We start from the raw sequence: 57,301 nt of genomic DNA on the forward strand, positions 1-57,301 counted from the left end.
CCACAAAAAAAAAGCATCAAAGATGGACAAGCAAGTGAGCATCTAGTGGTAGCGCCTGAAGTTGAACTTCCTTCAGATGACGACACAATAAAAATAATTCGTTTGCCTCATGGTGGTATTCGCATAACAACGCGAAATGAACAGTAATTAGGATGTAATGTGAAGATTTGGACTGTCGCTAATCAAAAAGGGGGGGTTGGTAAAACAACGACCGCAGTGAGCCTTGCTGGTATTTTAGCCTTGCAAGGTAAGCGTGTGTTGCTTATAGATACAGACCCTCATGCATCACTCACTTATTACTTTGGCATCGATTCAGAGGATTTAGAAGTGAGTGTTTATGATATTTTTGCGCGTGGCACAAGTATGCAAAGTGAAGAGATACTTCAAGCTTTATGCCCATCAACACTTGAAAATCTAGATATTTTACCCGCAACTATGGCAATAGCCACGCTTGATAGAAGCATGGGTAATAAAACAGGAATGGGATTAATATTAAAAAAAGCACTTGCAAAAATAAGCGAACATTACGACTATGCTATTTTAGACTGTCCCCCAGTTTTAGGGGTGTTAATGGTGAATGCGCTTGCAGCAAGCGAACGAATTTTAGTGCCTGTGCAAACGGAGTTTTTAGCACTTAAAGGGCTTGATAGAATGATGCGGACTATGGAATTAATGCAAACCTCTCAAGCGAAAGATTATCAATATACTATAATCCCTACTATGTATGATAAACGTACTAAAGCATCGTTAGAAGCATATAAAACACTGCAAAGTACATATGGTGATAAAGTCTGGCCAGGTGTGATACCGGTAGATACTAAATTTAGAGATGCAAGCTTTGCGCAAAAAGTGCCTGTAGAGTATTGTCCTCGTTCGCGTGGTGTATACGCATATAAAGCACTGCTAGAATATTTAATTGAACAAGGTTAATGAATGAGTAAGCAATTATTTGCGAATGAAAAAGTAATGAAGCAATACCTAGGGGCTTTGTTATGTGAAGACGAGCCTGTAGATAACCTTGAGCCAATTGCAAAATTACTTGAGCAAGTTCCAGATAGTTCACAACACGCGCACATTCATTTAAAGCCCAAAGAACAAATAAAAGCCACAGAAAAAATATTTGATCAAGACTTACTCAGTGTTGAAACTGAACCAATGATTGAAGCCAAAAAAGCTGTTGACGATGAAGTAATAAAATCGATATGCAATGCTATAGAAAAGCCAGAACCACAGATTGCAACCAATTGTCAGTCTGACTATTTTGACGGCGAATTTCAGGCATTATTTTTTGAAGTCGCTGGTTTAACATTGGCTGTACCATTAAAAGCATTAGGCGGTATACATCAATTAGGTGAAGTAAATCATTTATTTGGTAAGCCAAAATGGTTTAAAGGCGTTATGCTCAACAGAGAAGAGAAGCTTAATGTTGTTGATACTGCTCGTTGGGTAATGCCAGAAAAGTATGATGATAAATTAGAGGCGTCTTTAGATTATCAGTATTTAATTACCTTAGGTGATAGCCAGTGGGGCTTATTAGCTGAAAAGTTGATAAATAACATTACATTGAGTAAAGAAGATGTAAAATGGCGTACAAATAAAAGTAAGCGCCCATGGCTTGCAGGCGTTATAAAAGAAAAAATGTGTGCTTTAATAGACGTTGATAATTTAAATATATTATTAGAGAAAGGCTTAGATAGCCGTCAGAAGTAATGACCATTACGGGGTAATAGCATGAATCAAGATAAATTACTGTCAGCAAATAAAAACGCGGATAATAATGATGAAATTTTACAGTGGGTTACGTTTAAGTTAGAAGAAGAAACTTACGGCGTAAATGTAATGCAAGTTCAAGAAATACTGCGCTACACTGAAATAGCCCCGGTGCCAGGTGCTCCTTCTTATGTGGTTGGTATTATTAACTTACGCGGTAACGTAGTAACAGTTATTGATACTCGTGCTCGTTTTGGTTTGCTACCTGCGGATGCAACTGACAACTCTCGTATCTTAATTATTGAAGCTGAAGAGCAAGTTATAGGTATTTTAGCTGACAGCGTATCTGAAGTTGTTTATTTGCGCAGCTCTGAAATCGATAGTGCACCAAATGTTGGTACTGAAGAAAGTGCTAAGTTTATTCAAGGCGTTTGTAATCGTGAAAACGAGTTACTGATTTTAGTTGATTTAAATAAATTACTCAGTGATGACGAATGGGATGAGTTAAGCGATATATAAGCTTTACCAAATAAATTATGCTGTTACTTAGTATAGCTATATCAGCGTTAGCGGTAGGACTTATATCGCTTGCGCTAATAATTGCATTAAAAAACAAACAAGCGAATGAAATTAATGCTGCATTACAGCAACTGAAAGATAGCTCAGAGCAAACACATATTTTGCGAAGTGAAATATCAGAGCTTAGAACAGGACTTTTAAGTATTGGTAAACGAGTGCTTGAGGTTGAGCAACAAAATCAAGATTTGATACAACAACAAGCGGCGCAAAAATACGATGACCCTGACGCTAAAATTTACTCTCGTGCTGTCAAAATGGTTGAGTTAGGCGCTGATCTAGATGAGGTGATTCGCGAATGCGAATTACCAAGAGCAGAAGCCGAATTACTATTTTCATTACATAAACAGAAAGGCGCTTAGCGCCTTTTTAGTTATAAGCACATAAATAAGCTCAAGCCTTAATATTCAACTTCCCTTGAAAGTCCTGCCAACCCGGCGGAAATTGACCTCTCAATACATACGAAAACGCAATAAGCTCTGCAATAACATAATAAAGCTCTTTTGGGATATCTTCCCCCAACTCTAAGTGAGACAACGTTTTAGCAAGGGCCGCATCTTCGTGGATCATAATTCCTTTTTTTTTCGCCGCCGCAATTATTTCGTCAGCTAATTCACCAAACCCTTTAACGCTTACGGTTGGTGTGCTGCCAGCTTCGTATAAAAGCCCAATGGCTGATTTATTGATAGATGCATCACTCATGACTAAACCTTAATATTAATAATTGCATGAGATTTATAAAATGCCTGATTATTAGCATCACCACGCTTCAGATTAAGTTCGCCAACTTGTAAACCATGTTTAGCTAGTTTAGATCTTAAGTTATCTAAGTGAGGGTGAGCAATTGCACTTACTTCTTGGCTTGATGCCAACAGCTGGCAATTAAGTGCTTTATCCATTAACTCAGCGGTAATTTGTAACTGTCCAAGTTGGGCATAATCAAAGTTTAACCTTACAAACCATACATTTTTATCTTCTAACTTATCTGCACTTGGTTTTTTATATTGCCCCAGTGTTATTTCTGTTTGGGCGGCCTCTGCTGGCAATCGCATTGGCAATAAAAATTGTGCAAGAGGGTTTGTGTCTGGCTGTTGATTTGGTGTTGAAACACTCACTTGGGTAAGTGTATTTTTAACGTGCACAATTTCGCTGGCCAAAGCTTGGACTTGAGCTTGTTGGAGTTGCTCAAGCATTTTCGCTCCGATGTTACCTGTTTTAAAAGTAGGTATGAGTACTTGCAAAAGTGCATCTAAGCCAGTTTGATTATTAAAACTGATAGGCGCTACTGATTGGCTAATAATAGGGGCAGCTAAAATACTCACTGCAACTTGCTCAAGCCCTTTAGTAAAGCTACTTTGTAACATGTCACCCGTTAGCTGATTGGGCTGTAAAGTAGCAAGTATTTCACGCTGTATGGTCGAAGGATTAATATTGTTACTTGAGACCATACGATTAAATGCTTGGTTGATCAAGCGAGTTAAATCGGGGGTATCTTTAGTGACTCTATTTACAATATCAGTAATTTGACTACTCAAAAGTTGTTTATTATGAGCCAGCTGAGCAGTAGGAATAGTGGTATCAGGAAACTTTAGCAGTGTACTTAATAATTTTGCTTCTATTGGTTGTAGCATTTGACTACGAGAGGCGATATTTGGTAGCTGCTCTGTTAATGGTTGAATGTTTTCAATGCTAGCAGAGCTTGTTTTATTTTGCTTACTATCAGTTATGGCTAATTGTACTGGGAGAGTTATTTGCTCTTTAGCTCCATTAATGAGTGGCTGCCAAATACTAACACTTCCTTTCATAAGTTGAGTTAATTGCACAAGCGGCGGGAGCCTTGAAAAGTGCTCTGGTAAAATATTGCTCGTATTGCTATTTAACGCAGTACTTACATTTTGGGTAATGTTGATTTTATCAAGCGGTGATTCTGTTAATTGTATAACTAAGTCCGGCCTCTGTAGCGCAGATGATGCTGATAGCGGTGTTAATTCAGATTTATTTGCTGTTGCAAAGGGCTTACTTTCAAAATATTTAACTGCATCATTAATTCGCGTTTTTAAATCACTAAAGCTATTTTGTAGCCACGACTTTATTGGGCTGTCAGGTGTAAGCAGTGAGCTTGCTTTAATAGTGGGCACAGATTCAGGGGTATTGCTTTTTTGAGCTAAAAGTAACTCGTTAAACGGTTTAGAAAATGAGTTATTAAGTGTCACTTTTATATTATTAGTATCGGTTTTAATAAATAACTTATCAGCTTGATTTGCTAAGTTTACTTTTATAGGGGTGCTGGGTAGTTCACTAACTTGTTGATTAGTAATTTGCGTTGTAAACGAGCCTGACTTTTGAGGATGAGTTAAAATTGCTAGTTTAGGTGTTGCTTGTAATTGCGCACTAGGCAATAAGGCTGCGAGTAAATTAGTAAGTTTAGCTTGGTTAAGTGGTTGCGTATGAACTGTATCAGCAAAGCGATTAATAACATTAAGCTGGGCGCCTTTATTTGTAGTGCTAACAACTACTTTTAAAGGCTGCTCAGTTATAAGTAACTGCGCTACGTCTTTATTTATAGCAATACTGACGTTGAGCTTATCGATAACTAGCCTGGGGGTAGGAGATACAACTACTTGAACATCCAGTGGTTTGCTTTGTACCTCAGTGCCCGTGCTTATATAATTTAATAAACGTTGTAATTGAGCCGGCTTGTTTAAAGTAATGGTTGTACTGTTCGGTGTGATGTTGAGCTGTTTGCCATCGGGACTAAGTTGTATGTTAGCACTGGCTATTTTTTGTAAATTATGAGGTGCGCTTGTAGTGCCAAGCCTTAATGTTTGCCAATGTTTATCAATGAATACATCAAGCGTAATCGAATCTTTCGAAAATTGTATGTTTTTAGCGGCAAGTACCTCATCAGGTAATTGCGATAATTCATTCGTTTGAGCGTTGCCCGATTGATTGATAACCAATGAATTAGATAATGTGATTTGCGTTGGCGTATTCATTATTTTAAATCAAGTTTTCTCTATTTTAAGTGAATCGATTTTAAAGCAATATTCGTATTACCCTATCATTATGGTAGACTAACGCCTAATTTTTGGCAGAGAGAATCGTCATCTTGTTATACATTAAGTCCGTCACCTGCATCAAGCAAGATCGTTGTTTGTTTGCGGATCTTAATTTTAGCCTTAATAGCGGTCAAATCATGCAATTAGCGGGTCCTAATGGGGCAGGTAAAACATCGCTATTGCGTATTATCGCTGGCTTTTCTGCGCCTGACGAAGGGGCTGTATTATTTCAAGAACAGCCTATATCTAAGTATTACGAAGAGTATGCCAGAGAACTACTCTTTATAGGCCATAAAACAGGCGTAAACACTCAGCTTAGTGCAGTTGAAAATGTTCGTCATTGGTTACAAATTAATGGCTACATGAATCAGCCTGACTTGTATCCTATTTTAGCGCAACTTGGCCTTGTTGGACTTGAAGATGTACCAGTTAGAATGTTATCTGCTGGGCAACAACGACGTGTGGCTTTGGTAAGGCTTTGGTTAAGTGATGCTAAATTATGGGTACTTGATGAGCCATTTACCGCGCTTGATAAAAGCGGTGTTGCTTTTTTGCAGCGGCGATTTACTGAACACTTACAAAGCGGTGGTGCTATTTTATTAACGACTCACCAAGACTTAACGACCCATTTTAGTAACTTGCAAACGGTTACACTGGAGTATCGCCACTAATGACTCGTCAACATTCTTATTGGTTGCTATTCAGTGCGGTATTTACCAAAGATGTAAAACTTGCGTTTCGCCAGCGCGCTGAAATTGTAAATCCTATTTTGTTCTTCTTAATTGTAATTTCATTATTTCCGTTAGCAATCGGGCCTGAGCCTGGTTTACTAGCGAGAATGGCACCGGGAATTATTTGGGTTGCCGCATTACTCTCTACCATGTTGGGCTTGGATAAGCTGTTTAGAGATGATTTTAATGATGGCTCATTGGAGCAGCTAATTGCATCGTCTTACCCGTTATCGTTAACCGTACTTGCTAAGGTGGCTGCTCACTGGGTGGTAACAGGTTTACCGCTTGTATTAATGACGCCGCTATTTGCATTGTTGTTAAACCTAGAAAGTACGGCGTTAACAGCAACTGTTTTAACATTATTATTAGGCACTCCACTATTGAGCTTTATTGGCGCAATAGGCGCAGGGCTTACTGTGGGATTACAAAAAGGGGGTATTTTGATGAGTTTACTCGTATTGCCTTTGTATATTCCTGTTTTGATTTTTGCAACGTCGGCTATCGATACCAGCACCATGTCGCTGGATTATAGTGGGCAGCTTGCCATCCTTGGTGCAATGTTACTTATTGCTATTATTAGCGCACCAATTGCCATATCGTCAGCTTTAAAAGTGAGTGTAAGTTAATGTGGAAGTGGTTACATCCCTATGCTAAAGCAGAGCGTGCATACCAGTTATGCAATACGTTACTGCCTTATTTTGCCGTAGTTACCGTAGTTAGTATGATTGTTGGATGGGTATGGGGGCTTGGTTTTGCACCTGCTGATTACCAACAAAAAGACAGCTACCGTATCATTTTTATTCATGTTCCTTCCGCCATTTTGTCTATGGGGGCTTACTCATCAATGGCTATTGCAGCTGTTGTTGCACTTGTATGGCAACTACGAAATGCCGAACTTGCCGTTATTGCTATAGCGCCTGTTGGTGCTTGTATTACTGCTATAGCGCTTATTACTGGCGCTGCTTGGGGCAAACCTATGTGGGGCGCTTGGTGGGTATGGGATGCGCGTTTAACGTCTGAACTTATTTTATTATTTTTATATCTTGGCGTGCTTTCGCTTTACCATGCATTTGAAGATAAGAAGTCAGCAGGGCGTGCGGCTTCTATTTTAGCGATTGTGGGCGTAATTAACTTACCTATTATTCATTACTCAGTTGAGTGGTGGAATACGCTACACCAAGGCGCAAGCATTACAAAACTAGATACTAAAGCAATAGACCCAAGTATGTTTTGGCCTCTTATGGTTAATATTTTAGCCTTTGCTGCTTTTGTAGGAACAGTGACTTTAATTCGTCTTAAAAATGAAATTTTGCAACGCGAAAAGCACCGACCGTGGGTGCGTTTGTTGTTAAATAAGGGGTAATTATGCAGTTCGACTCTTTTTCTGATTTTATTGCAATGGGAGGCTACGGGTTTTATATCTGGCTTTCTTTTGGTACATGCGCTCTTATTTTACTTGGTATTTTAATGAACTCTTTAAGAGATACCAAACGTATTATGGCTTCAGTAGAGCAACAAATAATACGTGAAGCGCGAATTAAAAAAGCTAAACAGGAACAAGCCTCATGAATCCAAGACGTAAAAAGCGCCTATTGGTAATTATTGCCGTACTGTTTGGTATTGGTGGATCAATTGGTTTAGTGCTTTATGCACTTCAAGAAAATATTAATCTTTTTTATACGCCAAGCGAACTTATTGATGGCAAAGGGCCTAATAAAGAAAAACCATTCATTGGCCAAAAGCTACGAATTGGTGGCATGGTTGTACCAGGAACGGTTGAGCGTAATGAACAGAGCTTACAAGTAAGCTTTAAGCTAATTGATACAGGTCCATTAGTGACCGTGCGTTATCAAGGCATATTGCCAGACTTGTTTCGTGAGGGGCAAGGCATTGTAGCGCAGGGCGTATTAATCGAACCTAATATTATTGAAGCATTTGAAGTGCTTGCAAAGCATGACGAAGAATATATGCCAGCAGAAGTTGCAGAGGCAGTTAAAGGTATTAAGCACGAAAAACCAAAATACAACTTAGATAGTGGTAATTAGCTATGATCCCAGAAATTGGTTATTTTTCTTTAACGCTTTCCATGGTGCTAAGCGTTTTACTGTGTATTTTTCCTCTTTGGGGCGCGCATACCGGTAATCTTCGATTAATGCGCGCAGCTCCCTCTTTAGCAATTGGGCAATTCGCTTTTGTTTTAATCTCTTTTGCAGCACTTATTTACGCCAGTGTAACGGATGATTTTACCGTATCGTATGTGGCATATCATTCAAGTAGTACACTACCTTGGTATTACAAAATCACCTCTACGTGGGGCGGCCATGAAGGCGCTATTTTACTGTGGTTAGTAATGCAAGCTGGTTGGACTGCAGTTGTCGCTGCGCGTTCTAAATCATTACCTTGGGTGCTACGTGCTCGCGTATTGGGCGTACTTGGTTTTTTAGGTGTAGGTTTTATGATGTACACCTTACTACTTTCAAGCCCGTTTGAGCGCCTACTTCCTTATTTCCCTGTTGAAGGGCGTGATTTAAATCCGTTACTTCAAGATCCGGGCATGATTATTCACCCGCCATTATTGTACATGGGTTATGTAGGGCTATCAGTCGCTTTCTCTTTTGCTATTGCTGCGTTGTTAACCGGTAAGCTTGATAACACATGGGCTAAGTGGTCACGTCCGTGGACAATGACTGCATGGGGCTTTTTAACTCTAGGAATCACAATTGGTAGCTGGTGGGCATATTCAGAGCTTGGCTGGGGCGGCTGGTGGTTTTGGGATCCAGTCGAAAACGCATCATTAATGCCATGGCTTGTTGCAACAGCATTACTACACTCATTAAGCGTAACCGAAAAACGTGGTGTATTTAAATCGTGGACCGTACTACTTGCTATCGCAGCATTTTCATTAAGCTTGTTAGGCACCTTTATTGTGCGTTCGGGTATTATTGTATCGGTGCATGCTTTTGCTACAGACCCTGATCGTGGCTTATTTATACTCGCCTTTTTAGGCATTGTTGTAGGTGGTGGCTTAGCGTTATATGCACTGCGTGTATCACAAGTACATAGTGAAGGTCGATACAAGTTTGTATCACGCGAAGTGGCGTTATGGCTCAATAATATATTTTTAGTAGTTGCTACATTAATTGTATTGCTGGGTACGTTATTACCTATGGTTCATAAAGAAATGGGCCTGGGCAGTATTTCTATTGGCGAACCGTTTTTTAATAAGATGTTTGCAATAATTTTAGTCCCGTTTGCTATTTTGATGGGGATAGGACCATTTTTACGCTGGAAGCAAAATAAATGGGCTTTCTTACAAAACAAAATATTAATGGGCGTATTAGCCAGTGTAGTGATTACCTGTGCTTGGTTGTTTTCAAGTTACGATTTAGTAAAACCACTTACGCTACTAGCTACAACACTTGCGGTTTGGATTGCAATATCAACTGGCATCGACATTTACACTAAATCTGCTGTACACGGCACCTTAAAAGAAGGTTTAAAACGCTTAGGTGTAAGTTACTGGGCTATGGTGCTTGGGCATATTGGTATTTCGTTTGTTATTGCGGGTGTAACGCTTACATCGGCGTATTCAGTTGAGCGTGACGTATCGATGAAGCAAGGCGACACAGTTCAGCTTAACGAGTATGAATATCGTTTTGATGGTGTTAAAACTATTCGCGGGCCGAACTACAGTGGTCATGCTGGTGTTGTATCGGTGCTTAAAAACAATGAGCTAGTAACACGCTTACACGCCGAAAAACGTAAGTATGATATTGGTATGCAGTTTATGACCGAGGCGGCCATAGATGCAGGCTTTACACGTGATTTATACTTAGCGTTAGGTGAGCAGTTGAGCCAAGGTGCATGGTCACTTCGCATTTATCATAAACCGTTTGTTCGTTGGATGTGGATTGGCGGTGTGCTTATTTCCCTTGCTGGATTTATGATTTTATTTGATAAACGCTACCGCACATCAGCTAAAACAGCGCGTAGAGCTGCATCGGAGAATGTTTTATGAACCGTAAAATTTTAGCTATTGCGCCGCTTTTAGTATTTGCTTTTGTATGTGTATTTTTATACCAAGGCCTTTTTGCTAATCCTCGTGAAATTCAAACGGGTCGGTTAGGTCAAGAAATGCCAGCATTTAATCTACCTGATTTAATGCAAGACAATAAGCCGTGGACCAACGAGTCTTTAAAAGGCGAAGTTTACTTACTAAATGTATGGGGTACTTGGTGCCCAACATGTTTAGTTGAACTTGGTTATTTAACTAAGTTACGTGAGCAAGGCGTTAAAATTATTGGGCTTTATTACGTACAAGGTTACGACGCTGACTTTGATGGCCCGTTTGATATGCAATCACTTCGAACAGAAGTGAGCGATATGCTGCAACGTGCGGGTGACCCATATCAATTTAATATCTTGGATTTACATCGTACTTTGTCGTTGGATTTAGGTGTTTCGGGTGCGCCTGAAACATTTTTAGTCGATAAAAACGGCACTATTTTGTTGCATCACACGGGCGATATAAACCCGCGAGTATGGCGAGCTAAATTTGCGCCAATTATGCAGGAGCTTAAATAATGAAATGGTTACTACTTACGCTTAGCCTTTTTGTAAGCATCTGTGCGTTTGCAGAGCAAGATCGCTATCAATTTGATAACAACAAACAAGCAATATTGTTTGAAGAGCTAACTAAAGAGCTGCGCTGTCCTAAGTGTCAAAACCAAAACATTGCGGACTCTGACGCTGTGGTTGCTAAAGACTTGCGCGATAAAGTACTCGTATTGGTTAAAGAAGGTAAGAGCAAAGACGAAGTGATTGATTACATGATTGACCGCTTTGGCTATTTTGTTCATTACGACCCACCAGTTACACCAGCGACTTTAGTACTTTGGGTATTACCTGTGTTAATTGTCATAGTCGGCTTTGGTTTTATTGTTATTCGCCAGCGAAAAGCATCAGTAAAACAAACGTGGAGCAGTGACGACGAAATGCTGTTAGCTAAGCTAATTGAACAAAATAAACGTCAGGAGCAAAGTTAAATGATTTTAATGTGGGCGTGTTTTGCTTTACTCACACTGGTTGCTCTTGGGTTTGTGATGTTGCCTTTTTTAAAAAAAGAGCGCGTTCAAACAATTACTCATAACGCCAATGCTGAGCTAATTAGCATTTATGAGCAGCGTTTAGTTGATTTACAAACCGATTTAGATAATCAGCGTATTGATACCGTAAATCATGCAGAATCAATTATTGAATTAAAACGCCGTTTATTGAATGAGTTATCACCAGAAAAATCACTAAACAGCAAAGGTAATAATCGTATTTTTGCTTTAACTGGTGGCGCATTTGTTCTTGCTCTAACAGGTGTTTTTTATGGTTTAACGGGTAGTCAGCAGCAAATTTCGGCTTGGCATGATGCAATGGATAATTTAGCTGATTACGGCGAGCGTGCTGTAATGCAAAAAGGTGAGCCACTTAGCCAAAATGAGCTGCAGGCTTTTGCATTGGCACTTCGTACAAAGCTTAGCCGCTCAGGTGATGACGAAGTCGCTTGGATGCTACTTGGACGAGTTGCTATGTCGCTTAATGAATTTGACATGGCGCAGCAGTCATTTGATAAAGCACTACGTATGAATCCTGATAATATGCAGGTACTTATTAGTTATAGCCAAGTTTTATTATTAGAAGGCAGCGAAGCTAATATGACCCGTGCGGCAGGTATGCTCTCAAAAGTACTAAAAGTTGAGCCTACCAATTTAGATGCAATTTCGTTATTAGCACTCATTGCTTATGAACGTAAAGATTGGCCTCAAGCCAAAGCTGCATTTGAAGTTTTACTTGCGAGTATGGAAAAAAATGATTCTCGTTATAGCATGATCTCTGAGCGTATCGCTGATATAGAGAAGCAAATGCAAACGGATGGCTCTGTTATGCCAGTTACTACAACGGGTGCTATTGCAGTTACAGTCGACATTGCAAAAGAGCTTATAGATAAACAGCCAAAAGACGGTATCTTGTTTATATTTGCAAAAGCAGCAAGTGGTTCGCCAATGCCATTAGCTGCTGTTAAACTCGCTAATTATTCATTTCCAATTACAGTTGAGTTGAGTGATAGTAGTGCAATGGTTGCAGGACTTAACTTATCTAGTGCAGAAAATATTATTATTTCGGCGCGTATTTCTATAGATGACTCGGTTATGCCAAGTTCTGGTGAGCTAGAAGGTCATTCAGAGTCGTTAAAGCGTGAAAGTGTAAGTGACTACCAACTTCAAATTGATACATTAATACCTTAAGGACGTTAGATGTTAAAACACAGTTTTACTTTTTTATGTTTATTGATACTAGCCGGGTGTGCTCAAGTACCACAAAGCAAAGTAGATGACAGAGATCCGCTGCAAAGTATTAATCGTCCGTTATACGACTTTAATATGGATGTACTGGATGCTTATTTATTGCGCCCAGTTGCTGTAGGTTATGTTGAAGTAACGCCTGTACCGGTAAGAAACGGTATTGTTAATTTTACAGGTAATATTACAGCACCTGTCGATATGATTAATGCGGGTTTGCAAGGTAAGCCGGGTAATGCAAGTGTGAGCTTAGCGCGTTTTTTAGTTAACTCTACGGTTGGTATTTTTGGTATTTTTGATGTTGCCAGTTCACTTGGTCTTGAAATTGTAGATGAAGACTTTGGACAAACGTTAGGTGTATGGGGCGTGGGTGATGGCGCTTATTTAATGCTACCTGGCATGGGTCCTACAACAGCACGTAACCTGACCGGTGATGTAGTCGACAACTTTGTATTGCCTGAAGTTGCGCTAACGACTCCACAAACTATTCTAGTGTTTGTTTTAAAAGCCGTTGAGGCGCGTGCATCATTAATCCCACAAGAAGGGTTACTAAATGATTCACTTGATCCGTACTTATTTGTAAAAGATATTTACTTCCAGCGTCAAATTTATGAGCTGTACGATGGCAACCCACCTATAAAAGAAGAGCCAGCTGATTTTGATGAAGACTTTTTAGAAAGTTTATAATTGAAAAGCCACTCATAAAAACGCCAGCTAAATGCTGGCGTTTTTATTTGCTGTTTATATATTTAACCTGAAGTCTGGATAATAAATCTATCTCTAGCAGCTATTTTCAGCTCTAACTACGTTGAATTTACTTGCAAAAGGCCAACTATTGACGCGTAAGTTCGCCTTGTTTTCACTGAAAATCCCTGGCTAGAGAAAAATAAATTTAAATATCATTATGACTTAATATATTAGTAAATATCTTAACCAGAGTTCAGTTTTTTTATTTTTCGTTAACTACTAACTGTATTTGTTCATTAACCCAAGCTAGCGCTTCGTGATAGGCATCGGGAACTTTTTCTCCTAGGTTTAGCTCTTTCGTTAGTTCGTTTGCAGCTGACCAGTTTGCTTGTTCATAATACTTAACTAAGTTTAAATATTTTGCCAATAAGCCTTCGTCGTTTAATAGCGCTGCTTTTATATCATTAGAAAGTGGAAGCTTTTTCATCACGCTTTCCATACTCTCATCTAAAATAGCATCCATAAGAGACATCATACCGGTTAAAAATGCCATGCCGGTATCTTTAAATTGTCCATGAGATATAGCGAGTAGTTCAGCAAATCGAGCGCGCGTAAGCGATAGCCTAATTAGCTCTACAGGTTTGTCTGCTGATACTTGTGCTGCAAACAGTAATGACAATAGCTTTTTAATTTCATTGGCGCCAAGCACTATAAGAGCTTGCTTAATAGTACTTATTTCAGCCCGCTTAGTAAACGCTGCCGAATTTGAATATCTAAGTAACTTATAAGATAGATTTACATCACTCTCAAACACATTGGTGATTTTTCTAAGATCCATATCTGCGCTTGATGTTTCGTAAAGTAATTCTGCTAATGCTATTCCTGAAGGCGGTAGAGCTTTACTCTGTACCATTTCAGGTTTTGAGAAGAAAAACCCTTGAAAATAATCAAATCCAACTTCCAAAGTTTGTTGGTAAATTTCGTAGGTTTCTACTTTTTCAGCAAGTAACTTAATATGTAAATGTGGTTTTAAGTCGTTAAAAATAGCTTTTATTGTGTCCATATCATTAGTTAAAACGTCGATTTTGATAATATCAATGAATGGATAAAAGTGCTGCCATACAGGTTGGTGGATATAGTCATCAAGAGCGATTGTGTAACCTTTATCTTTTAAATCTTTAACGATAGCTAATAAACGCTTACCAGGCTGGATAGTTTCAAGTATTTCTACAACTATAGTGTCTTTACCCAATAATGTAGGGTAACCCTTTAATAGTGTTTCTAACGTGAAATTTATATAGGCAGGTTTGTTATCGGTTAAATCTTCTAAGCCAAAGTTAAACTGGCTACCCTCTATAAGTCGTGTTGTTGCTTCGTCACCATCTATATCAGGAAATACGTTATCAACACCATCACGGAATAAAAGCTCATACCCAATAAGCTTCTTATCTCTGTCTAAAATAGGTTGGCGTGCAGCGTAAAAATACATAAACAGTTCCGTAAAAGTAATGTAATTGATTATTGTAATAATATATGGGAAATGACTTGAAATAGCATTACGTATATTTGCATGATTAATAAATTATCATTATAAATTAAGGTGTTTCTTCTATTTAATTTATTATATTTTACCAATTCGCTTTAAAATTATTCAACATGAGTATTTTTATATCAGCTGGAAGCAACAAGTTGGAGATTTTATTGTTAGGCATGATATAGTCAGCGAGAATGGTTTTTATCCTAATAGTGTCTTTATTATAATATTTTAAGAGTCAATATTCGGATCAAGAGCCTGTTATTAATAATTATGCGGAGGCTAATTTGGAAACAGGAATGATTATTTCACTAGCATTATATTTTGTTGTAATGTTAGGTATCGGACTATATGCATATAAGCAATCTACTGGCGATGTATCAGGTTACATGTTAGGTGGACGAAATCTATCACCAAGTGTTGCTGCACTATCTGCAGGTGCATCTGACATGAGTGGCTGGATTTTAATGGGCCTACCTGGTGCGATGTTTGTTACTGGTTTTAGTAGTACATGGATAGCAATTGGTTTGGTGATTGGTGCTTGGTTAAATTACCTGTTAGTTGCACCTAGATTACGTGTGTACACTGAAAAAGCAAATGACTCTATAACAATCCCAGATTACTTCTCAAATCGCTTCAATGATAAGTCAAACTTATTACGTGTTGTATCAGCTGTTGTGATTATAGTCTTCTTTACTCTTTACACGTCATCTGGTGTTGTAGCCGGCGGAAAATTGTTTGAAAGCTCATTTGGTCTAAGTTATGAAGTGGGTTTATACATTACAACGGGTGTCGTTGTTTTATACACTTTGTTTGGTGGTTTTTTAGCGGTTAGCTTAACTGATTTCGTGCAAGGTTGTATTATGTTCATCGCACTGATTCTAGTGCCTACCGTTGCATACTCTTTACTTGAACAACCTCTGGAGTCTACTTTACATAGTGTAAATCCAGATATGCTTAACTGGATTGGAGCAGGCTCTGCATTAGGTATTATTTCTGCAATGGCATGGGGTTTAGGTTATTTTGGTCAACCACATATCATCGTTCGTTTTATGTCGGTACGTAGTGTTAAGGATATGCCTAAAGCTCGCCGTATTGGTATGACATGGATGATTGTTGCTGCCCTTGGTGCTGTTGGTACTGGTATATTTGGTGCTGCTTATACTTACGAAAATAATATTGTAGTTGAAGATCCTGAAACGATTTTCCTAATTCTTTCTGAGTTATTGTTCCATCCACTTATTGCTGGCTTTTTACTAGCTGCAATTTTGGCTGCTATCATGAGTACTATCTCATCACAATTGCTAGTAAGCTCAAGTTCATTGACTGAAGATTTATATAAAACATTTTTACGTAAAGATGCTAGCGACTTTGAATTAGTTACTGTTGGTCGAATTAGTGTTGCATTTGTTGCCCTGTTTGCAATTTATTTAGCGTACGACAGAGATAGCTCTATTTTAGACCTAGTAAGTAATGCATGGGCAGGCTTTGGTGCTGCTTTTGGACCACTTGTATTGTTTAGCCTTTATTGGAAACGTATGAATTTTGCTGGCGCCTTATCTGGTATGTTAGTAGGTGCGTTTACAGTGCTTGTTTGGATTTATGGTCCGTTTACTATTAATGGTGAAAGTTTAAGTAGCTTTATGTATGAAATAGTACCTGGCTTTATTTTAGCGAGTATCGCAATTGTTGTTGTTAGCTTAGTAACAAAAGAGCCAGAGCAAAACATCACTGCTTTATTTGATGAAGTAGAAAAAGAGCTTTAAATAGCAATTACTATTTATTTTAAAATGAGTAGTAAGTAATACCAATCCGCAATAATATTTAATCATTTTGCGGGGCTAAACGTGTTGCTACAGGCGTTAAAAAATTCTCATTTAGAACAGCTAAATATCGAATTTTTTGCCTAGTTATCAACACGTTTTTCCACCCTCAAAATAGATCACTTAATGAAGCGAATTGGTATAATAAAAAAGGGAGCAACTAAGTTGCTCCCTTTTTTATTTAGTTTGTCCCGTCCGAGGAGAGGGCAATCTACGAGTTAACTTGCTTTTTTATCGTTGTTATCTTCAATTGATGCAACGTTATCTGACTTTTTACTTTTCGCTGGCGCTTTGGTAACAACCGGATCTTTGCCGCCCTTCAATATGGTCATAAAGTCATCTTTGCTTTTCGCTATTTCTAAAGCAAGTGATTCAATTTGTTGCTCACTAAGCGGTACGTCTACCTTTTCTAGCATTAGCTCAAGTGATTCTGCTATATCGAGCATCTTGTCATAAGCATCAGCTTCTTTTTTGGTAGTAAACGTCATACGCTCGACTCCGTTTCGTTCTACAACATATTTAACAACAACAGCCATGATTTCTCCTGCAAAATTGCTTGGCACCGTGGTTTGTAAAAACCATTAGATTACTGTTTTTATGTACAGTAATGGTTTGTAAGTGAATTTGCAAGCGCGAAGTATTAATTTTTAAGAGTCAAATTTGACAAAAAACGGTAACTTTACTTTAGTTAAGAAATCACTAGTTGTACCAGCTGCATTTTCAGGATTTCGGATTATAGTGATAATGCGTTTAGATACACTTTAAGTGATGAGCTTTTCAGTTCCTTACTTTTTAGTTTTCCTGAGCAACATTCAAAATTAAGAAAAGAAGAATAGGGACAAGTTTAATGAAAACGTTAAAAAATTTATTCATAATAAGCTTATTATGCTTACTACCTGCAACTACCGTATACGCACAACTATCGGAAGTAACTAAGCAAATGTCTCAAGTTGAGACAATTAGTATAAATAATGCTGATGCAGGTATGCTTGCTAAGCTACCGGGTATAGGTAAGAAAAAAGCGCAGGCAATTGTGGATTACCGTGAAGAAAACGGCGAATTTAAAAGCGTCAGTGATTTATCGAAAGTTAAAGGAATTGGTAAAAAGCTATTAGCCAAATTAGAAGGGAAAATATCACTTTAAAGCGAGTAAGTAATAATCAGGGCGTTATACGCCCTGATTAAATTGTTTTAGCGCTTCGTTTAAGTGCTTTTTAGCAAAGTTAATTTCAATAGGTGTTGTTAATAGCGGATAGCAAAGCCCACCGAGTATTAAAAATGGGATTAATATCCAGCCTTTAAATACCGTAAATATTAAAAATAATGGGCTAAGTAACAATAATTTTATTATACGTAGTAACACTTTATCTGTTGGCGATAGCATATTTAAAGAAAGTGCTATTACGTCCTGACGCTTGCGTACTTTTAGGTGTTTAAGCTCATCTAATTGGCTTGAAAAAAATGTAAACATATCAAATCGACTTTTTAATTAATAAACGGCCAATAACTATAATAAATAGTGTTAGTGAGAAAATCCCAAATATAATTTCCATCCAAGCAGGCATGCTCAAACCAATAAATTGCCAATCTATATTTCCACAATCCCCGGTCGCCTGAAAAAAGCTAGGTATCCATTCATGTAACGGCATAAACGACGGGAAGTTCGGTTCAAACTCACAGCTAAATGCAAAAGGGTCTGTGGTGGTTTGCATATCAATATGCTCGCGAGCTATAAGGTATCCCCAAACACTCGATACACCCCAAATTACATACGCTAATGCACGAACTGCTTTGCTCTGTGGTTTAGTTGCACCTACAATTCCTGCGCCTAATAGGCCCAGTACAGCTGTACGTTGATATATGCACATTATGCAAGGTGCCAATCCCATTTGGTATTGAAAGAAAAGGGCGGTCGCTTCAAGTAAAAAAACGATAGCTGTAAATAAAAGCCACGGGGTACGTTGGGTGGGTAATTGCGCAAGCCAGTTCATAAAAATTCCGCGTTTAAATAAGACGTTAGATTATGACCTAGGATAATGTATGCGGCAACAAAAAGGAAAAAAAAGCTACCGAAGTCGCTTTTTATAAGATGAAATTTTTGACCACTCAATACAGCCTCAGCAGAGGTTACATGATGCTCTAGTTAGTTCCCATTTATACATAAGCTTAGTTATATCGCTTACTTATATCACATTGGTGCATTGCCAAATCAATTCTTTAAAGTTGCTGCTAGAACGCTCTGTTGCATAGGTGTTCCTTTTTAATGTACTTATGTGTATTAAGTTGATTCAGCTAAGTATGGTGTAAATACAAAACACCAACAATTACAATGTACCTACAGTGAATATTGCTCTGTATATTTATACATTGTAGCTATATTAGAGAAACCTAAATTTTATTATTTATTAATCTTTAATTTCTACTCATTTGCTTATTTATATACCTGACTTTACTTGTTAGTTATGCTTCGTCTGGTACAATCAGTCAGTTATTCGTGTAAAACGATGAGTGTTGATTAATTCGAGTGGGAACTGGATGAGAATTTTTAAAGCGAAAAGCCCAGCAGGATTTGCTGAAGAATATATAGTTGAATCTATTTGGAACGGCGATTTCCCTCCAGGTTCAATTCTACCTGCCGAGCGAGAACTTTCAGAGTTAATTGGTGTAACAAGAACGACCTTGAGAGAAGTATTACAGCGTTTAGCACGTGATGGTTGGTTAACAATTCAGCATGGTAAACCAACAAAAGTAAATAACTTTTGGGAGACATCTGGTTTAAATATTCTTGAAACACTAGCGCGCTTAGATGAAGACAAGATGCCAGAGCTGACAGATCAGCTTTTATCTGCACGTACTAATATTAGTGCTATTTATACACGTGCTGCAATTAAGTTAAATCCTGAACGTGTAATTGAAATTTTATCACAAAGTCATGAGCTAGAAGATACTGCGCAGGCATTTGCTGACTACGATTATAAAGTTCATCACGAATTAGCCGTTGCGGGTAATAACCGTATTTATGTATTAATACTCAACGGTTTTAGAGGCTTTTATTCAAAGATTGGTTGTCATTACTTCTCTGATGCCGGAACTCGTGAACTTGCTCGTCAGTTTTATAAAGATTTAACAATCTTGGCAGAAAATAAAGAGCACGATGGTGCTATTTCGATGATGCGTAAATACGGTCATCAAACAGGTGAAATTTGGCAAAAAATCCGTGGCGATATGCCCTCAGATATAATGGATTAAATCTAAACGAGAAACCTGCATTTGCAGGTTTTTTTGTATCTGTAAAAATTAATACCGCATTATATGAATTTTTAAACAATTTAATGTATTAACCCTTCTTCAGTAACGTCAAAATTTCTATCTAATTACAACGCAATTCACACTTAAAAATAGACCTATTATCCAAGCAGATTAGTGCAAGTTGTAAGTGTTCGTTATTTTCGATTGTTCTTTTGTAGTGAATAACTTTAGAATGCCAATTAATTATATGTGTGCGCTATTGGTTTTTAATTTTTAGCGCCCATATAAGTACCAGCATTGCGAAAGCAATTGAAAACAAACTCAAAATATTTGGAGAATAAAATGGGTGTATTAGTAGGCCGCCAGGCACCAGACTTTACCGCTGCAGCTGTTCTTGGTAACGGTGAAATTGTAGATAGCTATAACCTTCATGAAACAATTAAAGGTAAAAAAGCAGTTATCTTCTTTTACCCACTAGATTTCACGTTTGTATGTCCTTCTGAACTTATTGCATTTGATAAGCGTTTTGAAGAGTTTCAAAAGCGTGGCGTAGAAGTAATTGGTGTTTCTATCGATTCACAATTCTCACATAACGCATGGCGTAACACTGCTGTTGCAGACGGCGGTATTGGTAAAGTTCAATACGCACTAGTTGCAGATGTTAAACACGAAATTTGTAAAGCGTATGACGTTGAGCACCCAGAAGCGGGTGTTGCATTTCGTGGTTCATTCTTAATCGACGAAGAAGGCAATGTACGTCACCAAGTAGTGAACGATTTACCACTAGGTCGTAACATCGACGAAATGCTTCGCATGGTTGACGCGCTAGCGTTCCACACTGAGCACGGTGAAGTATGTCCTGCTGGTTGGACTGAAGGTAAAAAAGGTATGGACGCAAGCCCTGAAGGCGTTGCTAAGTTCTTATCTGAAAACGAAGGCGAGCTATAATTTAGCCCCTAGTTTTAAATAAAAAAACCGCCAATTGGCGGTTTTTTTGTGTCTTTTATTTAGAAAGAAAAGCTTACTTTAGTGTACAAGTAGCGACCACGAGGATTATGCACAGCTGATGCATAACCGTATAAATCGCCATCGCCATCACCAATTGCAAATGGTGGCTCTTCATCAAATAAGTTATTAACACCTAAAGATATCTTAGCTGACTCAGTAATACGGTACGACGTTTGTAAATCAACAAGCGTTTGCGAGTCAATCATACGTGAAGTATTGCTATCAAAGTCTAAATTGCCATCAAAGTCGATATCAGGCGTATCTTCAAATTCACCTACATAACTGATATTTACATTGGTGTTAAACTCACCAATTTCCCAGTTGGTTGAGAAAATAAAGCGATGCTCTGGGTAGCCATATTCACCCGTGTAATCACGACCATCTTTTTCAAACTTATCTTGATATGCCCACTCTAAATTAAATTTAAGTAAACCTAAGTCATCAAGAGAGTGGTTATAGTTTGCTGAAACATCAACACCAGACACTTCTTGCGATGATAAATTTTTAAATGTGCTGTGTATTTTTTGTATTGTGCCTAAGCTTGCACCGCCTGTAGGGGCTAAACGAACACATACGGTACTATTTTGGTTACCACATTCTGCAGCATAAATAGGACCAAATTCTTCTTCATCGATTTTGTTATCTTGAGTAATACTCCATACATCGACACTTAAACCAAACTCAGCTGTAGGTGCCCAGATAACGCCCACGTTCCATGATTCTGACTCTTCTGCTTGTAAATCAGGGTTACCAGAGAACTCAATATTGTAATCAAGTGCTTGGCAATCTAATCCTGTTTGTTCACAGCGCTGTGTATCAACAAAAAATTGGCTTTTTTGTGATGGACCTAAGCCTATTTGCGCTAATGAAGGCGCTCTAAAGCCTTGCGCCCAAGAACCACGAACCGTTACTTCATCAGTCGGTGCCCAGCGCAGAGCTATTTTTGGATTTGTAGTTGTACCAAAGTCGCTATAATCATCGTAACGACCGGCTAATTGTAGTTCGAGGTTTTCAGCAAGTGGGATTGAGAACTCAACATATGCAGCGTATTGTTCACGATCAGCAGAAGCTGATACTGATTCAGTACCAAATATTAAGCCACGTTGAAATTGATCATCAGGGATATCATTTACATCTTCTTCACGGTACTCAATACCGGCGGCCATCATTACAGCTTCGCCACCAAAACTAAACGCTTCACCTGTAATGTTAGCGTCAAAAGAGGTCATATGAGACTCACCGCGACGCACTAAGCTGGTTGTGATTCTGTCAATTACAGCTGGGTCGTTATATGTGCCACCGAATGGATTATAGTTACCGGCATCAATTTCTTGTTGTAAGAAATCGGTGCGTACCCAGCCTTGTGTACGATCGCCTGTTTGTAGTGATTTACTGCGACCTTTTTGTACCGCTGTCTCCCAGCTCCAATCGTTTATTTCGCCTTTTAACCCAGCAACAAAGCGTAAGGTGTCTGACTCAATGTCCCATTGTCGAGCGCCTGCATCTACTGTACGGTAACGACCAATTTGAATGTCTTCACCAAATGGATTGTTTGGATGATTAGCGGGTACCGTCAGGCCTGCATCTTCGTCAAGTGGTGTTGGTGCACCTGCAGCGACAGAACTGTTATGCTGAACAGCCATTTCTAAAAAGCCAGTAATACCGTTATCAAAGCGGTATTCAAATTGTGAAATAGCGCCTACACGCTCAGATGCTGGGGCAACATATCCATATGGGCCGTAATCAAATAAACAGCTACCACTTGAAGTTGCATTTTCAACAGGACAGGCAGGGTCGATTGTTTTAACGTCATCGACGATAAAGTAGCCTGGGAAACCTCGAGATGAACGGAAATCCTCACCACCATAAGGAGCTTGGTTTGCAGTACCAAGGCTACCCATTTCATCAGAAGAAAGAGAGGTGTTTTTAAAGTAATCAATGATAACTGACGCACTACTTTTTTCGCTTGTAGTACCCCAAACTATGCTTGCTGTTGTTTCTTCATAATTTGGACCATCTGTACCGCCATAGCCTAGGTTAATCTCAACACCATCAATATCTTTCTTTAAGATAACGTTAACTACACCCGCTACTGCATCAGAGCCATAGATAGCTGAAGCGCCATCTTTTAGTATATCGATACGTTCAATAGCAGAAACAGGAATACTGTTAATATCTACAAATGAGTTGGTGATACCTTCAGCAAAGGCACTAATTGATACACGGCGACCATTAATTAGTACCAGTGTTGCATCGGCTCCTAAGCCACGTAAGCTTACTGCAGCTGAACCGTTAGCGGTTGAATCTTGGTTGTTACCACGAGTAGAGAAAGTACCGCTACCTGCTACAGGCATTCTTTCTAGAAGTTGCTGTAAATTATCGTAACCCATGTTTTCGATTTCAGCTCTACCGATTGATTGCACCGGAGAAGGCCCTTCAATATCGGTTCGCTTAATACGAGAACCAGTAACCTGAATTCGCTCTACTTTTTTAGCTTCTTCAGCTGCGTAAGTTGTAGTTGTAAAACCTGCTGATAATGCGAGTGTTGCGCCCACAATAATACTCGGTGTAAATGCAGTTAATTGCTTCATCCTTAAGTCCTTGTTGATATATTATGAATTTATTTGCTTAACAAGCGCATGCATTAATATCATGTAACTTAAGTGTTAGCAATTGACTTGTTTTATGATTTAAGTATTGGTTTTAATGCTTTTTTGTGGGTTTTATGACCTTATTTATACTTTGTTTTCTAGGCGAAACTAAGCGTGAATAGGACATAGGGTTAATAATTGTTATATAGCTAGATGAAGCCATGTGTGGAATAGCTAATGATTAAAATAATTTGTAATAATTTATTTCTATAAATTAAAAAATTATGTTTGTTTTTCTGCTTTTAATTTATTTAATTATGAATACCAATTCGCAATAATACTTAAACAATTTGAGGGATTAAAGCTAATGCTAAAGGCGTTGAAAATTTTCTGATTTACGACTGCATAGATACAGGAGGTAGGATAATGCAGGAGCAATTGCTGAGAATGGCTAAATAACTAGTTTTGTCTTGTTATCGACACGATTTTCTTATTTCAAAGTAGATTACTTAATTAAGCGAATTGCTATTATTTGAATTTTTATATAGGTGAAATTAAAAACGCCTAATAAATTAGGCGTTTTTATTTATGCTTTATGCTTCATTAAGCGTTCTTTTTCACGCGACCAGTCTTTATCTTTACCGTCTTCGCGTTTGTCGTGTAATTTCTTACCTTTTGCCAAATGAAACTCAAGTTTTACCCAGCAGTTTTTCCAGTACATAGCTGTGGCTATTAAAGAATAGCCATCGCGTTCTGTTGCACCGAATAAACGGTCAAGTTCGCGTCTGCTTAATAGCAATTTACGATAACGTAGCGGGTCGCAAATTACATGGGTCGATGCACTTATAAGTGGCTGAATTTGACTGCCAAGTAAAAATGCTTCGCCATTTTTAAGATGAATATAAGTTTCAGTGATGTTCACCTTACCAGCTCGGATACTTTTAACTTCCCAGCCTTGTAGTTCAACACCCGCTTCAAACTTATCGTGTAAAAAATACTCATGTCGCGCTTTTTTGTTTAGCGCGATGGTATTACTTGTCGATTTTGATGAATTTTTCTTAGCCATAGTGCCCTATAATATACGTAATGTGAGATGTTTTACATCGATTTTTTTAATAATGCTTTTAAAATTAAGCTTTAATTTAAGCAGCATGAAAATTTGGGGAAACGCGCAAAGCTTGCTAAAATTCGCCCACACAGTTGGGAGTGAGTATGCCACAAATAGAAAAAAGTGCGCTGGTTATGTACAGCACTAAAGAGATGTTTGATCTAGTTAATGATGTAGAAGCTTATTCACAGTTTTTACCAAATTGCTCAGACTCAAAAATTGTTTCACAGCACGATAATAACATGACCGCGAGTTTAGAAATATCTAAGGCGGGTATAAAAAAGTGGTTTACCACCGAAAACACCTTTGTTGATGAACAAACCGTGTTACTGCGCCTTGTTGATGGTCCGTTTAAAACGTTAAAAGGGCGCTGGCATTTTCAAGAGCTTGACGCCAAAGCATGTAAGGTTCATTTGCAGCTAGAGTTTGAATTTTCAAGTAAGTTAATAGAGCTTGCCTTTGGGAAGATTTTTAACGATGTAGCAAAAAATATGGTGAGTGCATTTACTCAACGTGCAAAACAGGTTTATGGAGCGCGAGTATGATTAATGTTGAGGTGGTCTTTGCATTACCGACCACGGCCACGTGTTTATCAATTGAAGTGCCGCAAGGGACTACAGTCGAGCAAGCTGTTATTCAGTCGGGTATTATAGAAAAGTGCCCAGAAATAGATGCCACATCGCTAACATTAGGCGTGTGGAATCGAACTGTAAAAGCTAACTATGAATTAAAAGACGGTGACCGTATAGAAATATACCGTCCATTAATTGCAGATCCTAAAGATGCTCGCAGAAAACGTGCAGAAAAAGCCAAAGAAGAGGGGCGTGCTAATAAAATAACGGGTGGTCGCCCACTTGAGAAATAATGCCAATCGATATAAATCTCGAACAATTTAACAGATTAAATAACACGCTAACGTCGTTTAAAATGGTATACGATTTTTAAGTAAACCAGTAAAAAAGGTGAGTCATGCTCACCTTTTTTACTACCTGAGAAGTTTATTGCTCGAGCGGTGTAGTAAAGTTTTCAGGCTGGTCATAATCACCTGAGATTGAAACTAACTTTTCATTTTCAAAGTTAATCACCAGCTCTTTATGTTGCTCGTTTTTACGGCCTTTATTAAAGCTGTAAACATAGCGCCAAGTATTGTTATCAAAGGCGTCCTCGGCAATAGGTCTACCTAATACATAAACAACTTGCTCTCGGGTCATATTTACACGAAGTTTTTCAATATCCGATTGCTCTAAAAAGTTGCCTTGTGGGATGTTAATTCGGTATACCCAACTAGAGCAACCTGCTGCTGAGCTAAGTGTTAAAGCAACGATAAGCCAAAGAGAAAAAGTTTTTAACGACTGCATTGTTAGTTGTGATCCTTATTTTTTATAATCTGCATGATACCGATTAGTCACTGAAGGTAAAACCCTTTTAAGCAATTGTTTTATGTTAAGGGCGTTAAGGTAATGTTTTGACCACTAATAATGAAAAAAGTTTACAGCATATTGAAACGAATATTTTAAAAACTGAGTCTATTTGGTTTTTATATATAGTTGAAACACGATTTGGTCATTGGTACACAGGGATCACCACTAATGTTGAAAAGCGTTTTGCAACTCATCAAGCTGGCAAAGGGGCTAAAAACCTTAGAGGGAAAGGGCCTCTTTTACTTATCCACCATCAGCAAGTGGGCAATAAAAGTGAAGCAAGTAAGCTTGAGTATCAATTAAAAAAGCTCCCTAGAGCCAAAAAGGAAGCGTACGTTTCAGCATTTAATACCGGCGATAGCAAAAGCACTTAGTTTGTATAAATTAAGCATATTAGCTATGAGCAAAAACTATCTTCGAATATAGTTTTTGCTCATAGCAGGCGTGTAATGTTATAGCTGCTTAGCGGTGCTTTTCAAAGGTAGCTACAAGTGCATCAAGTGTTTGTGCGCTGTTTGCTAAGTCGCGAATGGCTTGCTCTGTATCGATTTGTTCACTCATTGCTTTATCGCTAATTTCGCTTATTTGCTCAATATTACGACTTACATCGGCAACCACATTACTTTGTTGCTCCGTTGCTGTCGCTATAAGCGTTGCCATATCGTTTATTTGATTTGCAGTTTCGGTTATTTCATCAAGTAATTCTACCGAGTTCTGCATAGCACCAACGCTTTGCTGAGCTTTATCTTTCGATTGACTAATATCGTTAACTACATCATCAGATATTCTCGTAAGCTCTTCAATCATAGATTGAATTTCGGTGGTTGATTGCGATGTACGGTTTGCCAGTGCACGTACTTCATCAGCAACAACAGCAAAACCGCGTCCGTGTTCGCCTGCGCGAGCAGATTCAATAGCCGCATTTAAAGCAAGTAGATTAGTTTGCTCCGAAATCCCTCTAATTGAGTCAACAATACTTGCTATATCTACAGTTTTTTTAGAAAGCAAAGTAACTTGCTCTGTTATGCCATCAATATCGCTGGCAAGAGCTGATATAGTTGCTTGGCTTTGGAGTACCTGTTTGTGGCTTTGAATAGTGCTTCCACGGCTACTATTGGTTAACTTAGCTGTATTTGCAGCACTTTGCGCTATCTCTTGCACAGTAGCGCCCATTTCGTTGATTGCTGCTGCGACAGATATTGTTTGTTCTTTTTGATTGTCTATTGCTTGAGAGTTTCGTTTTGCTTGTTCAAATACATGATCGGAGCTTTGGCGAATACCGCGGCTTTCGCTGGCAACCTGAGTAATCGCTGTTTCTATTTTATTAATAAACTGGTTAAAGCCATCACTTAGATTATTAAGCTCTGGCTGGCTTGATTCTGGTAAACGATACGCTAAGTTTGCATCGCCAGAACCTAAGCGTGAAAACAACTGAGCCATTTTAGAAAGTGGAGATGAGAGTGAACGAGCAAGTAAGTAACTAATCAAGCTAGCAACTAATGCTGTAATTACTGTAAAAGTAAAAATTTGCCATTGAAGGGTATTTACACTTGCGAAAACTTCACTTTTTGGTACTTGAGCTACAACATATAAATCGGTGTTTTTAACTGGGGTCGCAGCGACAAGAGTGGGTTCCCCATTTAAGTCAATTTCTTCTAGTGCAAAGCCATTACTATTAAATAGTTGGCTGTGAATGTTTGCAGTATATAAATCATCAATATTTATTTTAGCTACTTTACTGGCATCTTTATGGAGCTGAATTAATCCACTTTTATCAGCAATAAATACAAAGCCAGTTTTCTCAATTTTAAATTGCTGTAACAGCTTTTGCATATCTGTAATGCTTTTTGCAAGACCCGCTAAACCAGTGCCATTAGCCTGCTGATGATTTACAAACATTTTCACATCATTGGCTGACTCTTGATAAATACTGATAGAGTAAGGCTGTTTTGATTGCTTAAAAGCAAAGAACCAGCCATCGGCTGCATCGTTTTTTAACACACGCAAAAAACCATTTTGGTTCCAATACTGTGCAGTTTCTCTATTTGCCCAAGATGCGGTGGCTAAATCGTATTGCTGAGCCACGCGATTTAATTCTTTCAATAAAAAGGTGTCATCTTGATTGTTTGATTGAGCCCATTGTAAAACAAATTCGTTTGATGATAGTTGCTGAGCAGCACCGAGTAACTCGTTGATTTCACCGCCTACATGGTTACTGATTGTTTGAAGTTTGCTAGGTAACTCTGACTCAATCATACGTCGCTCAATAATATCCTTTGAGCTGTGTAGGGAAGTCAAACCAATCAGTGCGGCTACACATATAGCAATAACACTGCCTAAAGCTGTGATTTTTTGAGTAATAGAAAGGTTTTGTATCGTCATGATATTAATTAATTTTACAACTGAGTAGAGGGCTATATTAACACATTATTTATTTTGAGCTAAATACTGCTTACAAGAAATAAATTGAGGGTAGCGTAGTACCATTAAAGCTTTATGAATGTGTATAAAAAAGCCCATATGTTAAACATATGGGCTTGGTTTCTAACAAGCGAATTTTTATTATTTACAATTAAACAATTTTTTTCATTGCTGACATGTAACCACGTAATTTTGCACCTACTTTTTCAACAGGGTGTTCACGCAGTGCAGCATTAATTTGAATTAATGTTTGGTTATCAACTTGGTTGCTGTGCTCGCCAAGGCCTTTACCAATAATGTCGGTATCAACGTTTTTCATAAAATCAGCAAGTAATGGTAAACATGCATGGTTATATAAATAACAGCCGTATTCTGCAGTATCAGAGATAGTACGGTTCATTTCGAAAAGCTTTTTACGCGCAATAGTATTGGCGATTAATGGCGTTTCGTGTAATGACTCGTAGTAGGCCGACTCTTCAATAATGCCGGCTGCTGTCATGGTTTCAAATGCAAGTTCAACACCTGCCTTAACCATTGCTACCATTAAAATACCGTTATCAAAAAATTCTTGTTCTGAAATTTCTACATCGCCAGCAGGAGTCTTTTCAAAGTTAGTTTCTGCTGTTTCGCCGCGCCATTTAAGTAAGTTTACATCATCGTTATTCCAGTCTTCCATCATGGTGCGTGAGAAGGTGCCGTCGATGATGTCATCTTGGTGCTTATTATAAAGCGGACGCATAATTAGTTTTAGTTCTTCACTTAGTTCAAACGCTTTTACTTTTGCAGGGTTTGAAAGGCGGTCAAGCATGTTAGTAACGCCACCGTACTTAAGTGCTTCGGTAATTACTTCCCAGCCGTATTGAATTAGTTTTGATGCATAACCCGCATCAACGCCTTTTTCTACCATTTTATCAAAACATAAAATAGAGCCAGTTTGTAACATGCCACATAAAATGGTTTGTTCGCCCATTAGGTCAGACTTAACCTCAGCAATAAATGATGATTTAAGTACACCTGCGCGATGTCCGCCCGTACCCGCTGCATACGCTTTAGCTTGTGCTAAACCAAGACCTTGAGGGTCATTTTCTGGATGAACTGCGATCAGAGTTGGCACACCAAAACCGCGTTTGTATTCTTCACGTACTTCAGAACCAGGACACTTAGGTGCAACCATGATTACAGTAATGTCTTCACGTACTTGCATGCCTTCTTCAACAATATTAAAGCCATGAGAGTAAGCAAGGGTAGAGTCTTTTTTCATAAGTGGCATAATTACACTTACTACAGCGGTATGTTGTTTATCTGGCGTTAAGTTAAGTACTACGTCAGCTGTAGGAATTAATTCTTCATAAGTACCAACAGTAAAACCGTTTTCAGATGCATTTAAAAATGATTGGCGACGCTCAGAAATAGCTGATGCGCGTAATGTGTAAGAAACATCTAAACCAGAGTCACGTAAGTTTAAGCCTTGGTTTAAACCTTGTGCACCACAGCCTACAATAACTAGTTTTTTGCCTTTAAGTGCGTCAACGCCATCGGCAAATTCGCCTGCGTCCATAAATTCACATTGCGCTAATTGCGCTAGTTGCTCGCGTAAAGGTAAGGTATTGAAATAATTCGCCATTGTTAGTGTCCTATAAAGTCATGTTTGTTAGATGCGCAAAGTTTATTGCGCTTACAAACACCATATGTAAAATCGTTGCTTGCGTAAAATGATATATTTGAATTAAAGTGTTTCATAATATGAAACACTGGGTTTGGCATGGATCATAAACATTTGAACTACTTTTTAGCGCTGGCTAAAACGCTCCACTTTGGGCGCGCAAGCGAACTTTGCCACATAAGCGCACCCACTTTGAGCCGCAATATAAAACACTTGGAAGAAGAGGTAGGTGTTGCATTATTTGTACGCGATAACCGCAGTGTTAAATTAACGCGTGAAGGTGAGTCGTTTATTGATTACGCCACAGCAACGCTTGCTAATTGGCAGCGTTTTAAAACGGATGTAAAAGACCCACAACAACATATTTACGGCAAAGTAAGTATCTATTGCTCGGTTACTGCATCTTATAGTTTTTTACATCAAATATTAGAGCAACTTCGTGCGCAGCATCAGTATATAGAAATAACATTAAATACAGGCGACCCTGCACTTGCTATAAACCGTGTGTTAGATGGGCATGAATTAATGGCTATTGCAGCTAAGCCAAATAAGTTACCGGCGCAAATTGCTTTTGTAGATATAGGGCACTCTCCACTTTTATTAATTGGACCAAAAATTCAATGCCCGATCACACAAAAACTAACACAAAATAGTGATGACATTAATTGGTCTGATTTAGAATTTATTGTGCCAGAACAAGGTTTTTCTCGCCAAAGGTTAGAACACTGGTGGCGCAAAAATAATATTCACGGGAAAATTTACGCACAAGTTGCTGGGCACGAAGCAATGGTATCTATGGTGAGCTTAGGGTTAGGTGTCGCAATGGTCCCTAAAATAGTACTAGATAACAGCCCGCTGCAAGATAAAGTACAAATACTAACACCAAAAATGCAAGCACCTGATGGGTTTGATATTGGTTTGGCAGTATTAAGGAAAGAGTTAAATGACCCTGCAATCAGTGCTTTGTGGAATATTGCGCAAACTTTAGATGCCAAAGCGATTTAATGTGTATAGAGGACAAACAAGTTAGTTGAATAGTCGAGTGTGGGTTAATAATAAAAAAATTACGCTTGAAAATGTATTTACGAACCACGCCAAATTAGTTGCTCATTCTACCCAATGATTAAAAAAGGCGATTTTTAAAAAGTAAAGTGATGCTGCAAAACGTGCTATTTCTGCAAGTTTTAGTACAGCAATTTTACGGCCATTTACAAATAGTTCTGTTTTAGTTGAACGTGCAGATAGAGCCTTATACATTGCCAAAACACATGGACGAAATCGTATAGAAATAACCCCTGATATTTAATAAGTGCCAGAGGTTTCTGATTTATTTGGGTTAAAGCCGCTCAATTTAGGGCGATTTAATCCAACTTCAGTTTTGGTAAACAAGCAGGTAAAACCCAATAGAGCTGTAGCGAGTTAGCTCTTAGTAATTTTTTATTTGAATAATTGCATTTGCTACGTAGTGCCTCATTTTCAAAGTATCTTAAAGTACTATTAGTCAAAAATTACACAAGCAACTCAAAATATAGTCCTTAGACACAACTACCTTGAAAGATAAATAGTCCGAAAAGCATAAAGTTAACATTTTTGTATACAAATTGTGAATAATTGTAACCAGCTAGAGCTAGTTTAAAAAGACCTTGCTAGTATGGGGAACTCACTTATTTTGATACTTTGATTTACGCTGATGCGGTATGCCTTCTCATTATTAACAGCTCTATGTTTTAGCACTTTGTTTGTTTGCCTTTCGGTGCAAGCAACACAGGCAAGCAAGCATGCTGACGATTATACAGAGCAAGATATAACAACCGATCGTCTGCATTTGAGTTTAAGCGTGGGGGCTGGAGTTATAACCAACCCTTTGCATGGTGGAGATAATATTCCGCTCGTGCTTATTCCTCAAGTTGCGTTTTATGCAGAGCAATGGTTTTTTGATAATGGCCATCTTGGTTATTCATTTTTGCAAACCCCTAAGCATCACTTTAATCTAGTTGGTGAACTCAACTCTGAGTCTCGCTTTTTTATAGACTGGCACCCTAAAAATGTATTTACACTACAAAGTAGTGCCCTCAACAATCAGTTCGTAATGCAAGATGAAGCCTCGTCCTCTCGCTATGTTAATATTGATAATTTACATAAACGGCAAATTGCACTGGATGCGGGTATTGCATATCACTATGTAAATGAAGACCATGTTTTTTCGGTTCAGGCTCTGCATGATATAACCGATGTTTATCGAGGTGTACGCGCAGCATTACAGTGGCAGTATCATACTGTGCTAGGAAAGCTCAAAATAAAGCCAACACTTGGAATAAACTATAAATCTGCGGAACTAAATAGCTATTTTTATGGACTTAATGAGGGTGAAACTCAATTTGGCAAAATAGACGTTGGTAGTAGTTGGCAACCTTATGCTAAAATCGACGCCCGTTGGCCACTGAGTAAGGCTGACTCTCTTCGTTTTCATGTAGCATATTACGACTATTCGGCTATGGATGGCAGTCCGCTCTTTGAACGTACTTATTCAATGACTGCATTTATAGGATTCGATCGTACTTTTTAATATGAAGTATTCAATATTAGTTGTCTTTATTACCACTTTTTTTAGTGGTTTTAGTGTGGCACAAACCCCTTTTTTTAGCGTTTCTCCAAAAGTCTGCGTTGTCTCTGAACAGCAGGGTTTTTGCGATCTTGATTTACAATTTAAATGGCAATTAAACACCTACAGTGATGTCTGTTTGTATCAGCAAGAGCAACGGCTTCAATGCTGGGAGCAACAACTTTCTGGGCAATTTAATTATAAAGCGCGTGTTCAGGTGGAGACCATATACTCCTTAATCAATCCTCATACGGGTGTGTTAATAGCAAAAACACAGGTTGAAGTACAAAGCGCCCATGCTAAAAAAAATAGGCGTAGGCTTCGCTCTCCGTGGAGCTTTTTTTAATTTAGGAGCAACTAATGCCAAAAATTTTACTTGTTGAAGATGATCTCGGTTTACAACAACTAACAAAAGATTACCTTGAACATAATGGCCTTGAAGTCGAAGTATTAGACCGTGGTGACGAAGTGTTTAATTACCTAGAAAACAATACACCCGATTTAATGATTTTAGACGTTATGCTGCCAGGTAAAGATGGCTTTAGCGTTTGCCGCCAAGTAAGAGATAAATTTACTCTACCAATTTTAATGTTGACTGCTAAAGGTGAAGACTTCGACCAAGTACTTGGCTTAGAGCTTGGCGCTGATGATTATGTAATAAAACCAGCAGAGCCACGTGTATTACTAGCGCGAATTAATGCATTACTGCGTCGTGGACAACCCATGGTAAAATCAAGCGAAGAGCTCCAGTTTGGTGATTTAGTCATTGATAAAACAAGTCGTATTGTAAAACTAAGTGATTCGGAGATTGTATTAACTTCGCACGAGTTTGAGTTATTATGGCTATTAGCGTCAAATGCGGGTGAAGTACTAAGTCGAGAACATGTGCACCAGCATATGATTGGCCGCCAATACGATGGACTTGATAGAACTGTGGATGTACGCGTATCACGAATTCGTAAAAAATTAGGCGACAACAGCGATAAGCCATATCGTATAAAAACTGTATGGGGACAAGGCTACTTATTTGTTTCTGATGCATGGGATCTTTAGAACTATTTAAGGTTAGTCGGCTTTAATGGGAAAACTGTTTACCAGCTTATATTTATATATCATCGTTTCTTTGTTTGTAGTGAGCGGTGTTATAGAGCAATTGTGGCCTTACGAAGAGTCGCAACAGCAGGTCTTCTTAGATGATGAGTTTGGGCAATCACTCTGGTTGCTCTCACAAACTTCAAATGGTCTTAAAAAGTTAAAGCACAACTTTGAAAGTAAAGTGATTGAACGACGTGATTTAATACTCCCTCAAAAACAACAATCGCAGCTCAACCAAAACCACTACTTATACTTATACGATAAGCAACAACGCATTGTTTGGTATGTAGATCTCGGTAATGATTCATTACTTCAAGTAGGACCGGTAGGTGTATTAACGCAGGAATCATCTTCTGTTTGGCCGTATTTATTACTACTTATTATTGTAGGTATACCTGTTGGGCTGTGGAGCTTTTTACTATGGCGCGACTTTGCAAAGCTACGTAAAGCGTGTGAAGCGGTAGAGGGTTTGCAAGACTTTCAACTAAACGACTCTTCTAAGTCTTTCTTTTTACCTATTACTGATACATTAAAGGTAATGCAGCAACGTATTGAGTTTTTACTTAGTGCGCAGCAAGAACTTACCTCATCGGTGTCGCATGAGTTTAGAACACCACTAGCACGTTTAAAGTTTGCAATAGTAATGCTGCAAGAACAAATGCTTGACGAAAAAGGTGAGAAATACCTAACAAATATGCAAACAGACATTAGCGAGCTTGAGTCACTAGTTTCTGAAATGCTTGAATACGCGCGATTAGACTCTCAACAACCTAGTTTACAGCCAATAAACTGTGACTTAGCTGGGCTGGTAAAAACAACTGTTGAAAAGCTAAACTTTGAAGCCCGAACAACGCTCTCTGTAAACCTCCCTGAGCATTTAAATTATTACTGTGATAGTCACTTTATGGCGCGAGTATTTCAAAATTTAATTGGCAATGCGCTCAAATACACTCATAAACAAGTTAAAATTTCATTGCTACAAGAGACAAAACACATCGTATTGATTGTTGAAGATGATGGTGAGGGGATAGCTCCCGCTGAGCGAGAAAATGTATTTAAACCTTTTACTCGACTAGATAAAAGTAGAGGCAAGGATACCGGTGGTTTTGGTTTAGGACTCGCTATAGTTGCTAAAATTGTATCGTGGCACCAAGGAGAGTGTAAAGCAGAAAACTCAAGCTTAGGTGGTGCTAAATTTATTGTATATTTACCCCTCAAATTAAAGACATAAAAAAAGCGCCTAGAGGCGCTTTTTTTGCGGTTAAAAACCAAAATCAACAAGTAGCAATATAATAGACCGCAAGTACTTAAAAAAGTTCTCAACTATTTTTATTTTTTTCAAGTAATGGCATTAACATTTGCTCAAGGCCATTTAGTTTTACCTCATACATCATCGCAAGTTGACTCCCTAGTTTTGAGTCAGGAAACCCTTGCTGATTAAACCAGACTAAATAAGGCTCTGGCAGTAAAAGCAATGGCCGTCCTGCATATTTTCCAAACGGCATTATGGTATTAATAGCTATTTTTAGTTGTTTTGGATCCATAAAAACTACTTATGTATTTAAAGTATGCGTAAGTGTAAGGGATTTTAGAGATATAAAATAGGCTGTGACGGGCAAGAAACAGCCTATTTTGCGAGGGAGTAGGCCCTCTGATTTAATAATTTTATGTTGATATAAACCTAGTTGAACTTTAATTAGCTGGGATCTAATTAAGTTATTATTAGAACATGGGTTCTTATTTAACCAACACAGTTAGTCTACCTGTTTTTCATTGTTGTGGTGAATTGGCTTGTAAAGGAATGTAAATAGAATTGCTTTTTATTTAAAAACTAATAACAAAGCCTTAACTGATTAAGGCCTTGTTATATTATAGACGTCATAAAAAGTAATTATTCGTTAAATAGTTCTTGTTTAACGTGCTCTGCAAAACCACTACCGGCTTCTAGGTAAAAGTTATAAGTAGAATGAACACCCATTTCTTCTAGTTCTTTTTGTTGATCAGGGTAGTTTGCAATAGCTGTTACTTGACCTTTATAACCGGAGGCTTGTAGTTGCTCTAAGGCAAAAATATTTTGCATGTGTTTTGGCATCGCAAGCATAACCATTTCTACTTGCGAGTGATTTACTCGTTGCCAAAAGTCAGGGTCGGTTGCATCAGCAATTAAGACGTTGCGGCCTCTGTTAACGTGCTTATCTACCACCTCAGGTTTTATATCTATACCTGCAACAACATTTGGGTGAGTCGCGTTGATAGTCTCATAAGCACCAGTACCAATCCGTCCCATACCAAAAATGACTATTCTAGTATCGTTAAGGTTAACAGGTAGCTCTTCAGCTAAACGAGTTTTGCTTTCGAACTTTAATAACCAGTGCTCAATTTTGACGTACAACTCGTTTGAACGTTTATTTAATGGGGAGGCAATTATAAAGGTAATAGAAACAGCAATTGCCATTACAGCTAGCCATTCAGAGGTGATCATGCCTGTAGTTGCAGCCACTGCACATACAATTAAACCAAACTCACTGTAGTTAGATAAGCTAAAAGCAGTAAGTAATGATGTACGCGCGCGTAGTTTAAATATATTAGTGAACACATAATAAAGCGCTATTTTAACGGGTAATACTAAAATAAGTATAATAGCAACAATCAAGGAGTTAGTGGTTAGCTCTGCGCTCAAACCAATACTTAAGAAGAAGCCAACTAGCAATATGTCCTTTAAATTAAGCAGGGATTTTGATAGCTCGCCTGCCTTTTTGTGAGGGGCAAACATCATTCCTATTATTAATGCACCTAAATCGCCTTTTAGACCTGCAAATTCAAATGCATGATAACCAGCAACTAGAGCAAAGAAAAAACCAAACAATGGTAATAGTTCACCATGTTTAGATCGGTTCAACACGCCATACATTACAGGTCGTAATAAAGGCAAAGCAATTATTAGTGCAATTGCCCATAAATTTGGGACTTTACCGGTACTAATAGCTAAAAAGATAACAGCAAAGATATCTTGCATTACTAATATACCAATGGCTATTTTGCCGTGTAGGCTTGCCATTTCTCCGCGCTCTTCAAGTACTTTTACTGCAAATACAGTGCTCGAAAAACTCAGTGCAAATCCAACCAATAAAGCACTTTGCCAACTTAAATCAACAAATAGTGGAATAGCGAATACGCCAAGTAACAGCATAAAACCACTAAATAACGCACTGCTAAAAATGATATGCAATGTTGCAGGTGCCCAAACTTGAGGTTTAATCAAACTGTTAACTTTAAGTTTCAAGCCAATACTAAAAAGAAGAAGGGTTACGCCAAGGGCTGCAATTGTATCGAGCAACTCTGTACTTTTATATCCCGATAAATTTAAAGCAAAGCCTGCTAATAAAAATCCAATAAGAGGAGGTAGTTTTAATTGATAAACGGCAAAACCACAAACAAACGCGGCAGCAAAATAGATTAGTTCCATAATTCTTAATATCACTTCATTTGGTGTTGCAGTGTAACGAAAAATTTATGCCATTGAAAATATAATAGACCTAAAAATGAACGCGTCTAATCAATTACTTGCCTTGCTGCGTATGAAAAATGCGCATTAAACACTTATTTAATCGTAAATAGTATGTAAATAACATTTTTTCACTGACATTAGCTTTTAAATATGGTTAAGATGCGATAACGAAGAAGTTTAAGCCAGAGCAAATAATAGAGCAGCTCAGCTTAAGGAGAGAGATATGTTTAAAAAGATTTTAGCGTCGGTAGGTATTGGTGCTGCAAAAGTAGACACTATTTTAGAAACTGAACACCTACAACCAGGTCAACTTTTTAACGCACAAATAGTTATCACAGCAGGGGATGTTAGCCAAGATATCGCAGGCTTAGATTTATTATTAATGACTCGTGTTAAAGTTGCGGGTGATGATGGTGATTATTTTACTAATCATGTAATTGAGCAATGGCGAATTACAGATATTGGTACAATTGAGCCAGGCGAAGTTAAAAACATCCCTTTTGAAGCACGTCTTCATTCTGAAACACCTATTACAGAAATTAATGCAGGTTATAATCAATCACATGTATGGCTAGAAACAGGCCTAGATATAGACTTAGCACTTGACCCAACAGATAAAGATCATTTACACATTTACCCTAATGAAGCGGTTAAAACGTGTATGCAAGCGATGGAAAAGTTAGGTTTTAGTTTAATGAAAGCTGACGTAGAAAAAGGCCACTTACGGGCTTCAACTTTTCAGTCATTATCTGGCTGTTATCAAGAACTTGAGTATAAACCTAATAGCCGCAGCTTATTTGGCATTCAGGAGATTGAATTATCGTTTGTACCAGAGGCACATAAAACACATGTGCTTATAGAGCTAGACAGAGCCTTTAAAGGCGATGGTTATGTAGATTTGACCATAGAGCACGATCATGTGAATCTATCGCAGTTGTGTGATCAGCTAGAGCGCTTATTTACTTAGTATAAGCTAACTAAGCTAGCGAGTGATTTTAATAAACCCAGCCTAAGCTGGGTTTTTTGCTTATAGGATTTAATATGCAGTTTAAATGTGAGCAGTTTGACGCTCTTGATACACAGACTCTTTTTACTATTATGCGTGGGCGGGTTGATGTGTTTGTTGTAGAGCAAAAATGTCCTTACCCTGAACTTGATGATGTAGATATTGCTTTAAATACACAGCATTTATATACATTGGATAATGAGCAACTACAAACTTATGCGCGTTGTTATGACAAAAGTGAGCAATACAGCGCAATAGGTCGCGTGCTAGTGAGTGAAGGAGCGCGTGGTAATGGGTATGCTACTTTACTTATTACTAAAGCTATAGACTGCTGCAAAGCACAATGGCCTGAGCGAGATATTTATATAGGTGCACAAACTTACTTGCTTGATTTCTACCGCTCTTTTGGCTTTGAGGATTATAAAAGTGAATATTTAGAAGACGGTATACCTCATCAAGATATGATTTTAAAACTCACTAAATAAATCCAATTTAAGCAGCTATAAAAAAGCCCACTAATGTGGGCTATTTTAATTTAAGACTATTTTAAGGTTAAGGTATTATTTAGCTCAAGAGTGAGTGTAAAAACACCATACCAATAGCAAGTGGACACACAAACTTGGTATACCAAGGCCATATTTTCCAAAACAATGTGTTATGGACCTCAGGATTACCTTCTTTAATTGCTTTAAGTAATGAGCTTCTGTACCAAATCCAGCCTACAAATATACAACACATCAGGCCAAGCAAAGGTTGAGCTACTTTTGTAGTTAAAGTAATCACTAAGCCAAATAAGCTGCTAAGGTTACACACAATTATAATGCTAACGATAGCAATTAAAGCTCCAATCAACCAGGTTGCCTGAACGCGTTTCATCCCAAAGCGTTCTACAGTGTATGATACTGGTGCCTCTAACATTGAAATAGATGACGTTAAAGCGGCAATACTCATTAACGCAAAAAATGAAAAGCCCACAAATAAGCCAACTTCGCCCATTCCATCAAATAAAGCAGGGAGTACTTGAAACACTAACGTATCTTCAGAGAGTAATTTACCTGTTGAGGCCGAGAATATTTCAACGCCTTGAGCTTGCGCTACATACATAGCCGGAATAATCAGTAAACCCGCTACAAAGGCTATAAATACATCAATAAGGGTTACATAGGCACCTAAAGAAACAAGATTTTCTTTTTTGCTAATGTACGAGCCGTAAATAATCATTACGCTAGTACCTAGCGATAAAGAGAAAAAAGCTTGTCCTAGTGCGCTAACTAATAGTTTTGCGTCAAAAATAGACGAAAAATCAGGAACTAAGTAAGCCTTTAAACCCTCCATTGCGCCATCTTGGGTCATTACATAAGCAATAAGTGCAAATAAAATCCCCAAAAGAGCGGGCATTAAACGTTTTGACCATTTTTCAATACCGTTCTCAACGCCTCTACTAATAATAGCGACAGTTAGTACGATAAAGACGAGAGTGAATATGATGTTCCGGGTAAGTGATTGCTCACTTAACCATGTCGATGCTGTGTCGGCACCGACAAGAGTAGCTATGGGTTCAGCTGTAGCGCTGAGCATCCAACCGGCAACAATGGCGTAAAAACTTAATATAAAGCCAGCACATAAAATACCGCCAAAACCAACAATAAAGGCAAAGTGTTTTTGCCATGGCTTATTAGATATTTTTTGAAGTGATGAAACCGCATTTGCTTGGCCATGACGACCAATCATAAGTTCAGCCATTAAAGCGGGGTAGGCTAAAAAGAACGCAAGCACTAAATATGCGACTAAAAATGCAGCACCGCCATTACTTGCTGTTTGTGTAGGGAATCCCCAAATATTGCCCAAACCAACGGCAGAACCCGCGGCGGCCATAATAAAACCAAAGCGAGAGCTGAACTCGCCTCTAACTGCGCTCATATTATTGTACTTCTCTATTGTGTGACGGCGGTGACAATCTACTGGAAATGTTAAAAAATAAAAAGTGCTTATTTGCTGATCTAGCACAATTTAATAAGTAAAGTGTGTGTTATAACCATCGATTTTAATTGTTGTTATCGAGTCGTTTAAAATAACGAGTTGATTTTGTTTAATAATTGTTAATTACAGTCTGCAACTATTGCTTTACGAATTATGATGCTGTGCAATAGTGAGAGTAAAACACGCACCACCTAGCTGGGTACTTTTACTTACTTTAACACTGCCATGATGCCAGTCGGCTACTTTTTCAACAATAGCTAGACCAAGGCCGTAACTTTTATCAGCTCTGTTACGGTGATCTTCTTCCCTAAAAAATGGGCTAAATACATTACTAAAATTTTCTCGAGCGATACCCGGGCCGTCATCTTCTACCGTTATTATAAGCTGTTGCTCGTGTAACTTTGCGCTTAAGTAAATATGTTGGCTTGCAAAATCACATGCGTTAGTTAATAAATTAGTAATTGCGCGAGCAAGCCAGTGAAGATCTGCATTTATTATTTTATCGGTACTATTGAGCTGTACGTTGAGCATTTGCATTTCAAGCTTAGGTGTAAGTTGCACTAAAATATCTTCAAGGTAGAACTTAATGTTTGTTGATGAATAGGTCAGCTTATTAGCATTTTGCTCTAAAGTAGCAAATGCTAAATAGCTACTAAGCATCGATTCCATATGGTCTAAATCATTTTCCATACGGGTTAAATACTGTTTTACTTTTTGCTCATCATGGCTATCTAATGCCGCATCTAAACCAAATCGCAGGCACGCGATAGGGGTGCGTATATCATGAGATAAACTTGAGGCCATTAGCTTGTTTTCGGCGACAAGCTTCTCTATTTGGCTGGCCATGCGGTTAAAGGTAAGCTCTACGTCTTTTATGTAAGTAAAATGCGATACTTTTATTCGGGCTTGAACATTACCAGAGGCAAACTTTTTAGCGGCTTCATTTAACACGGTTAATCGTTTAGCTAAGGGCGCAATAATAAACCCCATAAATACACATAAGCCTGCGTAAAAGAGCAAGGTTAATATAATGTCATTATGTTGCTCGCTATCAAAAATTTTATCTAAACGCATTGATAAGTGAAAAGGATTTAAAACAGCGCTGCTATAAAGCATATAAAAGCCTTGCTGATCTTCTAAAATCAGCCCACCCGGCGTGTGCATTTGTAATAATAAAGAAGGCGGTAAAGCAAGTGATTCATTAGGTTTGTAATCAATTAAAACATCAAACTCTAGCGCCAGTTGTTTTACATAATCGCTGCGCTCAGATGTGGGTATGTTAGCTAACTGCTTGCTAAAACCCATGATCATTTTACTTTGCTGACTAAATTCATCCTGTGGGGTATGCGCTTGTTGACTAAAAGCATCAATAAGCCAGCCCAATACCACAATAGATAAAAGTGCACTGCCTAGAAGCGATATATAAAACTTTTTCATTTATTTATTCATCACTTTATTACCACGCAGTAGAAACAAGTAAATATCCACGGCCCCAAATAGTTTTAATTTTTTCAGGGTTTTGTGGATCATCATTAAACTTTTTACGAAGTGCAGAAATAAGTACATCAACACTTCTATCAAGCCCATCGTATTCTCTGCCTTTGGTTGCTTTAAATACAGCGTCACGCGAGACCACTTGGCCTGCATTGCTCGCAAGGTAATGAAGCAGTAAATACTCAGCACTTGATATGTTTACGTCTTGCTTGTTGAGTTTTACATTTCTAGATTCGGTATCAATACTAAGCGCACCAACATTAATAACACTCTCGTTAACGTGTGGGGTATTTGGCTCATTTTTTTGGCGAAGGGCTGCTTTTATACGCGCTAGCAATGCACGAGGGCGTACAGGTTTCATTATGTAGTCGCTTGCACCTACTTCTAGACCAATGACCTCATCCATTTCTTCATCGCGTGCGGTGAGCATTATGATGGGCGAATTATAAAAACTACGAAGTTCTCTACACACGCTTATACCATCTTGCCCTGGAAGCATAATATCAAGGAGCACGATATTTGGATTTAACGTTTTGACTTGGCTAATTACTTCGTCACCTCTGTGACAAACATGCGTTGTGTAGCCTTGCTCTGTTAAATATTCAGCAACCCATTGAGCAAGTGATACATCGTCTTCAACGAGTAAAATAGTGCCATAGTTATCCATGAAAATATCCTTAATGCGATTGGTATTAAAATAGTCGCCAGCGGCGCTTTTTTTGCCTGTTTTGATATACCCATTGAAGCTTTACTTCGGCAATACTAATTATTTTAGAGGTATTGCTGTCAAATAGTTCAAATGAAATACTTTGCTGTGAATCAAATGCATAATTAAAAGTACCGCTCTGTTGCTTGAGCCAACATTGCATTATGTACTTTGAGGTGGCGTCACGTAGGCAGTAATTACCAATGATAGGTTGCTCCCACGTTAGCGTAACGTCAGCATAGCAATTTCGCCCTTCGCGCAATGCAACGCAGGTGTCTGGAACTGCTATAAGTGCTTCAGGAGGTTCCTGCGCTTTAACAGTAAAAGTACTGGGGAAGATCAGTAATACACAGATCCATCTAAAATACATAACGTAGGCCTACCTTGGCTTTGTGTTGATATCCTTGGGAAATAATTGGACTGTCGTCAATCTCTTTTGAAAACCATGTGGTAAGCCAGCCGGATAAAAACACCCAATCTTGGCTTATTGGGTACTCAGCATGGAACTCAAAAATAATACTAGTACTGGCATTGCTGCTATAAACCGGGCGAAGGCTGGTGGCTTCATCGCTATCAATACCAAAGTAATAATTGGTAAAGTCAGCAGAGTAGGCGCTTAAACCAACACCAGATCTAAACTCCCAGTTTCGCCATGGTAAAATGTGACTAAAAAAGCTGTTTATAACCCAGCCATTGTGCGCGCCAGATACATCATGAAGGTATTCAAAAGAGAATTGAGAATTTTCAAATCGACGAGAAAGTCGAAGGCCGACGTCAAAGTCGTAATTACGTTTTTTTATACCTTGGAGTTCTTTTATAACACCATGGTTATAGAATCCGAGGCCTTTTTCGTCAAATCCAGCTTGAGTATTTGTGCCTAATATATCTAGGCCCCAATCAAATTTATCTATAAGACTGTAGCCTATTACAAGGCCGCCACTGAGTTGATTGTGATCGAAATCAAGGTAAAATTTATCGTAGGAAACAGCAAGACTTAAGTCGAGCTCAACGCCTTTATCGTAAGACTCAATGCCGACAAGGTAAGAATCTTCAATATAAAAGCCCGCACCAGCACTCCAATCCCACGCAAAGCCTTGGGTTGGCTCTAACGTATTATCTGCATAATAGCGGTTACTTGCCATACTCGACGTGCTAAAAATGCAGCAAAAAAGCAGTGTTATGCTCAGTAAAGTATGGTTAAGCAAAGCGTTTCTCATCCCTTAGGGCCTAATTATTATTTGTTATTAAGCGTAGTATATTGTTAATTCGTTCCTTTAATCTGTAAAAAAATGTAGTAAGTGTTAGGTCTGTTGAACTTTTAAGGTTAAATTTTCAGCAGTTTGTTTGGTATTTAGGCAAGGCAGAGCCTATGCAGTGTGGCTATTCCCCACAAATGGGCGATAACGTAGCATTAATGCCAAACAGGCGCTGCCCAAAGGGTTCTTCCTAGGGGCTATTTACTCTTTGTTACTCGGTTTTTACTTAGCCCACTAGGTTACAAACCTCGCGCCGCGATTAAATAGCCCCTAGTTTGAACAAATTTTAATCCGTAAAGATCAACAGACCCTAATTTACTGAACTTTAATTTTATCGATTAATATACTGCTCAAGTAAAACTGCATCATAGGTGTTAATGCACTTACTTCTGTTCTGTTACATGGACCGCTAAGTTTGGTAAGGCTAGATAGTTTTGACAACGTTTTGTACTGAGGGATTTGAATATCTTTGCCAAGTCTTTCAATACGGGCCACGTCAGTGTTTTGCTGATGAATAAAAGCGACAACCTCAAGCTCATTTGTGATTTTTTGCTCTTCAGTGAAATTGTAAATTAGTGGTTCACGATGAAAACTTGCGCTGTCGATTGAAGATTTAGCAAACCAAACAACATCACCCGATGACTTGTGCGTGAGACGCATACTAACTTGTGCAAATATTGCAGCGCACTGCTGTGTTGGGTATTGCTGGGCAACATTTGAATATAAAGTAAATGGCTTCTCTGGTTGCTTTATTGCGTACTTAGTATCGTCTGTGAAAGTTAAATCGAGTTGCTGAATAGTCAGTGTGTAGTCACTGTTATTTTTAGTTGTTACTTTTAGTTGTTTATCGTTCAGTGCTTGGCTAATTTGCGATAGAAGTTTATCGGTTACGCTTGCCTTATCGGTAATGATTTTTACTGTTTGGTTTCTAACTACTTTATGTGCAGGAAGTTGAACCGATTTAACTTTTGGAGATGAGTGCTCTGTAGTGTACTCAAGTTGATAGGTCTGACTTTTTAATGTTGGCTTTAATGGCATAGCCAGTGGTTCGGCCGGTTGCTTTGTAATAGCACAACCAGTTGATAATAAAATAAAAAGTGACACAACTAAAAAACGCATAAGTACTAAACACTCGCTTAAAACCAAATAATCGTCGTATTGTACGTTAGTACAAACAAAACTTCATGATATTATCTGCGCAGATGTAGTTAAAAAGATAAATTTTATAAAAAATGAAGTATCTCAACTCTTTATCGTATTGCCTATCTGCTTTGTGTTTGCTGTTTAGTTCTGTGGGTTTTGCAGCAAAAGCGGATCCTGATTGGGATGCATTTGTAAAAAAGTACGGCCGTTACGCACAAAAAAAATTAAAAAGTAAAGGTATACCCGGTGCAGCGCTTTCGATTGTAAATATAAACAACTCAGACTACATCCACACCATGGGCGTAACTAAATCACGAAATGGACAAAAAGTTAATAAGCATACTCGGTTTAGACTCGCGTCTGTTTCGAAGACATTTGCAGGCTCGTTATCAGCTAAATTGGCTGCTAACGGCCTACTGGAATTAGATAAGCCTGTTAGCGAATACATAACTGATTTTAAAGGGACTGTTTATCAAGATGATTTAAAGGTGTTTCATCTTTTGAGCCATTCAAGTGGATTAGTTCCTAATGCATACGACAATTTAATTGAATCTCGTATGGATTACCCAGGTATTGTTGAAAAGCTGCTTAGCGTCAAACCAATTTGCAAACCCGGCGAATGTTATGGCTATCAAAACGTTATGTTTAGTCTTATAGGCGATGTGATATTACAAAGCACCGATAAAAGTTACGGACAGTGGTTACGAGAAGCTATTTTTGAGCCATTAAAAATGAGTGATGCGAGCTTAGGTTTTGAACAAATGGTGCATGACAATAATTATGCTCTACCTCATGTGCGGGGTAAAAAGCGCTGGTATAGCGCTAAGCTTAAAAAAAATTATTATAAAGTGGGACCTGCAGCGGGTGTGAACGCTAGCGCAAGTGATATGGCTATTTGGTTAAGAGCGCAGCTGGGCCAATATCCTGATGTTTTGTCATTGGATACTCTAGCAAAACAAACACGCCCTTATACACATACAAAAAAAGAAATGCATCGCAGGGTGTGGAAAAAACACCTTAATGAAGCTTATTACGGATTAGGTTGGCGCGTTTATAACTATGCTGATGAAACACTTTACTATCATAGTGGCTGGGTGCAAGGTTATAGAAGTGATGTGGTTGTATTTCCTCACTTAAATATTGGTTTTAGCTTAATTGTTAATGCTGAAACCGGCGTAATCAATGAGCTAACGACTGAATTTATCGACAGGCTATTTGAATACAAACGAGGTAAAAAAATATGAATAATAAAATAATATTAGCAATCACTTTTTTAGTCATGTCATTCAATTGTAGCTTAGTGTTTGCAGCACCTGATGAGATATATTTGTTTCGTCATAGCGAAAAGTTAACGGGTAAAAATCCAGCGCTCTCAGAGGTGGGAAAGGCACGTGCAAATAATTTAGTTACTTTTTTTAAAGAGTATCCAAATATACATATTTTCAGCAGCAACTATAAACGCACGTTACAAACAGCGGCCCCTTTGCAGGCATATTTTAATACCGACGTAAATGTTTATAACGCAGGTGAGCTAAGTGATTTAAAAAATGAGTTACTAAAACTAAAAGGTGTAGTTGTTGTTATTGGGCACAGTAATACAACACCGCAACTAGCCGAGCTACTTTCGAATGAAAAAGTGCCAGCAATGAGTGAAACACAATTTACTCAGTACTTTATATTGAATAAGAAGCCCAGTAGTAATGGTAGTGAATATGATGTAACCCATCATAAAATGAGTTTTTGATTTAAAACGTTAAATAATAAAAAACCAGCATTAAGCTGGTTTTTCAATTTAAACGCACTAAATCCTTTAACAGGAATAATTAGTTACGAGGTAAATGTATTTTTTTCTCAACGCTTTGACGATAAAGCACAATAGTGTGGCCTATCGTTTGTAGCTTAGTCGCACCAGTTTCACGTACGATTGCTTCAAAAATTAATGCTTTTGTTTCACGATCGTCAGTTGGAACTTTAACTTTGATTAATTCGTGAATTTCTAATGCACTTTGAATTTCTACTACTACGCCCTCGGTTAAACCGTTAGAACCTAGTAAAACTACAGGCTTAAGGCTATGTGCCTGACCTTTTAAAAACTGCTTTTGTTTGTTTGATAATGTCATGTTTATACAAATTTTGCTGAATATGGCTTGAATTAAGGGTATTCTAACGCCATCTAGAGAATATTACTAATTAGTTGCGTGTTAATTTATGACAAATAAAAAACAGTCAGCCAGTTCACAGCGATGGCTGAAAGAACATTTTGATGATAAATATGTTCAAGAAGCGCAAAAAAAAGGCTGGCGTTCCCGAGCGGTTTTTAAATTAGATGAAGTACAAAATAGAGATAAAATACTTCGTCCAGGTATGACAGTTGTTGATTTAGGGGCGGCTCCAGGAAGTTGGTCTCAATATTTGGCTGAAAAAGTAGGTGACAAAGGCCAAGTGATCGCGTGTGATATATTGCCGATGGATTCACTTGCGGGTGTTGACTTCTTACAAGGTGACTTTCGTGAGGAGGCTGTATTAAATGCGTTGTTAAAACGTATTGATGGTAAAAATGTTGATGTGGTACTCTCTGACATGGCACCAAATATGAGTGGCAATAACTCAGTAGATCAAGCGGGTAGTATGTATTTGGTAGAACTTGCGCTGGATATGTGTAGTCAAGTACTAAAGAAAAATGGCGCATTTATTGTTAAAGTTTTCCAAGGAGAAGGCTTTGATCAATACTTGCAAGATGTACGTAATAGTTTTAAAGCAGTGAAAATACGCAAACCTGATGCCTCACGTGCCCGTTCTCGGGAAGTATATATAGTAGCGACTGGATACAAACTGTAGTACAGTTGCTTGGCGTTTAGTTGAATTTAAATTAATTGGATACAAGAGGTTAACCCCTTGAGCGATATGGCGAAAAATTTAATACTATGGCTGGTGATTGCAGTTGTGCTGATGTCAGTCTTTCAGAGCTTTAATGGCGGCGAGCAAGTTGATCGTCAAACAAGTTACACTCAATTTGTAAAAGATGTCCGCAGTGGCTCTTTACAAGAAGTTATTATCGACCGCGGTACAGGAAATATTACTGGTACTAAGAGCAGTGGTGAGCGTTTTCAAACAACGATGCCAATGTACGATGAAGACTTAATAAATGATTTACTTAAAAATGATGTAAATGTGAAGGGTGTACAACCTGAAGAACAATCATTCTTAGCAAGTATATTTATTTCTTGGTTCCCGATGATACTGCTTATAGGTGTATGGATATTCTTCATGCGTCAAATGCAAGGCGGCGGCGGTAAAGGCGCTATGTCATTCGGTAAGAGTAAAGCTCGCTTAATGAGTGAAGATCAAATTAAAACAACGTTTGCTGATGTTGCAGGTTGTGATGAAGCAAAAGAAGATGTTACTGAGCTGGTAGACTTTTTAAGAGATCCTTCTAAGTTTCAAAAACTTGGCGGTAGTATTCCTAAAGGTGTACTAATGGTTGGTCCTCCAGGTACCGGTAAAACGTTACTTGCGAAGGCTGTTGCTGGTGAAGCTAAAGTGCCATTTTTTACAATTTCTGGTTCAGATTTTGTTGAAATGTTTGTCGGTGTTGGCGCGTCACGTGTACGTGACATGTTTGAGCAAGCTAAAAAAGCGGCGCCTTGTATTATCTTTATAGATGAGATTGACGCTGTTGGTCGTAAACGTGGTGCTGGTATGGGCGGCGGTAACGACGAACGTGAGCAAACACTTAACCAAATGCTAGTAGAAATGGATGGTTTTGGTGGTAACGAAGGTATTATCGTTATCGCAGCAACTAACCGACCGGATGTATTAGACCCTGCATTACTTCGTCCAGGTCGTTTTGACCGTCAAGTTGAAGTAGGTTTACCTGATATTCGTGGTCGTGAGCAAATACTTAAAGTACACATGCGTAAAGTGCCATTAGGCGATAACGTAGAAGCTGCTCTTATAGCACGTGGTACTCCAGGTTTCTCTGGCGCTGATTTAGCAAACTTAGTAAACGAAGCTGCACTTTATGCAGCACGTGGTAATAAACGTGTTGTAAGTATGGCTGAATTTGATGCAGCTAAAGATAAAATCATGATGGGCGCAGAGCGCAAGACCATGGTGATGAGCGAGCAAGAAAAAGCAATGACAGCGTACCATGAAGCTGGCCATGCAATTGTTGGTCGTATGGTGCCAGAACATGATCCGGTTTATAAAGTATCTATTATTCCACGTGGCCGTGCGCTGGGTGTAACAATGTACTTACCTGAACAAGACCGTGTTAGTCATTCAAAAGAGCTTTTAGAGTCAATGATTTCTAGCCTTTATGGTGGCCGTATTGCTGAAGCGCTTATTTACGGCGCAGATAAAGTAACAACGGGTGCAAGTAATGACATTGAACGCGCTACAGATATAGCGCGTAAAATGGTTACGCATTGGGGTTTAAGTGAAAAGCTTGGTCCGTTACTTTACGCTGAAGATCAGAACGAAATGTATATGGGTGGTGGCGGTAGTCGTTCATCTAGCATGTCGGACGACACGGCAAAAGTAATTGATGCAGAGGTTCGATTACTTTCAGATCGTAACTATCAAAGAGCAGAAGAAATATTAAAAGAAAATATTGATATTCTTCACTCAATGAAAGATGCGTTAATGAAATACGAAACTATTGATGCTAAGCAAATTGATGATTTAATGGCACGCCAACCAGTACGTGAACCGCGTGATGCGCATGACCGTCATGAAGCTAAACCGGTAAAAGCGGAAGAACCTCAAGAACCTCAAGAACCAGTTGCTAATGAAAGTCAAAAGACTGATGATTCATCAAAAAAAGATGAAACAAACCTTGATGACAAAGCTGAATAATCGTTAAAATAGTAATGAAAGCCCCGAACTTCGGGGCTTTTTTGTATCAGCTATTTAGAAAAAGAATAAAGGTTGGCAATGACTAACATATTAAAGCTTCCGAGAGGGCGTACGCTTAATCTTGAAAAGCCCGTCATTATGGGAATATTAAATGTAACGCCGGATTCATTTTCTGATGGTGGGCAGTTTTTAGATCCCAAAATAGCACTAAAGCGCGCAATGCAATTATTAGATGACGGTGCGACAATTTTAGATATAGGGGGAGAATCTACTCGCCCAGGCGCGCCAGATGTTAGCTTAAATGATGAACTTGCTCGAGTAATCCCTGCTATTAAAGCGATACGTCAGCACAGTGATTGCGTCATTTCGATTGATACCAGTAAAGCACAGGTAATGGAGCAAGCAATACTCGCAGGGGCAGATATAGTCAATGATGTTAGAGCTTTACAAGAAATAGATGCCTTAGAAACGGTTGCGCAGTATGAAGATGTAGCAATTTGTTTAATGCATATGCAAGGGCAGCCCCGCAGCATGCAATCGTCACCTCATTACGATAATTTGTTTATAGATATAAATCTGTTTTTTAGTGAACGTATTAAAGCATGTGAAACAGCTGGGATTAAGTTTGAACGACTTATTCTAGACCCAGGTTTTGGATTTGGAAAAACGCTTAGTCATAACTATCAAATATTGGCTAGGTTTGATGATTTTAATAAATTAGGTTTGCCGTTATTGGCTGGATTATCTCGTAAATCGATGATAGGTAATTTATTAAATAGAGATACAAATGAACGGTTAGCGGGCAGCTTAGCAGGTGCCTTAATCGCAGTGCAAAATGGCGCAAAAATTATTCGTGTACATGACGTAAAAGAAACCGCAGATGTACTTGGGGTATACCAAGCCTGCGAACAAGGAATTTCACAATGAAAGAAAGAAAATATTTTGGCACCGATGGCGTGCGTGGACTTGTAGGCGCTGCTCCAATAAACCCTGAGTTTGCAATGAAATTAGGCTGGGCTGCTGGACGCGTATTATCTCAAAGTGGCACTAAAAAAGTAATTATAGGTAAAGATACACGTATTTCGGGCTATATGCTTGAAACCGCACTTGAGGCTGGTTTAATTGCCGCTGGTATTGATGTTGTATTACTTGGCCCTATGCCGACACCGGCCGTTGCTTATTTAGCGCAAACATTTCGTGCTGAGGCAGGTATTGTAATTAGTGCCTCACATAATCCGTATTACGATAACGGTATTAAGTTTTTCAATGGTCAAGGCTTAAAGCTTGATGACGCAGTAGAGCTTGAAATTGAAGCTATGCTTGATGAGCAAATGACATGTGTTGCTTCAGATAAATTAGGCAAAGCATCGCGCTTGGTAAGTGCGGATGGCCGGTATATAGAGTTTTGTAAGAGCCAGTTCCCGCAAGGCCTGTCTTTAGAAGGTCTTAAGATTGTTGTCGATTGTGCAAATGGTGCTACTTATCATATTGCACCCTCTGTTATGCGTGAACTTGGCGCAGAAGTAATAACACATGCGTGTGAGCCTAACGGCGTTAATATCAACCATGAATGTGGCGCTACTCACGTAGATACCCTTAAACGTAAAGTGCTTGAACTTAAAGCCGACGTAGGTATTGCATACGATGGTGATGGTGATCGCGTAATGATGGTTGATCATAATGGCCGTGTTTTTGATGGTGATGATCTGGTTTATATTATTGCTTGCCAAGCAGCCGAAGATGATAATTTGGGCGGTGGGGTAGTTGGCACTGTTATGTCTAACATGGGCCTTGAAAATGCTTTAAAAGCAAAAGGTATCGAGTTTGTTCGCAGTAAAGTGGGTGACCGCTATGTTATGGAATTACTACAGCAAAAAGGCTGGAAAATTGGCGGTGAAAGCTCAGGCCATGTACTGAATCTAGACTTAATTAGCACGGGTGATGGTATTATTTCAAGCTTACAAGTACTTGCTGCTATGGTTGCACAAAATCGTACATTGCAAGACTTAGGCGCTGGTTTTACCAAGTATCCAATGAAGATGATTAACGTGCGTTATACAGCTGGAACTGACCCTACAAAAGCACCAGAAGTACTTTCAGCTGTAGCAGAAGTTGAGCTTGCTTTAGGCGATAAAGGCCGTGTTTTACTGCGTAAGTCAGGCACTGAACCTGTGGTTCGTGTTATGGTTGAAGCAGAGCAAGAAAAGATTGTAATAGACAGCGCTCAAAAAATTGCAGCTGTTGTAGAATCTATGAGCAAACAAACTGATTAATAACAATAATCTCTTGTAACTTTGGGCGAGAAAAGTTAATATCTCGTCCGCTTTCTAATGTGGAGTGGATAATGGCAATACGCAAGGCGATGGTCGCAGGCAACTGGAAAATGAATGGCTCTTTAGAGTTAGTTAAACAAATGTCTGACGCTATTAACGATGTAAAATCACAAGAGATGGACATTGTTTTATTTCCTCCATTCCCACTTGTACCAGCAATGGTAGCTAGCGGTGTTTCTACAGGAGCTCAAACTGTTTCTGAAAATACACCTGGCGCATTTACTGGTGAAGTTGATGCGCAGCTTATAAAAGATTTAGGTGTAACTTACGTACTCGTTGGTCATTCTGAACGCCGCAGTATTTATAACGAAAGTAATGCAACCGTCGCTGAAAAGTTTGCTAGAGCACAGCAAGTTGGGTTAACACCAATATTATGTGTAGGCGAGAGCGAAAGTGAGCAAGAAAACGGTCAAACCGAACAAGTAGTTGCTGCACAAATTGATGCAGTAATAGAGAAATTAGGTGTAGCAGCACTGAAAGATTCTGTGATAGCATACGAGCCCGTTTGGGCCATAGGCACAGGTAAGACTGCATCGCCAGAGCAGGCACAAACTGTTCATAAATTTATCCGTGACAAAATTGCATCACTTGATAGCAATTTAGCACAAGGGCTTACCATCTTATATGGTGGTAGCGTTAATGAAAAAAATAGCGAATTATTATTTGCACAAACAGATATAGATGGCGGCTTAATTGGCGGCGCAAGTCTAAAAGCAGAATCTTTTACTGCAATCTGTAACAGTGCAAAAGGGACTGTATAAGATGTACGAAATTTTATTAGTAGTTTATTTAGTTGTGGCTTTGGCTCTAGTTGGAATGGTTTTAATTCAACAAGGTAAAGGCGCAGATATGGGTTCTTCATTTGGCGCTGGTGCATCAGGCACAGTTTTTGGTTCGTCAGGTGCAGGTAACTTTATGACAAAAACAACCACAAGCTTAGCAACGGTATTTTTTGTATTAAGCATTGTGTTAGGAAACCTAACTGCTGGTCAAATTAAAAAGACTGACGAATGGGAAAACCTAGAAGCAGCTCCAGCAGTAGAAACAGTAGTTCCTGTTGAAGAAGATGTTCCAGTAACATCTACTAAAGAGCAAAGCTCTGACGTACCAAACTAATTTAGCGTAAAGCTATCGTTAAACGATTTATAGTCCTCAAATAAATCACATGTTTAACAATTAAGCGAAAGCTTAATAATGCGGATGTGGTGGAATTGGTAGACACGCCACCTTGAGGGGGTGGTGCTTTAGGGCGTGGGGGTTCAAGTCCCCCCATCCGCACCAAATTTAGAAACCAGTAATAGTGATGTTACTGGTTTTTTTGTATGTGAAATATATTTCGAGTGTTTTTTGAGCTAAACTTGTACGTTGTTAAATAATTATTCTATTTATTAGAAAAAAAACTAGAAATATTACAAATTTAGCTCACACTTATAGATATCAGGCCGATAATGGATATAGACATTAAAATAAGGTAGTAAAGCATGGCTTCAGGCTTCTCTTTTCAAAACTTAAGCATCACTAAGAAAATACATGCTATTACGTGTATTGCGATAGTGGCTTTTGTAGTGATCGTATTGGTAAATTATTTAGCAATGAATGATAACAAGGTTTCCCTTGATGAGATGGGTAGTTCATCATATGAAATAGTAAAAATAACTTCGGAGAACGTAGGGCTTCTTGAGAAGTTAGATGAGCTTTATACTCAAGCTGTTACGTTCGGTGAACAAGACATTATTACTAAGGCAGATGATGTTTATAGAACTATTGAATCTAATATTACCTTAATAACACAGCTTAATAATTCCTACATTAGTAACGATATTATTAATGAGTTGTCAGATTATGAAAAAATTTCCTCAAGCATTGCTACAGGTATGGTTAATGGGACTGCTGATTTTAGTAAAATCCAGCAACAAGCGCAGCTTAAAACAAGCTTATATGGATCTGTTTTAGAAAGCTTTAAAGGTGCTCAACAAAAAGCTGATAATCGTTTTTTTGAACTGGTTGCCAACACCAAAACGCGCTCTGATGAAGCATTAACCTTAATGTTAGTTGTATCAATTATCTCATTAATTTTATTGTTATTTATGGCTATATGGATTGCTAAAAATATAGGTTCATCTGCTAGTGATGCAGCTAACAACCTAGGTTTATTAGCAAGCGGTAATGGCTCTTTAAGCACACAACTAGCTGTGAATTCAGAAGATGAGATTGGACAAGTTTCTATTAACTTTAACGCATTTATTTCTTTATTAAGAGAGACGGTTCTTGAAGTAATTGCTGTGTGTGAGCCTTTAATGGAAAACTCAACACGACTAGTTCAAGGTATGGAACAAGCGGAGCGTGCTACAACTAAACAAACGACCGATGCAGAGGTTGTTAAACAATCAATGGAAGAAATGAAGCAGAGCGTAGGTGACATATCTCAATCTGCAGCTAGTGCTTCTCACGCAGCAGAAACTGCCGAAAAAGAAGTCGAGCAAAGTCGTACACAAGTTAAAATGTCAGTCACGGTTTCTCGCACGCTAAGTAACGAAATAAATCAAGCCGCCACAACTATAAATAAGCTTGCAGATGACACAAAAAATGTATCGCAGATTTTAAACGTTATTACTTCTATCGCTGATCAAACTAACTTACTTGCTCTTAACGCTGCAATTGAAGCCGCTCGTGCTGGTGAGCATGGACGTGGTTTTGCTGTAGTGGCAGATGAGGTTCGTGAACTAGCTTCTCGTACTGCGCATTCAACTAATGAGATTCGAGAATTACTTGGCGCATTAACTACCGCTGCAAATGAGTCTGTATCTGCTATGACTTCAGCTAGAGACATGGCAACAGATAATGCGACTGCGGCAGAGAAAACAGGTATTTCAATAGAGAAAATTGCAGAGCAAATGTTAGAAATTAATGGTATGAATTCGCAGATAGCAGCAGCGACTGAGGAACAAACATCTGTTGCTGCTATGGTTGTTGAAAACGTATCCAATATGCATGTATCGTTTGAGGATACGATGAGTTCTCTACTCGCTGTACGTGATGTTGCCAAAAATTTACATTACCTCTCTGATAACTTACTCGATGCAACAGCTAAATTTAGAATAGAATAATTTCCACTTAATATAGAAAAAGCGAACTCAATAGTTAGTGCCGTTTACTTGAGGTGAACGGCATGTTTTTTTCAATAATAGTGTATCTATTTTTAATACTTTTAAGCACCATTGATAATTCCGTCCTCGCTCATCCTCCAATTTAAACTGCGTAGTCTTTAGCTAGGCATCTAAAATTACCACAGCACTGAAAAAGTACTATCAAGGATTAAATGGTTGCTCAGATTAATCATGCACACCATATGTACTTACGGATACCCGGCTTCCTATGGTTTATTTTGACCGGCGAATCGTGTGCTATTTCATTTTTGTAAGGTGCTAGTCATACGCGAGAAAGTCCACGCTATGAATACCTAAACTACATCATTTAGACGGTTCCGATCGTGCCTAATGTTCGATGGAAAAGGTCGCTGTTCCTAATATCTTTAAGGCCTTTCGTCAAAACGCTTCTAATTGCGTAATTAACTTCTTGTAATAATGCAAAACCGAGCTTGTTAATAAGCTTACGGATTAATCTATTTCTGAGCAGCGATAGCTAATAAAAGTTCAAGCCATCCATTGTTAGCTTAAGTTTTCTCAAGTTTATTACTCCCCATTAGTAGGCGATACCGCAGCATAAAAACCAAACATGCGCTGCCCTTTGGGTTCTCCCAAGGGGACGATTCACTCTTTGTTGCTCGATTTTTACTTATTCTTACATGGATGTAAGACAGTAGGGTAACGCGGGGCTGTTACCGAGCCCACTATGTTACAAATCTCGCGCAGTGATTAAATCGCCCCTAGATTGAACAAATGTAAATCCACAAAGATCAACACGCCTAGTACATCTGACTATAAATTGGATTCTGTGAGGCGGCTGATTGAAGTAAAGGGTTGTGCTTTGAAAGTTTCATAAATGGAATATTTATATATTTAAATTATCCAAAAAAACTTCCTCCTTTAGTATGTTGTGTATACCTACTAAAAATTTGAAACCATTGGACCAAGTGAAATGGTATAAGTTCAATATTTGTTTCAAAAAAAGTATAAATGGATTATAATAAAAGTAGAGAATCAAACAAAAGGATTGGTTTTATTTAGTTACAAGGGAACTTGCTAAATACAAACTAGCTAAATCAAGGGTCAAAATGAAATACATCTATATCTGTTTAACTTTAATATCATTATCTAACTTTGCTCAAGCATCAGATGACTTTAAAATATCTGGTTTTGCTACGTTAAGTGCAGTAAAAACGAATAAACAAGACATCGAATTTATTCAGAACAATACGCTACCTAGCGGTGCTGATGATCATTGGAGTTTTGACAATGACACCGTGCTAGGTATACAGGGTCAATACCAAATATCAGATAAATTATCAGGTGTAGTGCAACTACTATCACGTCGTAACTACAAGAATAATTACCAGCCATCATTAGATTGGGCTTATATTAGCTACAAATATAATCCAAATCTTCGCTTAAGAGCAGGACGATTTGTATCACCTGTATTTTTAGGTTCAGACACGCGTAATGTTAACTATTCTAACGTTTGGGTAAGACCTGTTATAGATTTATATAGTCAAGCTACAATCAATAATATCGATGGTGTTGATGCTATATATAGTAACTTTATTGGTGACGGCGATGTGTCGTACCAAATACAAGCTTATGCTGGCAAATTTGATAAACTATATTTCCCTGGTAAAAGTTATATTAAATTTCATCACATGGCAGGTTTAGTTGGTACAGTACAGTATGATTCATGGACTTTCAGAGCTGGATACATGAATGCTCAACATTCAACTATTAGCGCTGAAGGTGATTACGTCCCAGGTGATATGAGAATGTTAGTTAGTACAGACTATCAACTAGGACTTTCTATAGATCCTCAAAGTGATAATTGTGCTGTAGGTGCTTGCTCAGACGTGGTTCCAAATGCAGATGATGTATTTAGTATTATTCAACGTAAGCGCAGACCATTTAACCTTACAAGCCTTGCTGTAGTATACGATAACGGCAGCTACTTTGGTCAATTTGAATGGGCACACAGAAAAGCAGACTCTGCTTTATCGAACGGTATAGCTGCTTATGGCATGGTTGGATATAGATTCGATTCACTTACGCCTTATGTTGGCTACTCATATGCTAAATCTTTAACTGAAAACTTTGAACTAGATGTTGATGCTGATTTAAAAGCTAGCCTTGATTCTCAGGTTGTTGGTTTAGGTAGCGAACCCTTAGATACATATGTTGTTAGAAACTCAAGTTCACGTTCAAACACAATTACAGCGGGTCTTCGTT

The 57,301-nt window shown here is 38.4% G+C and carries 59 protein-coding genes, 1 tRNA gene and 1 pseudogene (2 of these 61 only partly in view); 41 read left to right on the forward strand and 20 right to left on the reverse strand.

All coding sequences use genetic code 11. The features are described from left to right. The 5 genes in view from GQR54_RS06655 to GQR54_RS06675 are tightly spaced (at most 21 nt apart) and all read left to right on the forward strand, a layout consistent with a single transcriptional unit that may run on beyond the window. Positions 1–147: the 3' end of a flagellar motor protein MotB gene (locus GQR54_RS06655; RefSeq protein ID WP_166376930.1), read on the forward strand. The gene continues 810 nt to the left of window position 1, outside the view; the window shows 147 of its 957 coding nt (coding positions 811–957); the start codon falls outside the window, past its left edge; it ends in the stop codon at positions 145–147. 12 nt (positions 148–159) lie between these two features. Then, positions 160–930, forward strand: a complete 771-nt coding sequence (locus tag GQR54_RS06660; protein WP_007585827.1) for a ParA family protein — start codon at positions 160–162, stop codon at positions 928–930. Positions 931–933: 3 nt separating this feature from the next. Then, positions 934–1,710, forward strand: coding sequence for a chemotaxis protein CheW (locus tag GQR54_RS06665; RefSeq protein WP_166376931.1), 777 nt, complete (start codon positions 934–936; stop codon positions 1,708–1,710). Between the two features lie 21 nt (positions 1,711–1,731). Then, positions 1,732–2,229 (forward strand): chemotaxis protein CheW, encoded by a 498-nt coding sequence (locus tag GQR54_RS06670; protein ID WP_166376932.1) that lies wholly within the window; start codon positions 1,732–1,734, stop codon positions 2,227–2,229. Between the two features lie 17 nt (positions 2,230–2,246). Next, positions 2,247–2,648 (forward strand): DUF2802 domain-containing protein, encoded by a 402-nt coding sequence (locus tag GQR54_RS06675; protein ID WP_166376933.1) that lies wholly within the window; start codon positions 2,247–2,249, stop codon positions 2,646–2,648. Between the two features lie 31 nt (positions 2,649–2,679). On the opposite strand, the gene GQR54_RS06680 is transcribed toward GQR54_RS06675, so the two are convergent. Both GQR54_RS06680 and GQR54_RS06685 read right to left on the reverse strand, forming a co-directional pair. Then, positions 2,680–2,988, reverse strand: coding sequence for an EscU/YscU/HrcU family type III secretion system export apparatus switch protein (locus GQR54_RS06680; protein WP_166376934.1), 309 nt, complete (start codon positions 2,986–2,988; stop codon positions 2,680–2,682). A gap of 2 nt (positions 2,989–2,990) precedes the next feature. Further along, a complete protein-coding gene (locus GQR54_RS06685) occupies positions 2,991–5,282 on the reverse strand; it encodes a flagellar hook-length control protein FliK (RefSeq protein ID WP_166376935.1) in 2,292 nt (763 codons plus the stop codon). A 113-nt stretch (positions 5,283–5,395) separates the two neighbouring features. Here GQR54_RS06685 and ccmA point away from each other — a divergent pair, with 113 nt between their 5' ends. From ccmA to GQR54_RS06735, 10 genes are read left to right on the forward strand one after another with little or no spacing between them, the layout of a single operon-like run. Continuing rightward, positions 5,396–6,016, forward strand: coding sequence for a cytochrome c biogenesis heme-transporting ATPase CcmA (gene ccmA / locus GQR54_RS06690; protein WP_166376936.1), 621 nt, complete (start codon positions 5,396–5,398; stop codon positions 6,014–6,016). Next, a complete protein-coding gene (ccmB, locus tag GQR54_RS06695) occupies positions 6,016–6,702 on the forward strand; it encodes a heme exporter protein CcmB (protein ID WP_002959286.1) in 687 nt (228 codons plus the stop codon). Before ccmA ends, ccmB begins: the two co-directional genes overlap by 1 nt. Beyond that, positions 6,702–7,439, forward strand: a complete 738-nt coding sequence (locus tag GQR54_RS06700) for a heme ABC transporter permease (protein WP_007585844.1) — start codon at positions 6,702–6,704, stop codon at positions 7,437–7,439. Before ccmB ends, GQR54_RS06700 begins: the two co-directional genes overlap by 1 nt. A 2-nt stretch (positions 7,440–7,441) precedes the next feature. Next, positions 7,442–7,645, forward strand: a complete 204-nt coding sequence (gene ccmD / locus GQR54_RS06705; RefSeq protein ID WP_166376937.1) for a heme exporter protein CcmD — start codon at positions 7,442–7,444, stop codon at positions 7,643–7,645. Next, on the forward strand, positions 7,642–8,121 hold the full coding sequence (gene ccmE, locus GQR54_RS06710) for a cytochrome c maturation protein CcmE (RefSeq protein ID WP_166376938.1): 480 nt from the start codon (positions 7,642–7,644) through the stop codon (positions 8,119–8,121). The genes ccmD and ccmE overlap by 4 nt, the downstream gene beginning before the upstream one ends. Positions 8,122–8,123: 2 nt before the next feature. Continuing rightward, positions 8,124–10,094 carry a heme lyase CcmF/NrfE family subunit gene (locus GQR54_RS06715; protein WP_166376939.1) on the forward strand — a complete coding sequence of 657 codons (1,971 nt, stop codon included), beginning with the start codon at positions 8,124–8,126 and terminating at the stop codon, positions 10,092–10,094. Next, positions 10,091–10,660, forward strand: a complete 570-nt coding sequence (locus GQR54_RS06720; RefSeq protein WP_007585852.1) for a redoxin family protein — start codon at positions 10,091–10,093, stop codon at positions 10,658–10,660. The genes GQR54_RS06715 and GQR54_RS06720 overlap by 4 nt, the downstream gene beginning before the upstream one ends. After that, on the forward strand, positions 10,660–11,121 hold the full coding sequence (locus tag GQR54_RS06725) for a cytochrome c-type biogenesis protein (protein ID WP_165739534.1): 462 nt from the start codon (positions 10,660–10,662) through the stop codon (positions 11,119–11,121). Before GQR54_RS06720 ends, GQR54_RS06725 begins: the two co-directional genes overlap by 1 nt. Beyond that, a complete protein-coding gene (gene ccmI / locus GQR54_RS06730) occupies positions 11,122–12,372 on the forward strand; it encodes a c-type cytochrome biogenesis protein CcmI (protein WP_166376940.1) in 1,251 nt (416 codons plus the stop codon). It abuts the gene before it with no gap. A 9-nt stretch (positions 12,373–12,381) separates the two neighbouring features. Beyond that, entirely contained in the window at positions 12,382–13,113 is a 732-nt protein-coding gene (locus tag GQR54_RS06735; RefSeq protein ID WP_007585858.1) for a VacJ family lipoprotein, read from the forward strand. 262 nt (positions 13,114–13,375) lie between these two features. On the opposite strand, the gene GQR54_RS06740 is transcribed toward GQR54_RS06735, so the two are convergent. Beyond that, positions 13,376–14,602 (reverse strand): HDOD domain-containing protein, encoded by a 1,227-nt coding sequence (locus GQR54_RS06740; protein ID WP_166376941.1) that lies wholly within the window; start codon positions 14,600–14,602, stop codon positions 13,376–13,378. 332 nt (positions 14,603–14,934) lie between these two features. Between GQR54_RS06740 and putP the strand changes: the two genes are divergently transcribed. Continuing rightward, positions 14,935–16,413 carry a sodium/proline symporter PutP gene (gene putP, locus GQR54_RS06745; protein WP_101217622.1) on the forward strand — a complete coding sequence of 493 codons (1,479 nt, stop codon included), beginning with the start codon at positions 14,935–14,937 and terminating at the stop codon, positions 16,411–16,413. Between the two features lie 275 nt (positions 16,414–16,688). Here putP and GQR54_RS06750 read toward each other — a convergent pair whose 3' ends face one another. Further along, positions 16,689–17,006, reverse strand: coding sequence for a YebG family protein (locus GQR54_RS06750; protein WP_007584105.1), 318 nt, complete (start codon positions 17,004–17,006; stop codon positions 16,689–16,691). Positions 17,007–17,317: 311 nt separating this feature from the next. Here GQR54_RS06750 and GQR54_RS06755 point away from each other — a divergent pair, with 311 nt between their 5' ends. After that, a complete protein-coding gene (locus GQR54_RS06755; protein WP_166376942.1) occupies positions 17,318–17,614 on the forward strand; it encodes a helix-hairpin-helix domain-containing protein in 297 nt (98 codons plus the stop codon). Between the two features lie 24 nt (positions 17,615–17,638). Here GQR54_RS06755 and GQR54_RS06760 read toward each other — a convergent pair whose 3' ends face one another. Next, positions 17,639–17,941 carry a DUF6170 family protein gene (locus GQR54_RS06760; protein ID WP_166376943.1) on the reverse strand — a complete coding sequence of 101 codons (303 nt, stop codon included), beginning with the start codon at positions 17,939–17,941 and terminating at the stop codon, positions 17,639–17,641. Position 17,942: 1 nt separating this feature from the next. After that, complete coding sequence (gene dsbB, locus GQR54_RS06765; protein WP_166376944.1) at positions 17,943–18,461, reverse strand: disulfide bond formation protein DsbB; 519 nt, start codon at positions 18,459–18,461, stop codon at positions 17,943–17,945. A 544-nt stretch (positions 18,462–19,005) separates the two neighbouring features. On the opposite strand from dsbB, the gene fadR reads away from it, so the two are divergent. Continuing rightward, positions 19,006–19,719, forward strand: coding sequence for a fatty acid metabolism transcriptional regulator FadR (fadR, locus tag GQR54_RS06770; protein ID WP_004335692.1), 714 nt, complete (start codon positions 19,006–19,008; stop codon positions 19,717–19,719). A gap of 342 nt (positions 19,720–20,061) precedes the next feature. Continuing rightward, entirely contained in the window at positions 20,062–20,667 is a 606-nt protein-coding gene (locus GQR54_RS06775; protein WP_007378637.1) for a peroxiredoxin C, read from the forward strand. Positions 20,668–20,726: 59 nt separating this feature from the next. Here GQR54_RS06775 and GQR54_RS06780 read toward each other — a convergent pair whose 3' ends face one another. Both GQR54_RS06780 and smpB read right to left on the reverse strand, forming a co-directional pair. Next, entirely contained in the window at positions 20,727–23,318 is a 2,592-nt protein-coding gene (locus tag GQR54_RS06780; protein WP_166376945.1) for a TonB-dependent receptor, read from the reverse strand. A 586-nt stretch (positions 23,319–23,904) separates the two neighbouring features. Continuing rightward, a complete protein-coding gene (gene smpB / locus GQR54_RS06785) occupies positions 23,905–24,384 on the reverse strand; it encodes an SsrA-binding protein SmpB (RefSeq protein ID WP_007584119.1) in 480 nt (159 codons plus the stop codon). A 146-nt stretch (positions 24,385–24,530) separates the two neighbouring features. Here smpB and GQR54_RS06790 point away from each other — a divergent pair, with 146 nt between their 5' ends. Next, the gene (locus GQR54_RS06790; protein ID WP_166376946.1) at positions 24,531–24,971 is read left to right on the forward strand and encodes a type II toxin-antitoxin system RatA family toxin; all 441 of its coding nucleotides are present in this window, start codon (positions 24,531–24,533) and stop codon (positions 24,969–24,971) included. Next, positions 24,968–25,291: an RnfH family protein gene (locus GQR54_RS06795; protein WP_007584122.1), complete on the forward strand. Its 324-nt coding sequence runs from the start codon at positions 24,968–24,970 to the stop codon at positions 25,289–25,291. The genes GQR54_RS06790 and GQR54_RS06795 overlap by 4 nt, the downstream gene beginning before the upstream one ends. Before the next feature lie 133 nt (positions 25,292–25,424). On the opposite strand, the gene bamE is transcribed toward GQR54_RS06795, so the two are convergent. Continuing rightward, positions 25,425–25,784 (reverse strand): outer membrane protein assembly factor BamE, encoded by a 360-nt coding sequence (gene bamE / locus GQR54_RS06800; protein WP_166376947.1) that lies wholly within the window; start codon positions 25,782–25,784, stop codon positions 25,425–25,427. Between the two features lie 107 nt (positions 25,785–25,891). Here bamE and GQR54_RS06805 point away from each other — a divergent pair, with 107 nt between their 5' ends. Beyond that, positions 25,892–26,221 (forward strand): GIY-YIG nuclease family protein, encoded by a 330-nt coding sequence (locus GQR54_RS06805; RefSeq protein ID WP_166376948.1) that lies wholly within the window; start codon positions 25,892–25,894, stop codon positions 26,219–26,221. 88 nt (positions 26,222–26,309) lie between these two features. On the opposite strand, the gene GQR54_RS06810 is transcribed toward GQR54_RS06805, so the two are convergent. Together GQR54_RS06810 and ilvC are read right to left on the reverse strand one after the other, a co-directional pair. Continuing rightward, entirely contained in the window at positions 26,310–28,229 is a 1,920-nt protein-coding gene (locus GQR54_RS06810) for a methyl-accepting chemotaxis protein (protein WP_166376949.1), read from the reverse strand. Between the two features lie 190 nt (positions 28,230–28,419). After that, the gene (ilvC, locus tag GQR54_RS06815) at positions 28,420–29,892 is read right to left on the reverse strand and encodes a ketol-acid reductoisomerase (RefSeq protein WP_166376950.1); all 1,473 of its coding nucleotides are present in this window, start codon (positions 29,890–29,892) and stop codon (positions 28,420–28,422) included. Between the two features lie 138 nt (positions 29,893–30,030). On the opposite strand from ilvC, the gene ilvY reads away from it, so the two are divergent. The 6 genes and pseudogenes from ilvY to GQR54_RS06845 all read left to right on the forward strand — a co-directional run bounded on the left by ilvY (position 30,031) and on the right by GQR54_RS06845 (position 34,859). Next, positions 30,031–30,936, forward strand: a complete 906-nt coding sequence (gene ilvY, locus GQR54_RS06820; protein ID WP_166376951.1) for an HTH-type transcriptional activator IlvY — start codon at positions 30,031–30,033, stop codon at positions 30,934–30,936. A gap of 157 nt (positions 30,937–31,093) precedes the next feature. Further along, a pseudogene (locus GQR54_RS19565) lies at positions 31,094–31,237 on the forward strand (GGDEF domain-containing protein); the annotation flags it as partial. Positions 31,238–31,684: 447 nt separating this feature from the next. After that, positions 31,685–32,497, forward strand: coding sequence for a MipA/OmpV family protein (locus GQR54_RS06830; protein WP_166376952.1), 813 nt, complete (start codon positions 31,685–31,687; stop codon positions 32,495–32,497). A 1-nt stretch (position 32,498) separates the two neighbouring features. After that, positions 32,499–32,879, forward strand: coding sequence for a DUF3019 domain-containing protein (locus GQR54_RS06835; RefSeq protein WP_024594036.1), 381 nt, complete (start codon positions 32,499–32,501; stop codon positions 32,877–32,879). A 14-nt stretch (positions 32,880–32,893) separates the two neighbouring features. After that, positions 32,894–33,586 carry a response regulator gene (locus GQR54_RS06840; protein ID WP_007584133.1) on the forward strand — a complete coding sequence of 231 codons (693 nt, stop codon included), beginning with the start codon at positions 32,894–32,896 and terminating at the stop codon, positions 33,584–33,586. Positions 33,587–33,611: 25 nt separating this feature from the next. Continuing rightward, positions 33,612–34,859 (forward strand): ATP-binding protein, encoded by a 1,248-nt coding sequence (locus GQR54_RS06845; protein WP_024608150.1) that lies wholly within the window; start codon positions 33,612–33,614, stop codon positions 34,857–34,859. 88 nt (positions 34,860–34,947) lie between these two features. On the opposite strand, the gene GQR54_RS06850 is transcribed toward GQR54_RS06845, so the two are convergent. Together GQR54_RS06850 and GQR54_RS06855 are read right to left on the reverse strand one after the other, a co-directional pair. Further along, positions 34,948–35,172: a DUF3820 family protein gene (locus GQR54_RS06850; RefSeq protein ID WP_007586607.1), complete on the reverse strand. Its 225-nt coding sequence runs from the start codon at positions 35,170–35,172 to the stop codon at positions 34,948–34,950. Positions 35,173–35,519: 347 nt separating this feature from the next. Then, positions 35,520–37,094, reverse strand: a complete 1,575-nt coding sequence (locus GQR54_RS06855; RefSeq protein WP_007586608.1) for a cation:proton antiporter family protein — start codon at positions 37,092–37,094, stop codon at positions 35,520–35,522. Between the two features lie 265 nt (positions 37,095–37,359). On the opposite strand from GQR54_RS06855, the gene GQR54_RS06860 reads away from it, so the two are divergent. Both GQR54_RS06860 and GQR54_RS06865 read left to right on the forward strand, forming a co-directional pair. Continuing rightward, on the forward strand, positions 37,360–38,103 hold the full coding sequence (locus tag GQR54_RS06860; RefSeq protein WP_007586609.1) for a sporulation protein: 744 nt from the start codon (positions 37,360–37,362) through the stop codon (positions 38,101–38,103). A 74-nt stretch (positions 38,104–38,177) separates the two neighbouring features. After that, positions 38,178–38,627, forward strand: a complete 450-nt coding sequence (locus tag GQR54_RS06865) for a GNAT family N-acetyltransferase (RefSeq protein ID WP_007586610.1) — start codon at positions 38,178–38,180, stop codon at positions 38,625–38,627. Positions 38,628–38,706: 79 nt separating this feature from the next. Here the strand turns inward: GQR54_RS06865 and GQR54_RS06870 are convergent, their stop codons facing one another. The 6 genes from GQR54_RS06870 to GQR54_RS06895 all read right to left on the reverse strand — a co-directional run bounded on the left by GQR54_RS06870 (position 38,707) and on the right by GQR54_RS06895 (position 44,697). Further along, on the reverse strand, positions 38,707–40,062 hold the full coding sequence (locus tag GQR54_RS06870; protein WP_007586611.1) for a sodium-dependent transporter: 1,356 nt from the start codon (positions 40,060–40,062) through the stop codon (positions 38,707–38,709). 204 nt (positions 40,063–40,266) lie between these two features. Further along, complete coding sequence (locus GQR54_RS06875; RefSeq protein ID WP_166376953.1) at positions 40,267–41,559, reverse strand: ATP-binding protein; 1,293 nt, start codon at positions 41,557–41,559, stop codon at positions 40,267–40,269. A 19-nt stretch (positions 41,560–41,578) separates the two neighbouring features. Further along, complete coding sequence (locus GQR54_RS06880; protein WP_166376954.1) at positions 41,579–42,283, reverse strand: response regulator transcription factor; 705 nt, start codon at positions 42,281–42,283, stop codon at positions 41,579–41,581. 25 nt (positions 42,284–42,308) lie between these two features. Then, positions 42,309–42,692, reverse strand: coding sequence for a DUF3019 domain-containing protein (locus GQR54_RS06885; protein ID WP_007586617.1), 384 nt, complete (start codon positions 42,690–42,692; stop codon positions 42,309–42,311). Then, positions 42,682–43,464 carry a MipA/OmpV family protein gene (locus GQR54_RS06890; protein WP_007586620.1) on the reverse strand — a complete coding sequence of 261 codons (783 nt, stop codon included), beginning with the start codon at positions 43,462–43,464 and terminating at the stop codon, positions 42,682–42,684. The genes GQR54_RS06885 and GQR54_RS06890 overlap by 11 nt, the downstream gene beginning before the upstream one ends. A 429-nt stretch (positions 43,465–43,893) precedes the next feature. Beyond that, on the reverse strand, positions 43,894–44,697 hold the full coding sequence (locus GQR54_RS06895; protein ID WP_024590956.1) for a hypothetical protein: 804 nt from the start codon (positions 44,695–44,697) through the stop codon (positions 43,894–43,896). 113 nt (positions 44,698–44,810) lie between these two features. Here GQR54_RS06895 and GQR54_RS06900 point away from each other — a divergent pair, with 113 nt between their 5' ends. Both GQR54_RS06900 and GQR54_RS06905 read left to right on the forward strand, forming a co-directional pair. Further along, entirely contained in the window at positions 44,811–45,965 is a 1,155-nt protein-coding gene (locus tag GQR54_RS06900) for a serine hydrolase domain-containing protein (protein ID WP_166376955.1), read from the forward strand. Then, positions 45,962–46,465, forward strand: a complete 504-nt coding sequence (locus GQR54_RS06905; RefSeq protein WP_166376956.1) for a histidine phosphatase family protein — start codon at positions 45,962–45,964, stop codon at positions 46,463–46,465. The genes GQR54_RS06900 and GQR54_RS06905 overlap by 4 nt, the downstream gene beginning before the upstream one ends. A 79-nt stretch (positions 46,466–46,544) precedes the next feature. On the opposite strand, the gene yhbY is transcribed toward GQR54_RS06905, so the two are convergent. Beyond that, complete coding sequence (gene yhbY / locus GQR54_RS06910) at positions 46,545–46,841, reverse strand: ribosome assembly RNA-binding protein YhbY (protein ID WP_002963153.1); 297 nt, start codon at positions 46,839–46,841, stop codon at positions 46,545–46,547. 88 nt (positions 46,842–46,929) lie between these two features. Between yhbY and rlmE the strand changes: the two genes are divergently transcribed. The 9 genes from rlmE to GQR54_RS06955 form a co-directional block, all read left to right on the forward strand. After that, positions 46,930–47,559, forward strand: coding sequence for a 23S rRNA (uridine(2552)-2'-O)-methyltransferase RlmE (rlmE, locus tag GQR54_RS06915; RefSeq protein WP_007586629.1), 630 nt, complete (start codon positions 46,930–46,932; stop codon positions 47,557–47,559). Positions 47,560–47,625: 66 nt separating this feature from the next. After that, entirely contained in the window at positions 47,626–49,578 is a 1,953-nt protein-coding gene (gene ftsH / locus GQR54_RS06920; protein WP_166376957.1) for an ATP-dependent zinc metalloprotease FtsH, read from the forward strand. A 78-nt stretch (positions 49,579–49,656) separates the two neighbouring features. Further along, complete coding sequence (folP, locus tag GQR54_RS06925) at positions 49,657–50,505, forward strand: dihydropteroate synthase (protein WP_166376958.1); 849 nt, start codon at positions 49,657–49,659, stop codon at positions 50,503–50,505. Then, the gene (gene glmM, locus GQR54_RS06930) at positions 50,502–51,851 is read left to right on the forward strand and encodes a phosphoglucosamine mutase (protein ID WP_166376959.1); all 1,350 of its coding nucleotides are present in this window, start codon (positions 50,502–50,504) and stop codon (positions 51,849–51,851) included. The genes folP and glmM overlap by 4 nt, the downstream gene beginning before the upstream one ends. 71 nt (positions 51,852–51,922) lie before the next feature. Next, positions 51,923–52,672 (forward strand): triose-phosphate isomerase, encoded by a 750-nt coding sequence (gene tpiA, locus GQR54_RS06935; protein ID WP_166376960.1) that lies wholly within the window; start codon positions 51,923–51,925, stop codon positions 52,670–52,672. A gap of 1 nt (position 52,673) precedes the next feature. Further along, entirely contained in the window at positions 52,674–53,027 is a 354-nt protein-coding gene (gene secG / locus GQR54_RS06940) for a preprotein translocase subunit SecG (RefSeq protein WP_002962769.1), read from the forward strand. Positions 53,028–53,107: 80 nt separating this feature from the next. Further along, a tRNA-Leu gene (locus tag GQR54_RS06945) sits at positions 53,108–53,192 on the forward strand. A gap of 200 nt (positions 53,193–53,392) precedes the next feature. Further along, complete coding sequence (locus GQR54_RS06950; protein WP_166376961.1) at positions 53,393–55,018, forward strand: methyl-accepting chemotaxis protein; 1,626 nt, start codon at positions 53,393–53,395, stop codon at positions 55,016–55,018. Positions 55,019–56,145: 1,127 nt separating this feature from the next. Beyond that, on the forward strand, positions 56,146–57,301 hold the 5' portion of the coding sequence (locus tag GQR54_RS06955) for a hypothetical protein (protein ID WP_166376962.1). Its footprint extends 173 nt past the window's final position; only the first 1,156 of its 1,329 coding nucleotides appear in the window; its start codon is at positions 56,146–56,148; its stop codon lies off the right edge, out of view.

Source organism: Pseudoalteromonas sp. Z9A4, assembly GCF_011378845.1.
GTDB lineage: Bacteria > Pseudomonadota > Gammaproteobacteria > Enterobacterales > Alteromonadaceae > Pseudoalteromonas > Pseudoalteromonas arctica.

What these genes read in the sequence shown, in the direction of transcription:
- GQR54_RS06665 (WP_166376931.1), top strand. Translation starts at nt 934, where the DNA reads ATGAGTAAGCAATTATTTGCGAATGAAAAAGTAATGAAGCAATACCTA.
- GQR54_RS06670 (WP_166376932.1), top strand. Translation starts at nt 1,732, where the DNA reads ATGAATCAAGATAAATTACTGTCAGCAAATAAAAACGCGGATAATAAT.
- GQR54_RS06675 (WP_166376933.1), top strand. Translation starts at nt 2,247, where the DNA reads ATGCTGTTACTTAGTATAGCTATATCAGCGTTAGCGGTAGGACTTATA.
- GQR54_RS06680 (WP_166376934.1), bottom strand. Translation starts at nt 2,988, where the DNA reads ATGAGTGATGCATCTATCAATAAATCAGCCATTGGGCTTTTATACGAA.
- GQR54_RS06685 (WP_166376935.1), bottom strand. Translation starts at nt 5,282, where the DNA reads ATGAATACGCCAACGCAAATCACATTATCTAATTCATTGGTTATCAAT.
- ccmB (WP_002959286.1), top strand. Translation starts at nt 6,016, where the DNA reads ATGACTCGTCAACATTCTTATTGGTTGCTATTCAGTGCGGTATTTACC.
- GQR54_RS06700 (WP_007585844.1), top strand. Translation starts at nt 6,702, where the DNA reads ATGTGGAAGTGGTTACATCCCTATGCTAAAGCAGAGCGTGCATACCAG.
- ccmD (WP_166376937.1), top strand. Translation starts at nt 7,442, where the DNA reads ATGCAGTTCGACTCTTTTTCTGATTTTATTGCAATGGGAGGCTACGGG.
- ccmE (WP_166376938.1), top strand. Translation starts at nt 7,642, where the DNA reads ATGAATCCAAGACGTAAAAAGCGCCTATTGGTAATTATTGCCGTACTG.
- GQR54_RS06715 (WP_166376939.1), top strand. Translation starts at nt 8,124, where the DNA reads ATGATCCCAGAAATTGGTTATTTTTCTTTAACGCTTTCCATGGTGCTA.
- GQR54_RS06720 (WP_007585852.1), top strand. Translation starts at nt 10,091, where the DNA reads ATGAACCGTAAAATTTTAGCTATTGCGCCGCTTTTAGTATTTGCTTTT.
- GQR54_RS06725 (WP_165739534.1), top strand. Translation starts at nt 10,660, where the DNA reads ATGAAATGGTTACTACTTACGCTTAGCCTTTTTGTAAGCATCTGTGCG.
- ccmI (WP_166376940.1), top strand. Translation starts at nt 11,122, where the DNA reads ATGATTTTAATGTGGGCGTGTTTTGCTTTACTCACACTGGTTGCTCTT.
- GQR54_RS06735 (WP_007585858.1), top strand. Translation starts at nt 12,382, where the DNA reads ATGTTAAAACACAGTTTTACTTTTTTATGTTTATTGATACTAGCCGGG.
- GQR54_RS06740 (WP_166376941.1), bottom strand. Translation starts at nt 14,602, where the DNA reads ATGTATTTTTACGCTGCACGCCAACCTATTTTAGACAGAGATAAGAAG.
- GQR54_RS06750 (WP_007584105.1), bottom strand. Translation starts at nt 17,006, where the DNA reads ATGGCTGTTGTTGTTAAATATGTTGTAGAACGAAACGGAGTCGAGCGT.
- GQR54_RS06755 (WP_166376942.1), top strand. Translation starts at nt 17,318, where the DNA reads ATGAAAACGTTAAAAAATTTATTCATAATAAGCTTATTATGCTTACTA.
- GQR54_RS06760 (WP_166376943.1), bottom strand. Translation starts at nt 17,941, where the DNA reads ATGTTTACATTTTTTTCAAGCCAATTAGATGAGCTTAAACACCTAAAA.
- dsbB (WP_166376944.1), bottom strand. Translation starts at nt 18,461, where the DNA reads ATGAACTGGCTTGCGCAATTACCCACCCAACGTACCCCGTGGCTTTTA.
- fadR (WP_004335692.1), top strand. Translation starts at nt 19,006, where the DNA reads ATGAGAATTTTTAAAGCGAAAAGCCCAGCAGGATTTGCTGAAGAATAT.
- GQR54_RS06775 (WP_007378637.1), top strand. Translation starts at nt 20,062, where the DNA reads ATGGGTGTATTAGTAGGCCGCCAGGCACCAGACTTTACCGCTGCAGCT.
- GQR54_RS06780 (WP_166376945.1), bottom strand. Translation starts at nt 23,318, where the DNA reads ATGAAGCAATTAACTGCATTTACACCGAGTATTATTGTGGGCGCAACA.
- smpB (WP_007584119.1), bottom strand. Translation starts at nt 24,384, where the DNA reads ATGGCTAAGAAAAATTCATCAAAATCGACAAGTAATACCATCGCGCTA.
- GQR54_RS06790 (WP_166376946.1), top strand. Translation starts at nt 24,531, where the DNA reads ATGCCACAAATAGAAAAAAGTGCGCTGGTTATGTACAGCACTAAAGAG.
- GQR54_RS06795 (WP_007584122.1), top strand. Translation starts at nt 24,968, where the DNA reads ATGATTAATGTTGAGGTGGTCTTTGCATTACCGACCACGGCCACGTGT.
- bamE (WP_166376947.1), bottom strand. Translation starts at nt 25,784, where the DNA reads ATGCAGTCGTTAAAAACTTTTTCTCTTTGGCTTATCGTTGCTTTAACA.
- GQR54_RS06810 (WP_166376949.1), bottom strand. Translation starts at nt 28,229, where the DNA reads ATGACGATACAAAACCTTTCTATTACTCAAAAAATCACAGCTTTAGGC.
- ilvC (WP_166376950.1), bottom strand. Translation starts at nt 29,892, where the DNA reads ATGGCGAATTATTTCAATACCTTACCTTTACGCGAGCAACTAGCGCAA.
- ilvY (WP_166376951.1), top strand. Translation starts at nt 30,031, where the DNA reads ATGGATCATAAACATTTGAACTACTTTTTAGCGCTGGCTAAAACGCTC.
- GQR54_RS06835 (WP_024594036.1), top strand. Translation starts at nt 32,499, where the DNA reads ATGAAGTATTCAATATTAGTTGTCTTTATTACCACTTTTTTTAGTGGT.
- GQR54_RS06840 (WP_007584133.1), top strand. Translation starts at nt 32,894, where the DNA reads ATGCCAAAAATTTTACTTGTTGAAGATGATCTCGGTTTACAACAACTA.
- GQR54_RS06845 (WP_024608150.1), top strand. Translation starts at nt 33,612, where the DNA reads ATGGGAAAACTGTTTACCAGCTTATATTTATATATCATCGTTTCTTTG.
- GQR54_RS06850 (WP_007586607.1), bottom strand. Translation starts at nt 35,172, where the DNA reads ATGGATCCAAAACAACTAAAAATAGCTATTAATACCATAATGCCGTTT.
- GQR54_RS06855 (WP_007586608.1), bottom strand. Translation starts at nt 37,094, where the DNA reads ATGGAACTAATCTATTTTGCTGCCGCGTTTGTTTGTGGTTTTGCCGTT.
- GQR54_RS06860 (WP_007586609.1), top strand. Translation starts at nt 37,360, where the DNA reads ATGTTTAAAAAGATTTTAGCGTCGGTAGGTATTGGTGCTGCAAAAGTA.
- GQR54_RS06865 (WP_007586610.1), top strand. Translation starts at nt 38,178, where the DNA reads ATGCAGTTTAAATGTGAGCAGTTTGACGCTCTTGATACACAGACTCTT.
- GQR54_RS06870 (WP_007586611.1), bottom strand. Translation starts at nt 40,062, where the DNA reads ATGAGCGCAGTTAGAGGCGAGTTCAGCTCTCGCTTTGGTTTTATTATG.
- GQR54_RS06875 (WP_166376953.1), bottom strand. Translation starts at nt 41,559, where the DNA reads ATGAAAAAGTTTTATATATCGCTTCTAGGCAGTGCACTTTTATCTATT.
- GQR54_RS06880 (WP_166376954.1), bottom strand. Translation starts at nt 42,283, where the DNA reads ATGGATAACTATGGCACTATTTTACTCGTTGAAGACGATGTATCACTT.
- GQR54_RS06885 (WP_007586617.1), bottom strand. Translation starts at nt 42,692, where the DNA reads ATGTATTTTAGATGGATCTGTGTATTACTGATCTTCCCCAGTACTTTT.
- GQR54_RS06890 (WP_007586620.1), bottom strand. Translation starts at nt 43,464, where the DNA reads ATGGCAAGTAACCGCTATTATGCAGATAATACGTTAGAGCCAACCCAA.
- GQR54_RS06895 (WP_024590956.1), bottom strand. Translation starts at nt 44,697, where the DNA reads ATGCGTTTTTTAGTTGTGTCACTTTTTATTTTATTATCAACTGGTTGT.
- GQR54_RS06900 (WP_166376955.1), top strand. Translation starts at nt 44,811, where the DNA reads ATGAAGTATCTCAACTCTTTATCGTATTGCCTATCTGCTTTGTGTTTG.
- GQR54_RS06905 (WP_166376956.1), top strand. Translation starts at nt 45,962, where the DNA reads ATGAATAATAAAATAATATTAGCAATCACTTTTTTAGTCATGTCATTC.
- yhbY (WP_002963153.1), bottom strand. Translation starts at nt 46,841, where the DNA reads ATGACATTATCAAACAAACAAAAGCAGTTTTTAAAAGGTCAGGCACAT.
- rlmE (WP_007586629.1), top strand. Translation starts at nt 46,930, where the DNA reads ATGACAAATAAAAAACAGTCAGCCAGTTCACAGCGATGGCTGAAAGAA.
- ftsH (WP_166376957.1), top strand. Translation starts at nt 47,626, where the DNA reads ATGGCGAAAAATTTAATACTATGGCTGGTGATTGCAGTTGTGCTGATG.
- folP (WP_166376958.1), top strand. Translation starts at nt 49,657, where the DNA reads ATGACTAACATATTAAAGCTTCCGAGAGGGCGTACGCTTAATCTTGAA.
- glmM (WP_166376959.1), top strand. Translation starts at nt 50,502, where the DNA reads ATGAAAGAAAGAAAATATTTTGGCACCGATGGCGTGCGTGGACTTGTA.
- tpiA (WP_166376960.1), top strand. Translation starts at nt 51,923, where the DNA reads ATGGCAATACGCAAGGCGATGGTCGCAGGCAACTGGAAAATGAATGGC.
- secG (WP_002962769.1), top strand. Translation starts at nt 52,674, where the DNA reads ATGTACGAAATTTTATTAGTAGTTTATTTAGTTGTGGCTTTGGCTCTA.
- GQR54_RS06950 (WP_166376961.1), top strand. Translation starts at nt 53,393, where the DNA reads ATGGCTTCAGGCTTCTCTTTTCAAAACTTAAGCATCACTAAGAAAATA.